Source organism: Salmonella sp. 2020_1459 (assembly GCF_043847915.1).
Classification (GTDB): domain Bacteria; phylum Pseudomonadota; class Gammaproteobacteria; order Enterobacterales; family Enterobacteriaceae; genus Salmonella; species Salmonella enterica.
The window spans coordinates 115,344-170,920 of the sequence record NZ_JBCMFA010000007.1; the positions used below are offsets into that span (position 1 = coordinate 115,344).

43 protein-coding genes and 1 pseudogene (1 of these 44 only partly in view) are annotated in these 55,577 nt (G+C 52.4%); 32 read left to right on the forward strand and 12 right to left on the reverse strand.

What is annotated here, in order from left to right:
• The 9 genes from ACH0VJ_RS17870 to mdtA all read right to left on the reverse strand — a co-directional run.
• Window positions 1–303: the 5' end (the start) of a DUF4034 domain-containing protein gene (locus ACH0VJ_RS17870; RefSeq protein ID WP_000434244.1), read on the reverse strand. 1,809 nt of this gene lie to the left of the window's left edge; 303 of the gene's 2,112 nt are visible here — the first part of the coding sequence; its start codon is at window positions 301–303; its stop codon lies beyond the left edge, outside the window.
• Window positions 304–313: 10 nt separating this feature from the next.
• Window positions 314–1,030 carry a DUF1266 domain-containing protein gene (locus tag ACH0VJ_RS17875; protein ID WP_000498585.1) on the reverse strand — a complete coding sequence of 239 codons (717 nt, stop codon included), beginning with the start codon at window positions 1,028–1,030 and terminating at the stop codon, window positions 314–316.
• The gene (locus ACH0VJ_RS17880) at window positions 1,030–2,232 is read right to left on the reverse strand and encodes a hypothetical protein (protein WP_000141062.1); all 1,203 of its coding nucleotides are present in this window, start codon (window positions 2,230–2,232) and stop codon (window positions 1,030–1,032) included. The genes ACH0VJ_RS17875 and ACH0VJ_RS17880 overlap by 1 nt, the downstream gene beginning before the upstream one ends.
• A 268-nt stretch (window positions 2,233–2,500) precedes the next feature.
• Window positions 2,501–3,223 (reverse strand): two-component system response regulator BaeR, encoded by a 723-nt coding sequence (baeR, locus tag ACH0VJ_RS17885; RefSeq protein WP_000137854.1) that lies wholly within the window; start codon window positions 3,221–3,223, stop codon window positions 2,501–2,503.
• Entirely contained in the window at window positions 3,220–4,623 is a 1,404-nt protein-coding gene (gene baeS, locus ACH0VJ_RS17890; protein ID WP_000870067.1) for a two-component system sensor histidine kinase BaeS, read from the reverse strand. The genes baeR and baeS overlap by 4 nt, the downstream gene beginning before the upstream one ends.
• On the reverse strand, window positions 4,623–6,035 hold the full coding sequence (locus ACH0VJ_RS17895) for an MFS transporter (protein ID WP_000137818.1): 1,413 nt from the start codon (window positions 6,033–6,035) through the stop codon (window positions 4,623–4,625). Before ACH0VJ_RS17895 ends, baeS begins: the two co-directional genes overlap by 1 nt.
• Complete coding sequence (gene mdtC, locus ACH0VJ_RS17900) at window positions 6,032–9,112, reverse strand: multidrug efflux RND transporter permease subunit MdtC (protein WP_001210077.1); 3,081 nt, start codon at window positions 9,110–9,112, stop codon at window positions 6,032–6,034. Before mdtC ends, ACH0VJ_RS17895 begins: the two co-directional genes overlap by 4 nt.
• Complete coding sequence (mdtB, locus tag ACH0VJ_RS17905; protein ID WP_001161773.1) at window positions 9,113–12,235, reverse strand: multidrug efflux RND transporter permease subunit MdtB; 3,123 nt, start codon at window positions 12,233–12,235, stop codon at window positions 9,113–9,115.
• Window positions 12,235–13,476, reverse strand: a complete 1,242-nt coding sequence (mdtA, locus tag ACH0VJ_RS17910; RefSeq protein ID WP_000678816.1) for a multidrug efflux RND transporter subunit MdtA — start codon at window positions 13,474–13,476, stop codon at window positions 12,235–12,237. Before mdtA ends, mdtB begins: the two co-directional genes overlap by 1 nt.
• Window positions 13,477–13,758: 282 nt before the next feature.
• Here mdtA and ACH0VJ_RS17915 point away from each other — a divergent pair, with 282 nt between their 5' ends.
• Complete coding sequence (locus ACH0VJ_RS17915; RefSeq protein WP_105887528.1) at window positions 13,759–13,818, forward strand: type I toxin-antitoxin system Ibs family toxin; 60 nt, start codon at window positions 13,759–13,761, stop codon at window positions 13,816–13,818.
• Window positions 13,819–13,916: 98 nt separating this feature from the next.
• Here ACH0VJ_RS17915 and yegD read toward each other — a convergent pair whose 3' ends face one another.
• Window positions 13,917–15,269, reverse strand: a complete 1,353-nt coding sequence (gene yegD, locus ACH0VJ_RS17920; RefSeq protein ID WP_000469628.1) for a molecular chaperone — start codon at window positions 15,267–15,269, stop codon at window positions 13,917–13,919.
• 133 nt (window positions 15,270–15,402) lie between these two features.
• On the opposite strand from yegD, the gene alkA reads away from it, so the two are divergent.
• Complete coding sequence (alkA, locus tag ACH0VJ_RS17925; protein WP_000494723.1) at window positions 15,403–16,272, forward strand: DNA-3-methyladenine glycosylase 2; 870 nt, start codon at window positions 15,403–15,405, stop codon at window positions 16,270–16,272.
• Here the strand turns inward: alkA and ACH0VJ_RS17930 are convergent.
• A complete protein-coding gene (locus ACH0VJ_RS17930) occupies window positions 16,240–19,230 on the reverse strand; it encodes an MASE1 domain-containing protein (RefSeq protein WP_000042936.1) in 2,991 nt (996 codons plus the stop codon). The two genes, alkA and ACH0VJ_RS17930, sit on opposite strands and share 33 nt — an antisense overlap.
• Window positions 19,231–19,560: 330 nt before the next feature.
• Between ACH0VJ_RS17930 and udk the strand changes: the two genes are divergently transcribed.
• From udk to asmA, 3 genes are all read left to right on the forward strand, one after another.
• Window positions 19,561–20,202 carry a uridine kinase gene (gene udk, locus ACH0VJ_RS17935; RefSeq protein WP_000132082.1) on the forward strand — a complete coding sequence of 214 codons (642 nt, stop codon included), beginning with the start codon at window positions 19,561–19,563 and terminating at the stop codon, window positions 20,200–20,202.
• Window positions 20,203–20,292: 90 nt separating this feature from the next.
• Window positions 20,293–20,874, forward strand: a complete 582-nt coding sequence (gene dcd / locus ACH0VJ_RS17940; RefSeq protein WP_001234783.1) for a dCTP deaminase — start codon at window positions 20,293–20,295, stop codon at window positions 20,872–20,874.
• Window positions 20,875–20,912: 38 nt separating this feature from the next.
• Window positions 20,913–22,769, forward strand: coding sequence for an outer membrane assembly protein AsmA (gene asmA, locus ACH0VJ_RS17945; protein WP_001252257.1), 1,857 nt, complete (start codon window positions 20,913–20,915; stop codon window positions 22,767–22,769).
• A gap of 85 nt (window positions 22,770–22,854) precedes the next feature.
• Here asmA and ACH0VJ_RS17950 read toward each other — a convergent pair whose 3' ends face one another.
• Entirely contained in the window at window positions 22,855–24,435 is a 1,581-nt protein-coding gene (locus ACH0VJ_RS17950) for a TerC family protein (protein ID WP_000454713.1), read from the reverse strand.
• 674 nt (window positions 24,436–25,109) lie between these two features.
• On the opposite strand from ACH0VJ_RS17950, the gene ACH0VJ_RS17955 reads away from it, so the two are divergent.
• The 27 genes and pseudogenes from ACH0VJ_RS17955 to cpsG (ACH0VJ_RS18085) all read left to right on the forward strand — a co-directional run.
• Complete coding sequence (locus ACH0VJ_RS17955) at window positions 25,110–26,249, forward strand: polysaccharide export protein (RefSeq protein WP_000978077.1); 1,140 nt, start codon at window positions 25,110–25,112, stop codon at window positions 26,247–26,249.
• A 5-nt stretch (window positions 26,250–26,254) separates the two neighbouring features.
• Window positions 26,255–26,704: a low molecular weight protein-tyrosine-phosphatase Wzb gene (gene wzb, locus ACH0VJ_RS17960; RefSeq protein WP_000482224.1), complete on the forward strand. Its 450-nt coding sequence runs from the start codon at window positions 26,255–26,257 to the stop codon at window positions 26,702–26,704.
• A complete protein-coding gene (gene wzc / locus ACH0VJ_RS17965; protein WP_000137236.1) occupies window positions 26,701–28,860 on the forward strand; it encodes a tyrosine-protein kinase Wzc in 2,160 nt (719 codons plus the stop codon). Before wzb ends, wzc begins: the two co-directional genes overlap by 4 nt.
• Window positions 28,861–28,946: 86 nt before the next feature.
• Window positions 28,947–29,789: a colanic acid biosynthesis glycosyltransferase WcaA gene (wcaA, locus tag ACH0VJ_RS17970; RefSeq protein WP_000205695.1), complete on the forward strand. Its 843-nt coding sequence runs from the start codon at window positions 28,947–28,949 to the stop codon at window positions 29,787–29,789.
• 2 nt (window positions 29,790–29,791) lie between these two features.
• Window positions 29,792–30,280: a colanic acid biosynthesis acetyltransferase WcaB gene (gene wcaB, locus ACH0VJ_RS17975; protein ID WP_000888724.1), complete on the forward strand. Its 489-nt coding sequence runs from the start codon at window positions 29,792–29,794 to the stop codon at window positions 30,278–30,280.
• Window positions 30,277–31,494, forward strand: coding sequence for a colanic acid biosynthesis glycosyltransferase WcaC (gene wcaC, locus ACH0VJ_RS17980; RefSeq protein WP_001023845.1), 1,218 nt, complete (start codon window positions 30,277–30,279; stop codon window positions 31,492–31,494). Before wcaB ends, wcaC begins: the two co-directional genes overlap by 4 nt.
• Window positions 31,469–32,683 carry a colanic acid polymerase WcaD gene (wcaD, locus tag ACH0VJ_RS17985; protein WP_000091392.1) on the forward strand — a complete coding sequence of 405 codons (1,215 nt, stop codon included), beginning with the start codon at window positions 31,469–31,471 and terminating at the stop codon, window positions 32,681–32,683. Before wcaC ends, wcaD begins: the two co-directional genes overlap by 26 nt.
• 12 nt (window positions 32,684–32,695) lie before the next feature.
• A complete protein-coding gene (wcaE, locus tag ACH0VJ_RS17990) occupies window positions 32,696–33,442 on the forward strand; it encodes a colanic acid biosynthesis glycosyltransferase WcaE (protein WP_000480134.1) in 747 nt (248 codons plus the stop codon).
• A gap of 15 nt (window positions 33,443–33,457) precedes the next feature.
• Window positions 33,458–34,012, forward strand: a complete 555-nt coding sequence (gene wcaF, locus ACH0VJ_RS17995) for a colanic acid biosynthesis acetyltransferase WcaF (protein WP_001153603.1) — start codon at window positions 33,458–33,460, stop codon at window positions 34,010–34,012.
• A gap of 23 nt (window positions 34,013–34,035) precedes the next feature.
• A complete protein-coding gene (gene gmd, locus ACH0VJ_RS18000; protein ID WP_000048165.1) occupies window positions 34,036–35,157 on the forward strand; it encodes a GDP-mannose 4,6-dehydratase in 1,122 nt (373 codons plus the stop codon).
• Window positions 35,158–35,159: 2 nt separating this feature from the next.
• Window positions 35,160–36,125: a GDP-L-fucose synthase gene (locus ACH0VJ_RS18005; RefSeq protein WP_001041701.1), complete on the forward strand. Its 966-nt coding sequence runs from the start codon at window positions 35,160–35,162 to the stop codon at window positions 36,123–36,125.
• Window positions 36,126–36,127: 2 nt separating this feature from the next.
• On the forward strand, window positions 36,128–36,601 hold the full coding sequence (locus ACH0VJ_RS18010; RefSeq protein ID WP_001536445.1) for a GDP-mannose mannosyl hydrolase: 474 nt from the start codon (window positions 36,128–36,130) through the stop codon (window positions 36,599–36,601).
• Complete coding sequence (gene wcaI / locus ACH0VJ_RS18015) at window positions 36,598–37,821, forward strand: colanic acid biosynthesis fucosyltransferase WcaI (RefSeq protein WP_000699659.1); 1,224 nt, start codon at window positions 36,598–36,600, stop codon at window positions 37,819–37,821. The genes ACH0VJ_RS18010 and wcaI overlap by 4 nt, the downstream gene beginning before the upstream one ends.
• On the forward strand, window positions 37,818–39,260 hold the full coding sequence (cpsB, locus tag ACH0VJ_RS18020; protein WP_000605946.1) for a mannose-1-phosphate guanyltransferase: 1,443 nt from the start codon (window positions 37,818–37,820) through the stop codon (window positions 39,258–39,260). The genes wcaI and cpsB overlap by 4 nt, the downstream gene beginning before the upstream one ends.
• Before the next feature lie 110 nt (window positions 39,261–39,370).
• Complete coding sequence (cpsG, locus tag ACH0VJ_RS18025) at window positions 39,371–40,741, forward strand: colanic acid biosynthesis phosphomannomutase CpsG (RefSeq protein WP_000164193.1); 1,371 nt, start codon at window positions 39,371–39,373, stop codon at window positions 40,739–40,741.
• 53 nt (window positions 40,742–40,794) lie between these two features.
• On the forward strand, window positions 40,795–42,189 hold the full coding sequence (gene wcaJ, locus ACH0VJ_RS18030; protein ID WP_000183165.1) for an undecaprenyl-phosphate glucose phosphotransferase: 1,395 nt from the start codon (window positions 40,795–40,797) through the stop codon (window positions 42,187–42,189).
• 131 nt (window positions 42,190–42,320) lie between these two features.
• Window positions 42,321–43,799: a colanic acid undecaprenyl disphosphate flippase WzxC gene (wzxC, locus tag ACH0VJ_RS18035; protein ID WP_000058681.1), complete on the forward strand. Its 1,479-nt coding sequence runs from the start codon at window positions 42,321–42,323 to the stop codon at window positions 43,797–43,799.
• A 21-nt stretch (window positions 43,800–43,820) separates the two neighbouring features.
• On the forward strand, window positions 43,821–45,101 hold the full coding sequence (wcaK, locus tag ACH0VJ_RS18040) for a colanic acid biosynthesis pyruvyl transferase WcaK (protein WP_000770906.1): 1,281 nt from the start codon (window positions 43,821–43,823) through the stop codon (window positions 45,099–45,101).
• Window positions 45,098–46,318, forward strand: a complete 1,221-nt coding sequence (gene wcaL, locus ACH0VJ_RS18045; RefSeq protein ID WP_000868518.1) for a colanic acid biosynthesis glycosyltransferase WcaL — start codon at window positions 45,098–45,100, stop codon at window positions 46,316–46,318. The genes wcaK and wcaL overlap by 4 nt, the downstream gene beginning before the upstream one ends.
• 10 nt (window positions 46,319–46,328) lie before the next feature.
• Entirely contained in the window at window positions 46,329–47,732 is a 1,404-nt protein-coding gene (wcaM, locus tag ACH0VJ_RS18050; protein ID WP_079833545.1) for a colanic acid biosynthesis protein WcaM, read from the forward strand.
• 177 nt (window positions 47,733–47,909) lie between these two features.
• Window positions 47,910–48,803 carry a GalU regulator GalF gene (gene galF, locus ACH0VJ_RS18055; RefSeq protein WP_000981469.1) on the forward strand — a complete coding sequence of 298 codons (894 nt, stop codon included), beginning with the start codon at window positions 47,910–47,912 and terminating at the stop codon, window positions 48,801–48,803.
• 384 nt (window positions 48,804–49,187) lie between these two features.
• Window positions 49,188–50,267 carry an EpsG family protein gene (locus tag ACH0VJ_RS18060; RefSeq protein ID WP_000642134.1) on the forward strand — a complete coding sequence of 360 codons (1,080 nt, stop codon included), beginning with the start codon at window positions 49,188–49,190 and terminating at the stop codon, window positions 50,265–50,267.
• Window positions 50,267–51,268, forward strand: a complete 1,002-nt coding sequence (locus ACH0VJ_RS18065; protein ID WP_000924685.1) for a glycosyltransferase family 1 protein — start codon at window positions 50,267–50,269, stop codon at window positions 51,266–51,268. The genes ACH0VJ_RS18060 and ACH0VJ_RS18065 overlap by 1 nt, the downstream gene beginning before the upstream one ends.
• Entirely contained in the window at window positions 51,252–52,259 is a 1,008-nt protein-coding gene (locus ACH0VJ_RS18070) for a glycosyltransferase (protein WP_001536394.1), read from the forward strand. Before ACH0VJ_RS18065 ends, ACH0VJ_RS18070 begins: the two co-directional genes overlap by 17 nt.
• Window positions 52,246–53,445: a glycosyltransferase gene (locus ACH0VJ_RS18075; protein WP_000415708.1), complete on the forward strand. Its 1,200-nt coding sequence runs from the start codon at window positions 52,246–52,248 to the stop codon at window positions 53,443–53,445. The genes ACH0VJ_RS18070 and ACH0VJ_RS18075 overlap by 14 nt, the downstream gene beginning before the upstream one ends.
• Window positions 53,442–54,860 (forward strand): mannose-1-phosphate guanylyltransferase/mannose-6-phosphate isomerase, encoded by a 1,419-nt coding sequence (locus tag ACH0VJ_RS18080; RefSeq protein ID WP_000632420.1) that lies wholly within the window; start codon window positions 53,442–53,444, stop codon window positions 54,858–54,860. The genes ACH0VJ_RS18075 and ACH0VJ_RS18080 overlap by 4 nt, the downstream gene beginning before the upstream one ends.
• Before the next feature lie 14 nt (window positions 54,861–54,874).
• Window positions 54,875–55,577 (forward strand): annotated as a pseudogene (gene cpsG, locus ACH0VJ_RS18085) (colanic acid biosynthesis phosphomannomutase CpsG); the annotation flags it as partial.

Here is a 55,577-nt window from a genome sequence, read left to right on the forward strand (position 1 = left end):
ACGAGCGCGCTGCCAGTTTTTGATCAGCGCTAATCCTTGCGGCCCAGCCTCAACCAGCGTGTCCATATCGTAAAAAGGGTTGTCCATTTGATTCCAGGCGAAGAAATAGCGCTTTTCCGCTTCGCGGCTGGTAAAGCTCTCCGTCAGCGCCTGGTTGTAGCGTTCGTCCAGTTCGTCATAGCGTTCTTCGCGCAGCAGGCCGGGAATATCGGCGATATGCCATTCGCGTTGCCCGTCATTGAGGGGATTTTTGTGGTTGCACATCTCAAACATAGCGTTGAGCAGACGATCATCCTGTTCCATAAAGCGTCCTTTAAATCGGCTCGAAAATTTTGAATTCATTCCACGGCAGTTGTCGCCAGCGGCTGACCGGGTCTTGCAAATAATGGGTGGCTTCCTGTAAATCCCGTCCGGCAAGCGCTGTTGGCGTGTCACGTAGCGTGAGCCATACCCGGCGGGCACGAACGTAGGCGGTGGCGTAATCCTCCCAGGAATCAAAACAGTCCTGAGCGCGCTGGGCGTTGAGCAATAACACCAGCCAGGCCAGATGTACGTCACACCAGCCGAGCCCGGCGATACAGCGGGTCAGAAAGGCGGTACGCATACAGTCGAAGGCCAGCGCGTCGCGGACCTGGCCCTGGGCCGCCAGATGATGATAAAACGTGCGCGGCGAGCTGCCGATGCCCGCAGGCCAGCGGCGTAAGATATCCTCAACCTTGTGGCGTAACGCCGCGCCGTCGAGGTTTTCGCTCAAGCCCAGCTCTTTTTTTACCTGCTGCGCCAGATAGCGGCGTTTGTCATCGTCAAGTTTGAAGACCAGCTCAACGCCTTTGATCGGTAGCCCGTTGCGCCGGGCGAGGATATCAGCTAGCGCCAGCGCCCATTGCCGCCGTCGGGTATCGCGACGCAGATCCTTCAGACGATCTTTTTCTTTCTCCTCGGCGATACGGGCCGCAATCAGCGGTTTGTTTTTTTTGTAGTTGCGCCAGCTAAAAAATAGGGCGGCAATAATAAGAACAATCCAGAACATTATTGCACCTCCTTGATGACAGGAAGGTAACGCGTGGTTTGTAGCGTCAGGCTTTCAATTTCGAAAGGTTCGCTACTGGTGTTTTCCCCGGCAAGCGTAGGATGCCATTCATGCTGCGGAAACAGCATTTCCGCAGCCGTCGCCACGTTAGGATCAACAACCTGAAGGTAGCGCAGCGCCTCCGGGGCGCTGTGCAGCAGCAGCCACTGTAAAGCCACCGGAGGCGTAGGGAAGTGCTCCATTAAATGAAAATTGTCATGCAGCACATTGAGCAGAAAATTGAGGTCATGAATATGCGTAATAAATTTCCAACCTGAATATTCCGGCGTCGATTCATAAACTATTCCCATCCCTTCGCAATCAGCGTGGCGCTCAGGAAGTGGTTGCAGATGGCGTAACAGAGATAAAACATCGTTAGCATATTTCTTAATAGGATAGCGATTTTGCTTACCTTTAATCTGATCAATGCTCAGGCCGTTATTACCAACCACCAGGCTTATTGTGACGTGGGGAATATTATTGCCGTCGCGCAGGCTGAACAGGCGAAGTTTCTGTTGTTCAATTTGCCGGGCGTAGTAATCGCCGTAGCCGCCGGAAAGCGCGCCTTTATTATCAAAATCTCCGACGCAGTGTTGCATATGCCAGGATTCATACGCCATCTCACTGCGCAGGCCGGGGTTTGTTGCATCAAGCTCAACCAGTACACCGTTATTCACCGCCATCACCGGTTTTAGCGCCTCGCTGTTGGAGGGATACCAACCTTGTTCACGCAGGCGCTGCATTTTTTGATGCTCCGCTTCGCGCATTGCCAGCACGGTAAAGCAGTTGATACGCTGTAGTTTAGTTTCCAGCCGCGTTCCTTCCTGACGCGAAAGAAATTCCACTAAATCTCTTTCCATTGCCACGAGTTGCGGGTGCTGAACGTTAAGGTAGTAAAAGCGCTCATCGCCACCCAGCTTTGGCGCCAGCCAGGCGGGGATTTCTGCATCAGCGCTAAAATAAACGGCATAATCGGCGACGGAGCGCACAGGGTAAACATGAGGAAAGTCACCAATAATCCAACGATAAAAATGGTTGCTTAACCAGCGCTGGATATTTTCGCTGTCGCCGCGTTGTTGGCTCCGGGAAAAAATAGATGATTTTACATTTGGCGCATTTATTATATTGCGTGGTTTATAGCGGTGAGATGACGTTTCTGTCATAAAAATCCATGTATAATTAAGCTGGTATTATGTTTATGTATTTTTAGATTCACTTAATGAATTAATGCGCAATAAGTTTAAAAAACTACTCACAGTATATCGGTAAACTAAAAAGAGCGGCCAAATAATTTATTGTCCCCGATCGCGTTCGTTGTGGTTTTCGGGATACCGCTCGGCCAAAGGAAAGAGGACAGTGTGTTAATTCCGCCAGAATAGCGTTGGCGGAAAATATCGTCTTACGACCTTGTTATTGTTATGCCAATAATCATTATACCAGGCGACACGCATCCGCTTCCCAGCGATATCCCACCCCGTAGACCGCGCGTATAAATGACTGTTCGGCATCCAGCGATTCCAGTTTACGGCGCAGGTTTTTAATGTGGCTGTCGATAGTACGATCGGTCACCACACGGTAGTCGTCGTAGAGGTGGTTTAACAACTGCTCGCGGGAAAAAACTTTACCCGGTTCAAGCGATAAGGTTTTTAGCAGGCGGAATTCAGCGGGGGTTAAATCCAGCGCTTTACCACACCAGGAGGCCTGAAAGCGGCTTTCATCAATCATTAACGGGCTTTCGGCATCCTGCTGCTGGAGTTCACGCTGCGGTTTACAGCGGCGCAAAATGGTTTTCACGCGGGCCACGACTTCGCGCGGGCTGTAAGGCTTACAGATATAATCATCGGCGCCGATTTCCAGCCCAAGTAGTCGGTCGATCTCTTCGATTTTGGCTGTGACCATCACAATGGGGATGTCGGAAAAACGGCGAATCTCCCGGCATAGCGTCAGACCATCGGTACCCGGCAGCATCAGATCCAGCAGAATCAGATCCGGCGGCGTTTGACGCACATACGGCAGTACCTTGTCGCCATGATTGATGAGCGTGGGGGCGTAACTCGCCGCGCGTAAGTAGTCAATAAGCAGCTGACCCAGCTTGGGTTCATCTTCAACAATCAAAATGCGCGGCGTGTTTTCATCAATGGGTAATTCAGTCATACTTCTCTCTGTAAATCGCGATCCAGCGGTAACTCTACTGTAATGCTAACCCCGCCAAAAGGCGAATGAGCGGCGTGAAGATGACCGTTATGCGCGTGTACAATATTGACGCATATTGCCAGCCCCAGTCCAGAACCGCCGCTGGCGCGGTTACGGGACACTTCCGTGCGGTAAAAACGGTCAAAAAGCTTTTGTAACTGTTCATCGCTGACGCCCGGTGCAGAATCGGCAAAGGTCAGGAATAATGATTTGTCGCGTTGTTCGGCGGAAATATGCAGGCCGCCGCCGCTGTCGGTGTAGCGCAGACTGTTTTCCAGTAGATTATTAAACAGTTGCATCAGGCGATCCGGGTCGCCGAAGACGGTCATGCTATCCGGCAACGCGTAATGTAGCGTTAGCCCCCGGCTGGTAAAGCGCTCTCTGAACGCGCCGCCAGCGACTTCCAACAGGGGGACAAGATCGACGGTCGTTTTTTGGTAAGCCAGCGCGCCCTCGTCAGACAACGACAGCTGATGCAGGTCGTCAACCAGTTTGGTAAGCGTACCGACTTCCGCCTGTAGCGAGGTAACCGATTCTGGCGTGAACTGGCGAACGCCATCCTGAATGGCTTCCAGTTCGCCGCGCAATACCGCCAGCGGCGTGCGCAGTTCGTGGGAAATATCCGCCATAAAGTCGCGGCGCATCTGCTGGTTTTTTTCCAGCGTGCTGGCAAGCTGGTTAAAGTCTTGCGCCAGTTTTCCCAGCTCATCGGCGCTGGTTGGGGTCACGCGCGTGGTAAAATCCCCCGCCGCCAGTCTGTGCGTACCCTCGACCAACCGTTTGACCGGGGCGAGCAGGCCACGCGCCAGCAAAAACGTCGCCAGCGCGGCCAGCAACGTTGATAACGCCACGATCATCCAACTGGCGCGCCGCTGCTGCTTATCAAAATTAATATCAGTGTTGCGCGTCAGCCGCTCGACAGGAGAGGCGATAACCGCGCCGACTTCGGCGCCATTGACCAGAATGGGCCGACGAGTACCGTCATGCGGCACCGGACCGCGTGGGCCGACCAGCACCCGGCCATTTTGATCGACGACCCAGAACTGGGTGCGCCAACCGTGCGGCGGTATACCGGGGCCGGGTTTATCCCGGTCGTTGTCATGCTCAAATGAACGCAGAATCTGGAAAACGAAGCGATCATTGTTGCGTAAAAAACGCCAGTTGCCGTGTTGCTGGTACTGGTCGCCCAGCGCATCGCCCAGCATTTGTAGCCGCTGCTCGTTGCCGTGTTTGATATAGTCAATAAATCCGCGTTCAAAACTGACGCGCACGGCCCAATGCATACTGATCAGCAGCACGATGCAGGTGGCGAAAATCGCCAGAAACAGCTTGCCGGTGATTCCGGGCCGCCAGACTTTCATTACAGGCTCCTTTTACGCCGTGAAATGACCATGTTTTGCTGTGTATCGTTCGGCACGCGGGCAAAAATTATCGCCGGTAGCGCGATAATAACCGCCATACATAACCAGGTGTACATAAAGACGTGATGTGTGGCGCTACTGTCTATCCCGATATGCTGTTGGCCAAACATACCCAGCAGCATTCCGGCAATAGTGACGCCGATACTCATCGAGAGCTGCATAATCATCGATAATAAGCTATTGCCGCTGCTGGCCAGCGTATCGGGAAGGTCTTTTAGCGTTAAGGTATTCATGGAAGAAAAGCGTGCCGAGTTCACCATTCCCTGCAAAAGCAGTACCAGCGGCAGGAGATAATACCAGCCGAGCAGCGCGACCGACATAAACAACAGGCTAACCAATGCCAGTCCGAGCGTAGTCGCCACCAGAACCCGACGATAGCCAAAACGGTTAACTATCTGCACCACAATCCGCTTCATTCCCATGCTGCCCAGCACCATGGGGATCATCATCAAACCGGCATGAAACGGTGAAAAACCAAGACCAATTTGCAAAAAGACCGGCGTCATAAACGGCAGCATACCGCTGCCGATACGCCCGGCAAAACTGCCCAGCAACCCCAGTGAAAACGTGGGCGTGCGGAACAATCGCAGGCTGAATAACGCGCCTGAGTTTTTTTTGGCATGGAAGAGATAGAGCAGAATGGCTGCCGCGCCGCCCGCAGCAAGTCCGGCTAATGTCCAGGGCGAAATCCCCATGCTTTTACTACCGTCCAGCGCCAGCGTGAGTACCGCCATGCCGATAGCTAACAGCAGGAACCCCGGCAGATCAAAGCGCCGGGTCTCTATGGTGTAGTTTGGCATCAGCATAAAGGTTGCCATAGCGCCGACAATTCCCACCGGGATATTGATCAGAAAGATCCAGTGCCATGAAGCATATTCCACCAGCACCCCGCCCAGCGCGGGGCCGAGTAACGGCCCGATCTGTCCCGGTAGGGTGACGAAGGTCATCGCCGCCATATATTGCGCGCGCGGCACGATTTTCATGACCGTCAGGCGTCCGACCGGCACCATCATCGCGCCGCCTACGCCTTGTAAAACTCGCGCTAATACCAGTTGATTAAGCGTACCGGAGAGGGCGCAAAACAGCGAACCCAGCGTGAACAGCACGATGGCGGCAAAGAAAATATTACGCACGCCGATTTTGTCTGCCAGCCAGCCGCTGGCGGGGAGCATCACGGCGACGGTAAGAACATATGACACCACTACCATGTGCATATGCAGCGGGCTTTCCCCCAGGCTTTTCGCCATGGAGGGCAGCGCAGTGTTGACGATGGTGGTATCCAGCGACTGCATAAAAAAGCCGAATGCCACAATCCAGAGTTGCCAGCGGGTGTTGTCAGGAAGTTCTGTCATATCTCTACTACCGGTTTGCTATTTTTACGCGAAAAACGCAGCCGCAGACGGTCGAAAAAGAGATACACCACCGGCGTGGTATAGAGCGTCAGGAGCTGACTCATGACCAAACCGCCGACAATGGTTATCCCCAGCGGCTGCCGTAATTCCGAACCGTCTCCGCCAGATAACACCAATGGCAGTGCGCCGAACAGAGCCGCCAGCGTGGTCATCATTATTGGACGGAAGCGTAACAAGCAGGCCTGGAAAATGGCTTGTTCCGGCGTCAGGCCGCCGCTTCGTTGCGCTTCAAGCGCAAAATCGACCATCATAATGGCGTTTTTCTTCACAATGCCAATTAATAGCATGATCCCTATCAGGGCGATTAGGCTGAAAGGGGCATTGAAGAGCTCCAGCGCCAGAAGCGCCCCAACGCCCGCCGATGGTAGAGTAGAGAGAATGGTCAGTGGATGGACGTAGCTTTCGTACAGTATCCCCAGCACAATGTAGACGGTAGCGATCGCCGCCACTATCAAAATAAGCTGTGAATTCATGGTCTGCTGGAAGACTTGCGCCGTTCCGGAAAAACTGCCGCGTACCGTCGAGGGGACGCCAAGCTGCGTCATGGTGCGATTAATGGCCTCTGTCGCCTGCGATAACGATGTGCCGGTCGGCAGGTTAAAGGCAATCGTGGACGCCGCGGAAAGTCCCTGATGGTTCACCGACAGCGGCGCATTGGCGGGCCGCCATTGGGCGAAATAAGAGAGGGGAATCGCTTTTCCGTCACGGTTGATAACGAACATTTTCTCCAGCGCGCTGATATCCTGGCTATAGCGCGGATCGACTTCCATCACCACTTTATACTGGTTCATCGGCTGATAAATGGTGGAAATTTGCCGCTGGCCGAAAGCATTATTTAACAGACTGTTTGCGGCCTGAACATCAATACCCAGCCGTGACATGGTGTCGCGGTCGTAGATAAGGTTCATCTCCGCGCCGTTATCCTGCTGGTCGGAGTTTACGTCCGCCAGTTGCGGCAGGGCCGAGAGCGCTTTGCGTATTTTCGGCTCCCATTCGCGCAGCGCCGCCAGAGAGTCAGACAGCAACGTATATTGGTAACTGGCGTTAGCCTGCCGCCCGCCGACGCGAATATCCTGTACCGCCATCAGAAACAGCCTGGCGCCAGGTTCTTTTGCCAGTTTGACCCGCAGTCGATCAATGATTTGCTGCGCCGTCTCTTTGCGTTCGCCGCGCGGCTTCAGCGTAATAAACATCATGCCGCTATTCACCCTCGATCCGCCGGTAAAACCAGTGACATTATTCACCGCCGGATCGTCGCGAATAATTTTCATAAAATCCTGCAGCTTGCCGCGCATGGCCTGGAAAGAGATGCTCTGGTCAGCCTGAATACCGCCCATCAACACGCCGGTATCCTGCTCCGGAAAGAATGTTTTAGGGATGGCGATATAAAGCCAGATGTTCAGCGCAACGGTGCCAAGAAAAACCACCCCGACAAGACGCGTATGGTTAAGCACCCATTTTAACGACGTGCCGTAACCCTGTTGCAAGGCGACCAGCAAACGGCCAACGCCCCGTTTACGCGGTTGGGTGCGCGGTTTGCTTGATTTAAGCATCCAGCCGCACATCATCGGCGTCAGTGTGAGCGAGACCACCAGCGAAATGCCAATCGCCACCGAGAGGGTAACGGCGAATTCCCGTAATAATCGTCCTGGCAGGCCGCCCATTAACAGCAGCGGCAGAAATACCGCCACCAGCGACAGACTCATGGAGATGACCGTAAACCCGACTTCCCGCGTACCCTGTAATGCCGCCTGCAAAGGTTTCATTCCCGCCTCCAGATGGCGGGCGATATTTTCCAGCACCACAATGGCATCATCAACGACAAATCCGGTCGCGATAGTCAGCGCCATCAGCGACAGATTGTTGAGGCTGAAGCCGCACAGATACATGGCGGCGAAGGTGCCGATGAGCGAAACGGGAACGGCGACGGCGGGGATTAGCGTGGCGCGCCCGGAACGCAGGAATAAAAACACCACCAGGATCACCAGCGCAACAGAGATAGCCAGTGTCTCTTCTACCTCTTGCAGCGATGCGCGAATCGTCGGCGAACGATCCTGGGCGATTTGTAAATCGATAGCGGCGGGGATCATTGCCCGCAGTTCCGGCAGTTTTGCCCGGATGCCGTCGACCGTCTGAATAATGTTGGCCTCCGGCAGCTTGCGGATCATCAACAAAATAGCGGGTTTAGCGTTCGTCATCCCGGCGTTACGGACATCCTGCACCGAGTCGGTGACGCTGGCGACGTCGCCCAGGCGTACCGCCGCGCCGTTGTTATAGTGAATAATCAGCGGCTGATATTCGGCGGCGGTTTTCAGTTCGTCGTTGGTCTGGATTTGCCAGCGGTGGACGCTATCTTCAATTGCGCCTTGCGGTCGGCGTACGTTGGCGCTGTCGATCGCTTCGCGGACCTCATCCAGCGAGACGCCCTGGTTAAAGAGCGCCTGCGGGTTTAAGCCTACACGTACTGCGGGCAGGGAGCTGCCGCCGACGTCAACATCGCCGACGCCGTCAATTTGCGCGATGGTTTGCGCCAGTTGGGTAGAGGCGAAATCATACAGTTTGCCCTGTGACCAGCTCTCCGAGGTGAGCGTTAAAATCATAATCGGCGCGTCGGACGGGTTGGCCTTGCGATAAGTCGGGCGGCTGGGCATTCCGCCTGGCAATAAGCTTTGCGCGGCGTTAATGGCGGCCTGCACGTCGCGCGCCGCGCCGTTAATATCACGATCGAAATTAAATTCGAGAATAATGCGCGTACTACCGAGCGAGCTGCTGGAGGTCATTTCATTGACGCCTGCAATGCGTCCCAAAGAGCGTTCCAACGGCGTCGCCACCGACGAAGCCATGGTTTCCGGCGAGGCGCCCGGTAGCGAGGCGCTAACCATAATCACCGGGAAATCGACCTGCGGCAGCGGGGCGACCGGCAGCAGACGAAAGCCCAGAATGCCGCACAGCGTAATGGCGGCGGCAATCAAAATGGTGGCGACCGGGCGGTAGATGAAAAGGGCGAAAAAGCGCATCTACGCCTCCTCTTTATGGCGCGGAAAGCGACTTTTCACGTACAGCGACAGGCGGTCAAACAGGAGATAAATCACCGGTGTGGTAAACAGAGTTAATACCTGGCTGACCAGTAGGCCGCCCACCATCGCGATCCCCAACGGGCGACGTAATTCCGCGCCAACGCCGTTACTCAACATTAATGGCAATGCCCCGAGCAACGCCGCCAGCGTGGTCATCAGAATCGGTCGAAAACGCAGCAGACAGGCCTGGAAGATAGCGTCGCGCGGACTCATCCCCTGTTCGCGTTCAGCGGCGAGGGCGAAGTCAATCATCATGATGGCGTTTTTCTTCACGATGCCGATCAGCAAAATAATGCCGATAATGGCGATAATATCGAGCTCGCTACCAGCGATGATCAGCGCCAGCAGCGCGCCGACGCCCGCCGTAGGCAGCGTTGAGAGAATCGTAATCGGATGGATAAAACTCTCATACAGCACTCCGAGCACGATATACATCGCCACCACGGCGGCGACAATAAGCCAGACGGTGCTGCCCAGCGCCGCCTGGAAGGCGAGCGTACTACCCTGAAACTGCGTTGTAATATCCGCTGGCAGGGCGAGCGTTTTTTCCGTATCGAGAATCGCCTGCACCGCATCGCCGAGCGAATAGCTCTCCGGCACGTTAAACGAAAATGTCGTAACCGGGAACTGATCTAAATGATTGATGGAGAGCGGAGCGAAGCGCTGCTCAATGCGGGCAATCGCGCTGAGCGGTACGGTGCCGCCGTCGCGGCTCGTCAGGCGAATCGTCTCCAGCGCCGCCAGGCCCGGCATGCTGGCGGTATTATGTTCCAGCACGACACGGTACTGGTTCGCCTGGGTATAAATCGTTGAAATCAGGCGTTGTCCGAACGCGTTGTAGAGCGCGTTATCCACATCCGCCATGCTGATACCCAGACGGCTGGCGCTGTCGCGGTCGACATTCACCCAGGCCGCTAATCCCCGATCTTGCCAGTCGCTGCTTACCTCAGAGAGCTGTGGCAACGACTGTAGCGCGTTCTGCAGTTTTGGCACCCAGTGGCTGAGCGCATCGAGCGTCGTGGCCTGCAGGGTAAACTGATACTGCGTGCGGCTGACCTGCGTGTCGATGGTTAAATCCTGCGTCGGCTGGAGATACAGCGCCACGCCGGGAATCGTCGCCACGGCGGTTTGCAGCCGGGAGATCACCTGCTGCACGCGGTCATCACGTGCATCCAGCGGCTTGAGGTTAATTTGCAGGCGCGCGCTATTCAGCGTGGGGTTAGCGCCGTCTACGCCAACAAAAGTCGTCAGGCTTTGCACCGCCGGGTCCTGTAATATCCGCTCCGCCACCTGGCGTTGACGTTGCGCCATACTGGCATACGATGACGATTGCGGCGCCTGCAGCGTCCCCTGGATAATGCCGTTATCCTGTACCGGAAAGAATCCTTTCGGAATGACTATCCACAGCATAACGCTGAGCAGGAGCGTGGCGAATGCCACGCTCAATGTAAGCCACGGATGGTTGAGCACTTTCGCTAATCCGCGTCCGTAGCTGGCGATCACGCGGTCAAACATCCGCTCGCAGGCGCGGGAAAAGCGGTTTTGTTTACGCAGAGACTGCTGGCTGAGCATACGCGCGCACATCATGGGCGTGAGCGTCAAAGAGACGACGGCGGAGATTAAAATCGCTACCGCCAACGTCACCGCAAATTCGCGGAACAGTCGACCAACAATATCGCCCATAAAGAGCAACGGGATCAGCACTGCAATCAGTGAAAAGGTGAGGGAAATAATGGTAAAGCCGATTTCGCCCGCGCCTTTGAGCGCCGCCGCCAGCGGTTTTTCTCCTTTTTCGATGTAGCGCGAGATGTTCTCGATCACCACAATCGCATCGTCCACCACGAAACCCGTGGCGATAGTGAGCGCCATCAGCGTCAGGTTATTAATGGAAAAATCCAAAAATACCATCACCGCAAAGGTGCCGATAAGCGACAGCGGTACGGCGACGCCGGGAATAATTGTGGCGGGAATATTACGTAAAAACAGATAGATAATCATGACGACCAGCGCGATCGCCAGCATCAGTTCAAACTGGGTATCGCGCACGGAAGCGCGAATATTGGTGGTGCGATCGGACAGGACCGTGACCTTCACCGATTTCGGCAGGCTTTCGGTAAGCTGGGGCAGCATCTGGCGAATGCTGTCCGCTGTCGCAATGATATTGGCGCCAGGCTGGCGTTGAACATTCATCACGATAGCCGGCGCTTGATTCGCCCATGCGCCGAGCCAGCTATTTTCCGCCCCCTGTTCGACGGTGGCGACATCGCCCAGCCGTACCGGCGCGCCGTTTTGATACGCGATGATAAGCCTGCGGTATTCGTCGGCAGACTGCATCTGATCGTTAGCAGAAAGCGTCACCGCCCGTTCGGGGCCATCCAGACTGCCTTTCGCCGAGTTGACGTTGGCGCCGGTAATTGCGGTACGGACCGTTTCGCTGGTCAGACCGAGCGCGGCGACAGCCTGAGCATTCAGTTTTACGCGTACCGCAGGGCGCTGCCCGCCGGCAAGCGTCACCAGTCCGACGCCGGAGACCTGCGAGATCTTCTGCGCCACGCGGGTTTCTACCATGTCCTCTACCTGGGTCATCGGCATTGCGTTTGAGGTGACGGCAAGCGTCATAATCGGCGGGTCCGCCGGGTTGACTTTGCTATAAATCGGCGGATTCGGCAGGTCGGAAGGCAATAAATTGGTGGCTGCGTTAATCGCCGCCTGTACTTCCTGCTCGGCAACGTCCAGCGGCAGCGTCAACTGAAACTGTAGCGTCACCACCGACGCGCCGCCGGAACTTTGCGACGACATCTGCTTCAGTCCTGACATCTGGCCGAACTGGCGCTCAAGCGGCGCGGTGACGGCGGAGGTCATGACATCCGGGCTGGCGCCAGGGTAGAGCGTAACAACCTGAATAGTGGGGTAGTCGACCTCCGGCAAAGCGGCGACGGGCAGGAAGCGATAGCCGATAATCCCGGCGAGTAAAATCGCCGCCATCAGCAGAGTGGTGGCCACGGGGCGCAGAATAAACAGACGCGAAGGGCCGCCCGTGCTGCCCGGAGGTAATCCCTGCATCAGGCGCGCGCTCCTTTTTGACCTTCATGGCGGGAAGGGGATTTTTCATCCGCCACGGTGGTTTGCGGCTCAACGACCTCGACTTTTGCGCCTTCCGTCAGCCGATCAATACCATCGGTAACGACGCGATCGCCTGCCGACAAGCCAGCGCTGATCACCACGTTTCGGTTATCCTGAATACCGATTTTTACCCGCTTCTTGCTGACGTTATTTTCGTCGTTCAGCACCCACACAAAGTGGCCCTCATTGCCCATTTGCACCGCCGCGGCAGGCACCACAACGGCATTTTGTTCGGTATCGACCAGCATCCGGGCGTTCACAAATTGATTGGGGAACAGCGTATCGTCCTGATTGGTAAAGCGCGCTTTAATTTTGATCGTTCCCGTTGTGGGATCAATCTGGTTGTCCAGACTGAGCAACACACCTTCGCTCAATTTGTGCGAGTTAGTCCGATCCCAGGCTTCTACGACCAGCGTTTTCCCCGCTTTCTGCGCCTGAACCACGGTCGCGATATCGCTTTCCGGCAGAGTAAAAATGAGATCAATCGGGTGCGTTTGCGTAATGACGACAATACCTGCGGTATCGCTGCTGGAAATCTGGTTGCCGACATCCACCTGTTTCAGACCCACGCGTCCCGAGACCGGGGCCGTGATACGACTCCAGTCGAGCTGTAACTGCGCGCTGGCGACATTAGCTTCATCCGCTTTAATGGTTCCCTGGGTTTCGTTGACCAGCGCCTGTTGCGCATCCAGTTCCTGACGGGAAACCAGATTGGTTTTTGCCAGTTGCTGATAGCGCGCCAGATCACGACGCGCATTCGCCAGCGTAGCGTTATCTTTCGCCAACTGTCCCTGCGCCTGCGCCAGGGCGACCTTAAACTGGCTGGGATCGATTTGCGCCAGCAGATCGCCTGCGTTGACCTGCTGACCTTCCTGAAAGTGCAGGGCGATGAGTTGACCATCCACGCGGCTACGCACCGTAACGGTATTCGCGGCGGTCACGGTACCCAGCCCGCTCAGATAGCGCGGTACGGCCTGCGTGGTCGCGGTCGCGGCCTGTACCGGCGCCAGAGGGCCGTCGCGCATACCGCGGCGACCTGCGGCGGCGGTATGCGGCGCTTGCGCGGCAACGCCCGGCGCGGCGGTCGGGCTTTCGCTACGGCTATGCCAGAACCAGAATGCGGCGGCGGCCACTACAACCCCAATCGCTATTGCCCAGCGGAAAGTATTACTGCCTTTCATCGGTATAAGTTTCTCATCCTGAAACGTTTTGCGGAATGTTGCTCCCTCTATTGTAGTCAGCAGGGAAGGGAGAAAAATGGAGGAATTATGGAACACGGTCGGGATTATTCTGAATGGCGGCCCGCTTTGCGAGGCGCTACGCAACTCTTATCGGTGAAAATCGTTAACGCGCCGGAGTGCGGTAAAGTGGCGGCACGGCAATGAAGGTAAGCCACCGATTTCAGCAGGACGCTGAAACGGGAAAGCCCCTCCCGAGGAAGGGGCCAAAATAAGGAAAGGGTTATGATGAAGGTAGTCATCATACTGGTGATACTCTTAGTGATTAGCCTACCAGCTTACTAAGACACCAGGGGGAGGAGGAATCCTCCCTTACCCTCACTCCTGACGTTAAGCCACATCAAGAATAATGTCAATCCATCAGCGCTGGGCTTGCGAGGCGCTTAGCGGAAAACGACCTCCGCCCAGCGCGCCAGTCCTGCGGTGACGGAGCCGAAATCATCGCCGCCAGCGACGGGTATGCCCGGTAGCTGTTCGGAAAGCGCTTTTTTAATCAATGGCGAACGGGCGCTGCCGCCGGTCAGATAGATTACATCTGGTTTTTCCTGCGCGCTGTCCAGCGCCAGTTGCACCTGTTCCAGAATACGCGCCAGCGGTTGATCCAGCGCCGCTTCCAGTCCTTGCTGGCTGATAGCGACCGCAAGGTCGTCGCTGATAAATGGCAGCCTCGCCGTAACATCCGCCTGGCCGGAAAGGGCGATTTTGCTCTCTTCCGCGCAGCGTACCAGGCGGTAGCTAAGCCGCTGACGCCAGACCTTGAGCAGCAACGCGACCTTGTCTGCTTCACGCGCGTTGCGAACCAAATCGTTCAACAGACGACCATTCGCGCTACTGTAAAAATCGCTTTGCGCCGGGACGTCGTTAATCGCCACGGCGTTCCACCACGGCAGCACCGGTAGGGCGATGCCTTTTTCGGTTTCGCCGCCCATGCCCAGCAAAGGCATCAGATTTTTAAAGGCCAGCGCGATATCCAGATCGTTTCCGCCCACGCGGCAACCGCTGTGCCCCAACAGGCTGTTTTCACGATCGGCGCGCTGACGCCACTGCGGCCCCATCAGCAGCATGGAGCAGTCGGTGGTGCCGCCGCCAATATCCACGACCAGCACACGCTTCTCTTCCCGCAGCGTAGCCTCGTAGTCCAGGCCCGCCGCAACCGGTTCGTACTGGAATACCACCTCCTGAAAACCGGCGCGTTTTGCCGCCCGCTCCAGAATACCCTGCGCCTGGCGGTTCGCGTCATCGCCGCCCAGTCCCTGAAAGTTGATCGGGCGACCGATCACTGCCTGGGTAATGGCCTCCGGCAATTGGCTGTGCGCCGTATGACGAATATGTACCATCATGGCGCAGACTAAATCTTCAAACAGCGCGACCTGCTGCGGTTTCAGGCCGCTGGCGCCTAAAAAGGATTTCGGCGATTTGACAAACCAGACCTCCTGGGGATCGTCAATATAGTGCGCCAGCGACGCCAGACCAAACTGTACGCTTTGCGCACCAACCTCAATATCTTCCTCGCGGTTGTAGCGTATCGCGCGGCGTAGCAGCGCCTGGGTTTCTTCGTCCGTTGCCGGCACATCATGATGGCGATACAGCCACTCGCTCACCGCTTCGCGCGTCGGCGCGCACAGCATAGACGGCAGTAATGCGCTGTTATTCTCCATTGTCAGCAACTGTGGATGCCCGTCGCGCATAATGGCGACCGAGCAGTTTGCCGTACCGTAATCAAATCCGATAAACACCTTAAAATCCCCATGCCAGTGAAGAAGGGGCGTGACTTTAGCGAAATGTCGTCGCGGCGACAACTGGAATATGAAAGCAAGGCGTTACGTGCGATTAGCGTTTATGCTGAAAGGTCAAATAAAGGAGAAAAGTATGTTTACCCTGAGCTGGCAGCCGCCTTACGACTGGTCGTGGATGTTGGGCTTTCTTGCCGCGCGTGCGGTGGACGGCGTGGAAACAGTAGGCGAGGGCTTTTATGCGCGCAGCCTGGTGGTGGGCGAGCATCGCGGACTGGTCAGCGTGAGGCCCCATCTGCCCACCCACACTGTGCAGGTTAGCGTAAGCGCCGGATTACTTCCCGTCGCGCCGGCGTATCTGGCGAAGGTTTCGCGTCTGTTTGATCTTGACTGCCAGCCCGCGCAGGTTGCCGCCGTGCTGGGGCCACTGGGCGAGGACAGACCGGGGCTGCGTTTACCGGGATCGGTTGATACGTTTGAACAAGGCGTGCGGGCGATACTGGGGCAACTGGTGAGTGTCGCGATGGCGGCCAGGTTGACGGCGAAAGTGGCGCGCCGCTATGGCGAGGCGTTGCCGGATGCGCCCGATTATGTCTGTTTTCCCGGTCCAGAAACGCTGGCGTTGGCGGATCCGCTGGCGCTTAAAGCTCTGGGGATGCCGCTGCGGCGCGCCGAAGCGCTGATTCATCTGGCGCAGGCGACGCTGGCGGGAAAACTGGCGCTCGCCGCGCCGTCGGATATTGAGCAGAGCGTTAAAAATTTACAAACGTTTCCGGGAATTGGCCGCTGGACGGCGAACTATTTCGCCCTGCGCGGTTGGCAGGCAAAAGATATCTTTTTACCCGATGATTACTTAATTAAACAGCGCTTCGCCGGGATGACGGCCGCGCAGATCCGTCGCTACGCGGAGCGCTGGAAACCGTGGCGTTCCTACGCGCTACTGCATATCTGGTATACCCACGGCTGGCAACCGTCAATGGATAGCGAAATAGCTGGTATTCAGTAATAAATCCAGCGGTTGCGCTTCGGCGATAGTGTCGCCATAAATCAGATCCACGCCAATACGGGAGAGCGTATCCAGCACCTGTGGGTTTTGTACTGGCCCGGCGAGCGTTTTGATGTCCAGATGCTGGGCGTGTCCCTGGATGATCGAGGTCAGCATTTCATCCATTAAACTTTCATGAACGTTGGCGATAAGGTCGCTATCCAGCAGTAAATAATCGACGATATGCAGGGGCAGTAAATTAAACAGCTGTAAATCGCGCCCGACATGGCTGAGAATCACCTGGCAGCCGCGTTGCCGCAGTTTTCGCAGAGTCGCAGCGGCGGTCTGCGCCTGCTTAACGATAACGTCAGCCGGGATAATCAGGTGTAATAACCGTGGCGGCAGTGGACTATGCTCCAGTTGTTCCAGCAGCTCATCAATAAGGGTCGCGCTGTATAATCCCGCGGCGGACAGCGGCAGCGCAACGCTTAATCCCTTGCTGGCGACGGCGGTCGCCGCATGGTGGAAAAACTCATGGAATACCCGTCGGTCAAGCGCGTGATGCAGCGCGGAGTCGGCTAACCCTGCCCGGAACGCGCGCTCTTCCATCACTTCCCCTTCGCTGGTCCACAGCCTGAGTGAGACCAGCCAAAAGCTGGTGGCCTCCGGCGTACGCGGCGGCGCGACGTTTCTGGCAAGCATCAGCAGGTGGTTATTTTTAATCATATGCCACTGTTCTTCCAGCGGCATCATTCCCTTTGAGGAGGTTAATGCGTGCTGCGGTTCGTACACGGTCAGACGGCCTCGACCGCTATTTTTCGCGGCGTAGCAGGCAATATCGGCCTGAGACACGACCTCTGTGAGCTGGCAGTTATGTTCATTTATCATTGTGATCCCGGCGCTGGCGCCGATCCGATGCAGGCGTCCTTCCCACATAAAGTGATATTCATTAATGGCGTTGATAAGCCGCGTCGCGATAAAGCGCGCGCTGTCACTATTACAATCCGGTAGCAACAGGCCAAACTCATCGCCACCCAGACGGGCCAGGAGATCGCCGGATCGAAGCATACTGAGCATCAGTGACGCGAGTTCGCGCAATAAGGCATCGCCGGCGGCATGTCCCGCGCTGTCGTTAACCGCTTTAAAACGGTCCAGATCGATAAACACCAGCGCATGATGTTGAGGCGATTCCTGTATTGTTTGCAGGCGCTGTTGAAGCTGTTTTTCAAAACTAGCGCGGTTGGCAAGATGGGTGAGGGCGTCATGCGTTGCGCTGTAGCTGAGCTGGCGTAACATTTTTCGTGATTCGGTAACGTCCTGGATAACCAGAACCGAACCAATCTTATCGCCGTCAAGCGTACTGAGCGGCGTGATACTGTAATGAATATCGTAGCTGCCGCCGTTATGACAATGGAGCACTATCTCCTGTTCCATGTCCGATCGCGACCTGTCGGCGCGATAAATATCCTCCAGCAGCGGCCCCTTATCACCTGACGTAATGCGCAGAACCGTTAATAATGGCGCGCCTAAAGCATCCTCTTGCCGCCAGCCGCTCATCTTCTCGGCGATCGGGTTCATAAAGGTGATATTCATCGCGACATCAATACACACCACCGCTTCTCCGATAGAGTCAAGCGTGATGTGCAACCGTTCTTTTTCCTGAAACAGCGCCTCGTTCGCCTGTGTAATACGCTCCATCAACCGCTGGTTTTCCTGCTCGCTTTGCTTGAGATCGTTAATATCTTCGATCTGAGCAATAAAATAGAGAGGTTTATTGTCTTTATGACGAACCAGCGAGACGGCCAGCAGCGCCCAGACGATATCGCCGTTGCGGGTGTAGTAGCGTTTTTCCATGGAATAGCTATTGATGTCGCCGCGCACCAGCATGTTTAGCTGTTCAAGGTCGTTATTCAGGTCTTCCGGCCAGGTCAATTGCTGAAATGTCATCGTGCGTAATTCATCCTGGCTATAGCCAAGAAAATGGCTCAGAGATTTATTGACCTGTAGCCACTGACCCTCCGTACCGACCAGCGCCATACCAATGGCGGAATACTCCATCGCGTTGCGAAAGCGGGATTCGCTCTCGGTGATATGTTTGCGTTCCGTGCGAAACGCGTACATCACCATCGTCATCATATTGGCAGGCAGCAGGATCATTAAAAAAGGCAGCCACGGCATATTGACCATCACGTCGGTTTTCGGCGTGGCGAGTAGCGTGGGGTCATTGGCCAGCATGAGCGAGACCACGATAACGGTAGCTAAAAAAATTAAAAACGCCTCCATTCGCGGCAGGCGCACCGCACTCCACATCAACAGGACGATAACGCACGTAAACGGCCACGGAATATAGCGCATAGCGAGCCAGCTTAGCGCCAGCGTAATGACCAGCGTCAATAGCGTTTCCAGCAACAGATGCGGGTCGCGATGACGCAACAGATAGTGTGGTTTAAACAGTAAACCTAACGGCACCAGCGTCAGCGCGCCGATGGCTTCCGATAATACCCAAATCAGAAACGCTTTCGAGGCGACCGCTTCCGGCGCTATTAGCCAAAATAACAGGCCGCCGAGTAGCGGCGGAATCACGGCGCTGCCGATAGCCAGACGAAACCAGTCATTCAAATTTTGTAAGGGGTTGTAGCTGGGGAGCAGTTTTCGCAGCAGTATCGCGCCAGTGGCCGCCTCGATAATATTTATTGCCGTCCAGCTAAAGTTAAGCGAGGCGGCAGGAAATAAAGTCAGTGAGGCGCCGATGCTGCCGAGCGAGCAGGCGACCGCGATCCCTGGCCACAGACGGCCCGCATGGCGGTAAAACGCGACCATCATAATGGAGGTGGGGAACCACAGCGGCGCGAGTTGGGTGCCGACACGCGATAATACGAGCGAAAAGAGCGTAAAGACAAACGCGACCAGGCCTAAACTGACCAGACGCAATAGCGGGTGGGGGACGGTAACGAAAACATGTTGGGATGGTTTACTCATTACCACTCTATCCGAATCGCCGGTAACGTCGCGGAATACCGGACGCGTCAGTTTACTCTGTGATTATGCTAGTATAAACGCGTAATGATTTATACGCTGGCTGAATATAAATTGTGGCTCCCGGCGTATTCCTCCTCCAGACGGGTCGATAAAACCGCTGCCCGCGTTAAAACTGAACGCTTTTACGTCGCGACGTCGAATGCGCCGCCAACAAATTCACCGTGGCATAGCGCCGGACTGGTATCGCGCTGCTGAAATCCCTATAATTGCCGCGTTTGGCGTTTCGGCGCCCCCCTTCCTTACATCCAGGTTAATCAGGTCGCTAAATTTATGACTGATCAGTCTCATCAGTGCGTCATTATCGGTATCGCTGGCGCATCGGCTTCCGGCAAGAGTCTTATTGCCAGTACCCTTTACCGCGAATTGCGTGAACAAGTGGGTGACGAACATATTGGCGTTATTCCCGAAGACAGTTATTACAAAGATCAAAGCCATCTGTCGATGGAAGAACGCGTAAAAACTAACTATGACCATCCGAATGCGATGGATCACAGCCTGCTATTTCAGCATCTTCAGGCGCTCAAGCGCGGTTCGGCGATTGAATTACCGGTATACAGTTATGTTGAGCATACCCGTATGCAGGAAACGGTTCGCGTAGAACCGAAGAAAGTGATTATTCTTGAAGGTATTCTGTTACTGACCGACGCGCGTTTGCGTGAAGAGATGAACTTCTCTATTTTTGTCGATACGCCGCTGGATATCTGTTTGATGCGCCGTATCAAACGCGATGTGAACGAGCGTGGTCGCTCAATGGATTCGGTGATGGCGCAATATCAGAAAACGGTGCGTCCGATGTTCCTGCAATTTATTGAGCCTTCCAAACAATATGCGGATATTATCGTGCCGCGCGGCGGTAAAAACCGCATCGCTATTGATATTCTGAAAGCGAAAATCAGCCAGTTCTTTGAATAAATCTGGCGAATTGTGTACCGTTCAGTGATAACCTGGTTAGCCCTTGATGTGCTTGATTTAAGGGCTTGATGCGCGAAAGGAGAAAGTGCCATGCGTTTATGCGACCGAGATATTGAAGCCTGGCTGGATGAAGGCCGTTTGTCTATCACCCCGCGACCTCCCGTAGAGCGCATTAACGGCGCGACGGTCGATGTACGTCTTGGCAATAAATTTCGAACCTTCCGTGGCCATACGGCGGCGTTTATCGATCTGAGCGGGCCGAAAGACGAGGTCAGCGCGGCGCTGGATCGCGTGATGAGCGATGAAATCGTTTTGCCGGACGGCGAGGCATTTTATCTGCATCCGGGCGAGTTGGCGCTGGCTGTCACCTTTGAATCCGTTACCCTGCCGCCGGATTTAGTGGGTTGGCTGGATGGTCGTTCCTCGCTGGCGCGTCTGGGGCTGATGGTGCATGTGACGGCGCACCGTATCGATCCCGGCTGGTCGGGCTGCATTGTGCTTGAGTTTTACAACTCCGGGAAGCTGCCGCTGGCGTTGCGTCCGGGTATGCTCATCGGCGCGCTGAGCTTTGAGCCGCTGTCCGGCCCGGCGGCGCGGCCTTATAACCGCCGTCAGGATGCCAAATATCGCGATCAGCAGGGCGCTGTTGCCAGCCGGATTGATAAAGACTGAGCCATTCGGCGCAATACTGCCGGTCCATTGAGGGTAGCATGAGACGATTTCTGACGACGCTGATGATTCTCCTGGTCGTGCTGGTGGCCGGATTCTCTGCGTTGGTATTGTTGGTCAATCCGAATGATTTCCGCGCCTATATGGTGCAGCAGGTTGCCGCGCGTAGTGAATATCAGTTGCAACTGGACGGGCCGCTGCGCTGGCACGTATGGCCGCAACTCAGCATCCTTTCCGGGCGAATGACGCTAACGGCGCGAGGCGCCAGCGAACCGCTGGTGCGGGCTGACAATATGCGCCTGGATGTCGCTTTATGGCCGCTGTTGAGTCATCAGCTTCATGTTAAGCAGGTGATGCTGAAAGGCGGGGTGATTCAACTGACGCCGCAAACGGAAGCGGTACGCAGTGATGATGCGCCGGTCGCGCCGAAAGATAATACCTTGCCGGACGTAGCGGAAGATCGCGGCTGGTCGTTTGATATTCGTAGCCTGCGCGTTGCCGACAGCGTGCTGGTTTTCCAACATGAAAATGATGATCAGGTCACGGTGCGCGATATTCGTCTGAATATGGAACAAGATGCCGAGCATCGCGGCACGTTTGATTTTTCGGGACGCGTGAACCGCGATCAGCGGGATCTTGCTTTATCGTTTAGCGGAACGGTGGATGCTTCCGATTATCCGCATAATTTAACCGCGGGTATTGAGCAACTGCGCTGGCAATTGCAGGGCGCGGATCTACCGGCGCAGGGGATTGAGGGGCAGGGACAATTGCAGGCGCAGTGGCAGGAGGCGCAAAAACGTCTTTCATTTAACCACTTAAATTTAACGGCGAATGACAGTTCTCTGACCGGGCATGTTCAGGTAACGCTGGCGGAGCAGCCGGAATGGCAAATTGACCTCCAGTCCAGCAAGCTTAATCTGGACAACCTGTTGCCGCATCATAGCGCCGTGGCTCAGACGGGCGGCGCGGTGTCGCAGGGGCAAAATACGCTCCCCCTGACCAGGCCAGTTATCGCGTCGCGTGTTGGTGCGCCGCCTTATCAGGGGCTGCAAAGCTTTACGGCGGAGATTGCTTTACAGGCGGATTCAGTTCGCTGGCGGGGAATGGACTTTACCCAGGTTTCGACGAAGATGTCTAATCAGGCCGGATTGCTGGATATCACCGAGTTGCAGGGGAAACTGGCCGACGGAGAGATGTCGCTGCCCGGCACGCTGGACGCCCGCACCGCCAGTCCGCGCATCGAGTTCCACCCTCGCCTCAACCATGTTGAGATTGGGACTATCCTGAAAGCCTTTAATTATCCGATTAGCCTGACCGGTAAGATGTCGCTGGTTGGCGATTTCTCCGGGGCGGATATTGACGCGGAGGCATTTCGCCACAGCTGGAAAGGAAAAGCGCATGTTGACATGAGCAATACGCGCCTCGAAGGAATGAATTTCCAGCAGCTGGTGCAGCAGGCCGTAGAGCGAAGCGGCGGCGACGCGCAGCAGTCGCAGGAAAATATGGACAACGCGACCCGACTGGATCGCTTCACGACCGATCTGACGCTAAATAAGGGCACGCTGACGCTCGACGACATGGTCGGGCAATCTTCTATGCTGGCGTTAACCGGCAGCGGAACGCTGGACCTGGTTAAGCAGAGCTGTGATACGCAATTTAATCTGCGTGTGCTGGGCGGCTGGAACGGCGATAGCAACCTGATCACCTTCCTGAAAGAGACGCCGGTGCCGCTGCGCGTCTATGGCAAGTGGCAGGAGCTGAACTATACCCTGCAAGTGGATCAGTTATTGCGTAAGCATTTACAGGATGAGGCGAAGCGTCGGCTCAACGACTGGGCGGAGCGCAATAAAGATACCCGCAATGGTAAAGATGTGAAGAAACTGCTGGATAAGCTGTAGTTTTTGGCCAAAGGGCAGAGCCGGATGGCAAGGCTAACGCGCCTCCGGCCTGCCTGGTAAGCAGGCCAGGGCAGGCGAACAGACGTTACATCTCCTGGTCTGGCTCGCCGTTATGCAGCGGAATTAACTGCACTTTCTGCACTCGATGGCTTTCTACCTGCAATGTTTTCAGCAAATAATCGCCCACCTGAACCTCTTCACCGGTTTGCGGTATGCGCTGCAAATATTCCATCAATAATCCGGCAATCGTATGGTATTCCCGTTTTTCATCCAGCGGTAGCGGCACGTACTGCACCAAATCCTCCAGCGGCATATGACCGTTTGCTGTCCAGGAACCGTCCGGGTTCTTCTGAATATCGTGGCGGGCGTCAATTTCCTCGACTTCATTCGGCAGATTACCGGCAATAGTCTCCATGACATCGCTTAATGTCACAATACCTTCAACCGAGCCAAACTCATCTACGACAAAGGCAAAATGGGTTCTGGCGTTACGGAACTGCTCCAGCGCAGGCAGCAGCGGCAATGTTTCAGGGAAAACCAGCGGTTGGCGAATCAGCGCCCGCAGGTTGAGCGGTTCGCCGCGCAGCGATTGTTGCAACAGATCGATGACGTGGACGACGCCGAGTAAATCTTCCTGTTCATTTTCACCCGTCACGACCAGACGCGTATGCTGGTTCTTTTCCAGCAGAGCGCGGATTTCCGCTTCCGGCGCGTTGAGATCGATATGCTCGATATCATGACGCGACGTCATGATGCTACTTACGGTGCGCTGGTTGAGATTCAGCACCCGCTCAATCATCCTGCGCTCCTGCGGATTAAAAATCTGGCTGTCGTCATGGTCTGCCAGCATCGCGGCGGTTTCGGCATCCAGTTCGGCATCCTCTTTTTTACCGCTAATCAGCCGCATCACGGCCTCCGTTGTGCGCTGACGCAGCGTATGGTTAGCGGAAAGAAAACGGCGGCGGTTAAAAATAGCCAGTTGGTTGAGCGCCTCGATCATCACCGAGAAGCCGATAGCCGCGTACAGATACCCTTTCGGAATGTGGAAACCAAACCCTTCCGCCACCAGGCTAAAGCCGATCATTAGCAGGAAGCTAAGACACAAAATGACAATGGTGGGATGGTTGTTCACAAATCGGGTCAGTGACTTGCTGGCGAGCAGCATCAGGCTAATGGCGATTATCACTGCCGCCATCATGACCGCCAGGTGATCGACCATCCCCACGGCGGTAATCACGGAGTCGAGAGAAAAGATAGCGTCCAGCACCACGATTTGCGCGACCACCGCCCAGAATTTCGCCCCCTTACGCTGGGTAGGGTTGGCGCTATCTTTCCCTTCCAGCCGTTCGTTGAGCTCCATGGTGGCTTTAAAGAGCAGGAAGAAGCCGCCGAACAGCATAATCAGATCGCGGGCGCTGAAGCTTAATGCCTGTACGCTAAAGAGCGGCTTAGTCAAGGTGACCAGCCACGAGATTGACGCCAGCAGCAGCAGGCGCATGATCATCGCCAGTATCAGGCCGGTAATGCGCGCGCGGTCGCGCTGCCCCGGCGGTAGTTTTTCAGCGAGGATGGCAATAAAGACCAGGTTATCAATGCCGAGAACAAGTTCGATAACGATTAACGTCACCAGTCCGGCCCAGATTGACGGATCGGCAATCCATTCCATAGTAAGAGCAATACCTTCTGTAATATGACAATTGTCACAATTCGATCATGGATAATACGGCGGAAAAATGCAATGCCGCAGAGCAATTTATCTTTGTTACGCGGCTATAAAATAACTTTAAAATAGCCGTAATGTTTCTGTCGGAAACTAAATAATGTCAAGAATATATTTAGGAAATATCGCAGGTGGAGTGGAGTAAATAAATATTGTCAACATCAATAAAATCCTAAAATCATCTGTTAATTCATTTAATATTAATCTTAAAAATATAGAATGGCGGGTTTGTTACCTTGCCTGTCATTAGGTTAGCTGCAACAATTCTTGCAGGATTAAGATAGCGCTCTTAAATATCCTATCACGACATCGAGAAAACTATTAATACGTAACCTTTATTTCGCTGAAGATTTTTATCTGAACGAGGATGAAATCGGAGGGGAATGCGAAAATTTAGAATAATCAGTGAATTGGTAGCTAAGAAGCCAGGGGCGGTAGCGTGCCTGAAAGCCTGAATATAAGCCTTTATTATTCTGTCAATAGCCTGCGGATGAATTGATTTTTTTTCAGAATGATGCCAGTTAATTTTCTCTGCCATTAACTGCAAGGTAAATGTGCACGGACGAAGCCGCTATTTAAATTGCACAGGATAATGACTCTGCCAAAGTGATAAATAATCAATGATGAAATCCAAAATGAAATTGATGCCATTATTGGCGTCGCTCAGCTTGATAAGTGGTTGCACAGTACTTCCGGGCAGCAATATGTCTACGATGGGGAAAGATGTGATCAAACAGCAAGACGCTGACTTTGATCTCGACCGGATGGTCAATGTGTATCCGCTGACGCCACGGCTGGTTGAGCAATTACGCCCGCGGCCCAATGTCGCGCAACCGAATATGTCGCTGGACCAGGAGATCGCCAGCTATCAGTATCGCGTCGGGCCTGGCGATGTGCTGAATGTCACCGTCTGGGATCACCCGGAATTGACCACGCCAGCGGGCCAGTACCGTAGCTCAAGCGATACCGGCAACTGGGTACAGCCGGACGGCACCATGTTTTATCCCTACATTGGCAAGGTTAGCGTCGTCGGTAAAACTTTGTCAGAGATTCGCAGCGATATTACCGGGCGTTTAGCGAAGTACATCGCGGACCCGCAGGTGGATGTCAATATCGCCGCTTTCCGCTCGCAAAAAGCGTACATCTCCGGCCAGGTGAATAAATCCGGTCAGCAGGCCATTACTAACGTACCGCTAACCGTCCTGGATGCGATTAACGCCGCGGGCGGCCTGACCGATATGGCGGACTGGCGCAACGTCGTGTTGACGCACAACGGCAAAGAACAGCGCATTTCGCTACAGGCGCTGATGCAAAATGGCGATCTTAGCCAGAACCGCTTGCTCTACCCTGGCGACATTCTGTATGTGCCGCGCAATGACGATCTGAAAGTCTTTGTCATGGGCGAAGTGAAAAAACAGAGCACCCTCAAAATGGATTTCAGCGGCATGACGCTCACCGAAGCATTGGGCAATGCGGAAGGCATCGATCTGACCACCTCCAACGCCAGCGGCATTTTTGTGATTCGTCCGTTGAAAGGCGAGGGGGGACGCGGCGGCAAGATCGCCAATATCTACCAGCTTGATATGTCTGACGCCACGTCATTGGTGATGGCGACGGAATTCCGACTTCAGCCTTACGATGTGGTGTACGTCACGACCGCGCCGGTTGCTCGCTGGAACCGTCTGATCAATCAGTTGCTGCCAACCATTAGCGGTGTCCGTTATATGACGGATACGGCCAGCGACATTCATTCCTGGTAATCGTTATGTTTAACAAAATCTTAGTGGTCTGTGTGGGGAATGTTTGCCGTTCCCCGACGGCGGAACGTTTGCTAAAGCGCTTTCATCCCTCGCTGACGGTTGCGTCCGCCGGGTTAGGCGCGCTGGTCGGCAAAGGAGCCGATCCTGCGGCGGCGAGCGTGGCGAGCGCCCACGATCTGTCTTTGGAAAATCACTGCGCAAGGCAAATTTCCGCGCGTCTGTGCCGGGAATATGACCTGATTCTGACGATGGAGAAACGTCACATCGCCGCCCTGTGCGACATTGCGCCGGAAATGCGCGGCAAGGTAATGCTGTTTGGTCACTGGGACAGCGAGCGTGAAATACCGGACCCGTATCGCAAAAGCCGCGATGCGTTTGAGGCGGTGTACACATTACTGGAAAGGTCTGCCCGCCAGTGGGCGCAGGCACTGAATGCAGAGCAGGGAAAACCATGACAGAAAAAGTAAAACAATCTGCGGCGGTTACGGGTAGCGATGAAATCGATATCGGGCGTCTGGTCGGAACGGTGATTGAAGCGCGTTGGTGGGTGTTGGGGACGACGGCCATATTTGCGCTGTGCGCGGTAATTTATACGTTCTTCGCCACGCCCATCTATAGCGCCGATGCGCTGGTGCAGATTGAACAAAACGCCGGTAATTCGCTGGTACAGGATATCAACAGCGCATTAGCGAATAAGCCGCCGGCTTCCGATGCGGAAATTCAGCTCATTCGATCGCGTCTGGTGCTGGGGAAGACCGTTGACGATCTGGATCTGGATATTGCCGTCACCAAAAACACCTTTCCGCTGTTCGGCGCCGGGTGGGAGCGGCTGATGGGACGTCAGAATGAAAGAGTGAAAGTCACGACATTCACCCGACCAGAGACGATGAGCGGACAGATCTTCACCCTCAAAGTGCTGGGCGACAAACGTTATCAGTTGGTTAGCGACGGCGGATTTAGCGCGCAGGGCGTTGTGGGCCAGCCACTTAATAAAGACGGCGTGAAGATGCAGGTAGAGGCGATTGACGCCCGTCCTGATACGGAATTTACGGTGAGTAAATTCTCAACGCTTGGCATGATTAATAACCTGCAAAATAACCTCACCGTAACGGAAACCGGCAAAGATACCGGCGTTCTGAGCCTGACGTTCACGGGAGAGGATCGCGACCAGATCCGCGAAATTCTCAACAGTATTACCCGTAACTATCTGCAACAGGATATTGCGCGGAAATCTGAAGAGGCGGGGAAGAGCCTGGCGTTTCTGGCAAAACAACTGCCGGAAGTCCGCAGCCGTCTGGATGTGGCGGAAAACAAGCTAAACGCTTTCCGCCAGGATAAAGACTCGGTGGATTTACCGCTGGAGGCGAAGGCGGTGCTCGATTCGATGGTTAATATCGACGCCCAGTTGAATGAGTTGACGTTTAAAGAGGCGGAAATTTCCAAGCTCTTTACCAAAGCGCATCCGGCTTACCGCACCCTGCTGGAAAAACGTAAAGCGCTGGAAGATGAAAAAGCCAAACTGAACGGGCGGGTGACGGCAATGCCGAAAACCCAGCAGGAGATTGTGCGTTTGACCCGTGATGTGGAGTCCGGCCAGCAGGTTTATATGCAACTGCTTAATAAACAGCAGGAGCTGAAAATCACCGAAGCCAGCACCGTTGGCGACGTGCGCATCGTTGACCCGGCGATTACCCAGCCGGGCGTGCTGAAGCCGAAAAAGGCGTTGATTATTCTCGGCAGCATTATTCTGGGATTAATGTTATCGATTGTCGGCGTGCTGCTGCGTTCGCTGTTTAATCGCGGTATCGAAAGCCCGCAGGCGCTGGAGGAGCACGGGATCAGCGTCTATGCCAGTATTCCGCTGTCGGAATGGCAAAAAGCGCGCGATAGCGTCAAAACCATTAAAGGAATTAAGCGTTATAAGCAGAGCCAACTGCTGGCGGTGGGCAATCCGACCGATCTGGCGATTGAGGCGATTCGCAGCCTGCGCACCAGCCTGCATTTCGCCATGATGCAGGCGCAAAATAATGTACTCATGCTCACAGGCGTCAGCCCCTCTATCGGCAAAACCTTTGTTTGCGCCAACCTGGCGGCCGTCATCAGCCAGACGCATAAACGGGTATTACTGATCGACTGCGATATGCGTAAGGGCTACACCCATGAACTGCTCGGCACCAATAACGTGGACGGCTTATCTGACATTCTGGCGGGCAAAGGCGAGATAGCCTCCTGCGCGAAACCCACGGCGATCGCTAATTTTGATCTTATTCCGCGCGGTCAGGTGCCGCCTAATCCATCGGAACTGCTGATGAGCGAGCGCTTCGGCGAGCTGATCGCCTGGGCAAGCAGCCGCTACGATCTGGTATTAATCGACACGCCGCCGATTCTGGCCGTGACGGACGCCGCGATTGTGGGTCGTCACGTCGGGACGACGCTGATGGTGGCGCGTTATGCCGTCAACACTTTAAAAGAGGTGGAAACCAGTCTGAGCCGTTTTGACCAGAATGGCATTCAGGTCAAAGGCGTCATTCTCAACTCCATTTTCCGCCGGGCGACGGGCTACCAGGATTATGGCTATTACGAGTATGAATACCAGTCAGATTCCAAATAAAAAATAAGGCGTGCCGGATGGCGCGGCCTGTGACTGTAGGCCGGACAAGCGTAGCGCCATGCGGCAAAACTATCTGGGGAATAAGCATGACAACAGACAATCCGCTGATCTCAATTTATATGCCAACCTGGAACAGGCAGCAGTTGGCTATCCGGGCGATTAAATCAGTACTACGTCAGGACTACCGTCACTGGGAGATGATCATCGTGGATGATTGCTCCTCGTCTTATCAGCAGCTACAACAATTTGTTGAGGAGCTGAACGACCCGCGCGTTCGTTATACCCATAACGCCAGGAATACCGGCGCCTGCGCGGTTCGCAACCAGGCCATTATGCAGGCGCAAGGGCACTACATTACCGGTATTGATGATGACGATGAATGGACGCCAAACCGTCTGAGCGTGTTTCTGGCCCATAAACACCAGTTGACTACGCACGCCTTTTTGTATGCCAACGACTATGTGTGTGAGGGCGAGGTCTACTCTCAGCCTGCCAGCCTGCCGCTGTATCCGAAATCCCCTTATTCGCGCCGCTTGTTCTACAAGCGCAATATTATTGGCAATCAGGTTTTTACCTGGGCCTGGCGTTTTAAAGCGTGTTTGTTCGATACCGAACTCAAGGCGGCGCAGGATTACGACATTTTTCTGCGCATGGTGGTGGAGTATGGCGAACCGTGGAAAGTCGAAGAGGCGACGCAAATTTTACATATCAACCACGGCGAGATGCAGATTACCTCTTCGCCGAAAAAGTTCTCCGGCTATTTCCATTTTTATCGTAAGCACAAAGATAAATTCGATCGCGCCAGCAAAAAATACCAGCTTTTTACGCTGTACCAAATTCGCAATAAGCGAATGACCTGGCGCACGTTGCTGACGTTGCTCTCCGTGCGTAACAGCAAACGCCTGGCGGCCGGGCTGCGGGGGCGATAACGATGCTGGAAGACTTACGCGCGAATAGCTGGAGCTTACGCCCCTGTTGCATGGTGCTGGCCTACCGTATCGCTCATTTTTGTTCCGTCTGGCGCAAAAAGAATGTGCTGAATAATCTGTGGGCCGCGCCGGTGCTGGTGCTGTATCGCGTGATCACGGAATGCCTGTTCGGGTATGAAATCCAGGCCGCCGCGACCATTGGTCGGCGGTTCACTATCCATCATGGTTACGCGGTAGTGATCAACAAACATGTCGTCGCCGGCGACGATTTTACCATTCGCCACGGCGTCACCATTGGCAATCGCGGCGCGGACAGCCTGGCTTGTCCGGTGATTGGTCATGGCGTTGAGCTGGGGGCGAATGTCATCCTGCTTGGCGATATTACTATCGGTAATCACGTCACGATTGGCGCGGGTAGCGTGGTACTTGACAGTATTCCGGACCATGCGCTGGTGGTGGGAGAAAAAGCACGGGTGAAGGTCAGCACATGAATATTCTGCAATTTAATGTACGGCTGGCGGAAGGGGGCGCGGCGGGAGTGGCGTTGGATCTCCATCTGCGGGCATTGCAAAAAGGGCTGACGTCACGTTTTGTCTATGGTTATGGCAAAGGCGGAAAAAAAAGCGTCAGCCACCACCGTTATCCGCAGGTGATAAAACAGACGCCGCGCGGCACGGCAATCGCTAATATCGCGCTGTTTCGTTTCCTGAATCGCGATCTGTTTGGCAATCTCGACAATCTTTACCGCACGGTTATCCAGACATCCGGCCCGCTGGTGCTGCATTTTCATGTTCTCCACAGTTACTGGCTAAACCTGGCGGACATCGTGACGTTTTGCGAAAAAGTCAAAGCGCAAAAACCGGACGTCACGCTGGTCTGGACGTTGCACGATCACTGGAGCGTCACCGGGCGTTGCGCCTTCACCGACGGTTGCGAGGGCTGGAAAAGCGGCTGCCAAAAATGTCCGACCCTAAGCAATTATCCGCCGGTCAGGGTGGATCGGGCGCACCAGCTTATTGGCGGCAAACGTCAGCGCTTTCGGGACATGCTGCGGCTGGGCTGCCGGTTTATTTCACCGAGCCAGCACGTGGCCGAGGCCTTTAACAGCGTTTATGGCGCGGGGCGCTGCCAGATTATTAACAACGGTATCGATCTGGCGACCGAGGCGATTCTCGCGCAGCTATCACCTGTGCCGCTGAATCCGGGCAAACCGCGGATCGCCATTGTGGCGCATGACTTGCGTTATGACGGCAAAACTGACCAGCGTCTGGTACACGACATGATGGCGCTGGGTGAAAAAATTGAACTGCACACCTTCGGTAAATTTTCGCCTTTTACCGGCCAAAACGTTGTTAATCACGGTTTTGAAACCGATAAGCGCAAATTAATGAGCGCACTCAATGAGATGGATGCGCTGGTCTTTAGCTCGCGGGTCGATAACTATCCGCTGATCTTGTGTGAAGCGCTCTCGATCGGCGTACCGGTGATCGCCACCCACAGCGAGGCGGCGCAGGAGGTGCTGGCGAAATCCGGCGGCCAGACCTTTGCCGCTACAGATGTACTGCGCCTGGCGCAGCGGCGTAAGCCAGAGATTGCTCAGGCGGTATTTGGCGCCACGCTGGACGCCTTTCGTATGCGTAGCCGCGTCGCGTACAGCGGTCAACAGATGCTGGAGGAGTATGTCTCGTTCTATCAGAATCTGTAGCTATCTGCTGCTGCCGCTGATCTACCTACTGGTCAATGTCAAGATTGCCCAACTGGGGGAAAGCTTTCCCATTACCATCGTCACTTTTTTACCGCTGTTGCTGCTGTTATTTGTGGAACGCATTAGCGTAAAAAAATTAATGATCGCCTTAGGCATCGGCGCGGGGCTTACGGCATTTAACTTCCTGTTCGGCCAGTCGCTGAATGCCGGTAAATATGTCACGTCCACGATGCTGTTTGTCTATATTGTGGTCATTATCGGGATGGTCTGGAGTATCCGATTCAAAACCATTTCCGCGCATAACCACCGAAAGATTTTGCGTTTTTTTTATCTGGTGGTGGGTATAGTGGTCGCGCTCGCCGCGGTTGAGATGGCGCAAATTATCCTTACTGGCGGCAGCAGTATTATGGAAGGAATTTCGAAATATCTCATTTACAGTAATAGCTACGTACTGAACTTCATAAAATTTGGCGGTAAGCGTACCACTGCGCTTTATTTTGAACCGGCATTTTTCGCTTTGGCACTAATCTCAATTTGGCTGAGCATCAAACAGTTTGGTATCAAAACACCGAAAAGCGATGCTATGATTCTGGCAGGGATAATATTATCAGGATCATTTTCAGGGGTAATGACCTTTATCCTGTTTTACCTTCTGGAGTGGGCGTTCCAATATTTGAATAAGGATGCGATAAAGAAAAAACTTCCACTGGCGCTGGTCTCATTAACCCTGTTTTTGGTTGGGGTAATTATTGCATTTCCTTATATCGCGACACGACTTGGCGATTTAGGGACGGAAGGCTCATCTTCTTATTATCGTATTGTGGGCCCCTTAGTCATGGTCGGATATTCCTTGACCCATATTGATGGTGTAGTCAGATTTGGCTCACTTTATGAATATGTCGCATCATTCGGAATCTTTAACGGTGCGGATGTCGGGAAAACCATAGACAATGGATTGTATCTACTGATTATTTATTTTTCCTGGTTCGCAGTGCTAATGACGCTGTGGTATATGGGGAAAGTTTTAAAAATGGCGCTAAATGCGTTTGGCGATAATCGTAATTTTCGGGTGCAGCTCTATCTTTTTACGCCGGTGTCGCTGTTTTTTACCGGTTCAATATTTAGCCCGGAATATGCTTTTTTAATCGTCTGTCCGTTCATTTTGCGCAAGGCGTTAAAAATTTCATAACGGGGTGGTTGCATGTTTTTAAGCGTCGTTACCGTCGCCTTTCGCAATTACGAAGGGGTGGTAAAAACCTGGCGCTCGCTGCGCAATCTGGCGCGCGATCCGGGTCTGTCATTTGAATGGATCGTAGTGGATGGCGGTTCGGAGGACGGCACGCGCGAATTTCTGCAAAAACGTCACGGTGAGTTTAACCTGCGTTTTATCAGTGAAAAGGATCGCGGTATTTATGATGCCATGAACAAAGGCATTGCGCTGGCGCAGGGGCGCTATACCCTGTTTCTTAATTCCGGTGATGCGTTCCATGATGATGCCGCGCTGTTTGTCCGCCAACTGGCGCGACAAAAGGGCGAGGCGATGTATATTGGCGACGCGCTGCTGGATTTCGGCGGCGGGCATAAAATACGCCGGAAGGCTAAACCCGGGTATTATATCTACCATAGTTTGCCAGCCAGCCATCAGGCGATATTTTTCCCGACGGTAGCGTTAAAAAAGTATCCTTATGATCTGCAATATCATGTCTCTTCAGATTATGCGCTGGCGGCCCGTCTCTATAAAGCAGGCTATCCTTTTCGGCGAATTAACGGACTGGTATCTGAATTTTCGATGGGCGGCGTGTCAACTTCGAATAATCTGGAATTATGTCAGGATGCAAAAAACGTACAGCGAAAAATATTACGTGTGCCAGGATTTTGGGCGCAATTATCCTATTTATTACGTCTGAAAACGACGGGTAAAACAAAAGCGCGGTATAACAAAGTCTAATCACCGGGAGTTATTATGCAGGATCTTAGCGGCTTTACGGTGCCGAAAGGGTTCCGCGGCGCTAATGCGCTAAAAGTACAATTATGGTGGGCGGTACAGGCGACATTATTCGCCGGATCGCCGCAAATATTGTATCGCTGGCGAGCCTTTTTGCTGCGTCTGTTTGGCGCCAAAATTGGAAAGAATGTGGTTATTCGACCGTCAGTAAAAATTACCTATCCGTGGAAATTAACCGTCGGCGATTATGCCTGGGTAGGCGACGACGCTGTGTTATATACGTTGGGTGAAATTAATATTGGCGCACATGCGGTCATTTCACAAAAAGGGTATTTGTGTACCGGTAGCCATGATTATACCAGCGCCCATTTCGATATTAACGCCGCGCCGATTGTTATTGGCGAAAAATGTTGGCTGGCAACCGATGTTTTTGTCGCGCCCGGCGTGACGATAGGTCATGGCACCGTCGTCGGCGCGCGCAGCAGCGTATTTAAATCATTACCGGCAAATGCGATTTGTCGGGGCAATCCCGCAGTGGTAACGCGCCAGCGCGTTCAGAAAGTTACTCCCTAACGGGACTATTTGAGGAAATGAAAATGTCAAAAGTCGCTCTCATTACTGGCGTAACCGGACAGGATGGGTCTTACCTGGCAGAATTTCTGCTGGAAAAAGGGTATGAGGTGCATGGTATCAAGCGCCGCGCGTCATCGTTTAATACCGAGCGCGTGGACCATATTTATCAGGATCCGCACAGCTGCAACCCGAAATTTCATCTGCATTATGGTGACCTGACCGACGCCTCCAACCTGACCCGCATTTTACGGGAAGTGCAGCCGGATGAGGTCTACAACCTGGGCGCAATGAGCCACGTGGCGGTGTCGTTTGAGTCGCCGGAATATACCGCCGATGTGGATGCGATGGGCACGCTGCGCCTGCTGGAGGCGATTCGCTTCCTCGGTCTTGAAAAGAAAACGCGGTTCTACCAGGCCTCCACCTCTGAACTGTACGGTCTGGTGCAGGAGATCCCGCAGAAAGAGACCACGCCGTTTTACCCGCGTTCCCCCTATGCGGTGGCGAAACTGTACGCCTACTGGATCACCGTCAACTACCGTGAATCCTACGGTATTTACGCCTGTAACGGCATTCTGTTTAACCATGAGTCCCCGCGTCGCGGCGAAACCTTCGTCACCCGTAAGATCACCCGCGCCATCGCCAATATCGCCCAGGGGCTGGAGTCCTGCCTGTATCTCGGCAATATGGACTCGCTGCGCGACTGGGGCCATGCGAAAGATTACGTGCGGATGCAGTGGATGATGTTACAGCAGGAGCAGCCGGAAGATTTCGTGATTGCCACCGGCGTGCAGTATTCCGTACGCCAGTTTGTGGAGCTGGCGGCGGCGCAACTGGGGATAAAACTGCGCTTTGAAGGCGAAGGCATTAATGAGAAAGGGATCGTGGTATCCGTTACCGGACACGATGCGCCGGGCGTGAAACCGGGGGATGTGATTGTGGCCGTTGATCCGCGTTATTTCCGTCCGGCGGAAGTGGAAACCCTGCTGGGCGACCCGTCCAAAGCGCATGAGAAACTGGGCTGGAAACCGGAAATCACCCTGTCGGAGATGGTCTCCGAGATGGTGGCGAACGATCTGGAGGCCGCGAAAAAACACTCACTGCTGAAATCTCACGGTTACGAGGTGGCCATCGCGCTGGAGTCCTGAGAATGAACAAGCAACGAATTTTTGTGGCGGGCCATCGCGGAATGGTGGGCTCCGCCATTGTACGGCAGCTTGCGCAGCGCGGCGACGTGGAACTGGTGCTGCGCACCCGCGATGAGCTGGATCTGCTCGACGGGCGTGCGGTACAGGCGTTCTTTGCCGGGGCGGGTATCGACCAGGTTTATCTGGCGGCGGCGAAAGTGGGCGGCATTGTCGCCAACAACACGTATCCGGCGGATTTTATTTATGAAAACATGATGATAGAGAGCAACATTATTCACGCCGCGCACCTGCACAACGTGAACAAACTGCTGTTTCTCGGTTCGTCCTGTATCTATCCGAAACTGGCAAGGCAGCCGATGGCGGAAAGCGAGCTGCTGCAGGGGACGCTGGAGCCGACCAACGAGCCGTACGCCATCGCCAAGATCGCCGGGATTAAACTGTGCGAGTCCTACAACCGGCAGTACGGTCGCGACTACCGTTCGGTGATGCCGACCAACCTGTACGGCCCGCATGACAATTTCCATCCGGACAATTCACATGTGATCCCGGCGCTGCTGCGCCGCTTTCATGAGGCTGCGCAGAGCCACGCGCCGGAGGTGGTGGTGTGGGGCAGCGGCACGCCGATGCGCGAATTTCTGCACGTTGACGATATGGCGGCGGCCAGTATTCACGTGATGGAGCTGGCGCGCGAAGTGTGGCAGGAGAACACTGCCCCGATGCTGTCGCACATTAACGTCGGCACTGGCGTGGACTGCACCATCCGCGAGCTGGCGCAGACCATCGCAAAGGTGGTGGGTTACCAGGGCCGGGTGGTGTTCGACGCCGCGAAGCCGGACGGCACGCCGCGTAAATTGCTCGACGTCACGCGCCTGCATCAGCTTGGCTGGTATCACGAAATTTCACTGGAGGCAGGGCTTGCCGGTACTTACCAGTGGTTCCTTGAGAATCAGCAACGGTTCCGGGGGTGACAATGTTTTTACGTCAGGAAGATTTCGCCGCCGTGGTGCGGGCCACGCCCCTCATCTCCCTCGATTTCATTGTGGAAAACGGCCAGGGGGAAATTTTACTGGGCCAGCGTCTCAACCGTCCGGCGCAGGGCTACTGGTTTGTGCCGGGGGGACGGGTGCGCAAAGACGAAACGCTGGAGGCCGCCTTTGCACGCCTGACGCAGGCGGAACTGGGCGTGCGTCTGCCGCTGGCGGCAGGGACGTTTTATGGCGTCTGGCAGCACTTCTATGACGACAACTTTTCCGGTGAGGATTTTTCAACTCACTACATCGTGCTCGGCTTTCGTCTGCGCGTGACGGAGAGCGATTTACGCCTGCCTGATGCCCAGCATGGCAGTTACCGCTGGCTGACGCCGGAACAGCTTCTGGCAAGCGACAATGTTCATGAGAACAGTCGGGCCTACTTCCTTCCTGACGCGCCGGCGGTGGGCCTATGAAGATCCTGGTCTATGGCATTAACTATTCGCCGGAACTGACCGGTATCGGCAAATATACCGGCGAAATGGTGGCGTGGATGGCGCGGGAAGGCCATGAGGTGCGGGTCATTACTGCGCCGCCGTACTACCCGCAGTGGAAGGTCGGCGAGCGCTATTCCGCCTGGCGCTATCGCCGGGAAGAGGGCGAGGCTACCGTCTGGCGCTGCCCGCTGTATGTGCCGAAACAGCCCTCCACCTTAAAACGGTTGCTTCATCTTGGGAGCTTTGCATTGAGCAGTTTTTTCCCACTGATGGCGCAGCGTCGCTGGAAGCCGGATCGGATTATCGGCGTTGTACCGACGCTCTTTTGTACGCCGGGAATGCGCCTGCTGGCGACACTCTCCGGCGCGCGTACCGTACTGCATATTCAGGATTACGAAGTGGACGCCATGCTCGGCTTAGGAATGGCGGGAAAAGGCAAGCGCGGCAGCGTAGCGCGGTTAGCGACGGTCTTTGAACGCAGTGCGCTGCGTAACGTTGATAATGTTTCGACCATCTCTCGCTCCATGATGAATAAAGCGCGGGAAAAGGGCGTCGCGGCGGAAAAAATCCTCTTTTTTCCGAACTGGTCGGAAGTGGCGCGCTTTCAGGACGTTAATGACGCTGACGTGACGGCTTTGCGTCAGCAGCTTGGCTTGCCAGAGGGCAAAAAAATTGTGCTCTATTCCGGCAATATCGGCGAAAAGCAAGGGCTGGAAAAGGTAATTGACGCCGCGGAACGATTACGCGATCGACCGTTGATTTTTGCGATTGTCGGCCAGGGGGGCGGCAAGGCGCGGTTGGAGAACATGGCCCGCGAACGCGGCCTGCCAAATATTAAATTCCTCCCGCTGCAGCCTTACGACGCCTTACCCGCGCTGCTGAAAATGGGCGACTGCCATCTGGTGGTGCAAAAGCGCGGCGCAGCGGATGCGGTACTGCCCTCCAAGCTGACTAACATTCTGGCGGTCGGCGGTAATGCGGTGATTACCGCTGAGCCGCACACCGAATTAGGACAACTTTGCGCGCGCTATCCGGGCATCGCCGTTTGCGTGGAACCGGAATCGACCGACGCGCTGGTCGACGGGATTAGCCAGGCGCTCGCCATGCCGAAAAACAACATGACGGCACGTGAATACGCCGAACGCACGCTCAATAAAGAGAACGTGCTACGCCAATTTATTGCAGATATTCGGGGATGATAATGCGTCAGACAAAACTTTACCCGGTTGTGATGGCCGGTGGCTCCGGTAGCCGATTGTGGCCGCTTTCTCGCGTGCTTTATCCAAAACAGTTTCTGTGCCTGAAAGGCGATCTCACCATGCTGCAAACCACCATTTGCCGTCTGAACGGCGTGGAGTGCGAAAGCCCGGTGGTGATCTGCAACGAACAGCACCGTTTTATCGTTGCCGAACAGCTCCGCCAGCTCAATAAGCTGACGGAGAACATTATTCTTGAGCCCGCCGGGCGCAATACCGCGCCGGCGATTGCGCTGGCGGCGCTGGCGGCGACGCGCCAGCATACGGACTGCGATCCGCTGATGCTGGTACTGGCGGCGGATCATGCGATCGCCAATGAAGAGGCCTTCCGCGACGCGGTGCGCGGCGCCATGCCCTATGCCGACGCGGGCAAACTGGTGACCTTCGGTATCGTGCCGGATCTGCCGGAAACCGGCTATGGCTATATCCGGCGTGGTGATGTCGTGCCGGGCGCGACGGATGCGGTGGCTTTTGAGGTGGCGCAGTTCGTTGAGAAGCCGGGGCTGGAAACCGCTCAGGCCTACGTCGCCAGCGGCGATTACTACTGGAACAGCGGCATGTTTCTGTTCCGTGCCGGACGCTATCTGGAAGAGCTGAAAAAGTTCCGCCCCGATATTCTGGCCGCCTGTGAACAGGCGATGCGCGGCGTCGATCCGGATCTTGACTTCATTCGTGTGGATGAAGAGGCCTTCCTCGCCTGTCCGGAAGAGTCCATTGACTACGCGGTGATGGAGCGGACGGCGGACGCGGTGGTGATGCCAATGGACGCGGGCTGGAGCGATGTCGGCTCGTGGTCCTCGCTGTGGGAAATCAGCGCCCACACCCCGGAGGGAAACGTCCACCACGGCGACGTCATCAGCCATAAAACGGAAAACAGCTACGTTTACGCCGAATCCGGCCTGGTGACCACCGTCGGCGTGAAGGATCTGGTGGTGGTGCAGACCAAAGACGCCGTGCTGATTGCCGATCGCCACGCGGTGCAGGACGTGAAAAAGGTGGTGGAGAAGATCAAGGCCGACGGACGCCATGAGCACCATATGCACCGCGAGGTTTACCGTCCGTGGGGCAAATACGACTCCATCGACGCGGGCGAGCGCTATCAGGTGAAGCGCATTACCGTCAAGCCGGGGGAAGGACTGTCGGTGCAGATGCACCATCACCGCGCCGAGCACTGGGTGGTGGTGGCGGGGACCGCCAGAGTCACCATCAACGGCGAGGTTAAGCTGCTCGGTGAAAACGAGTCCATCTATATTCCGCTGGGGGCGACCCACTGCCTGGAAAATCCGGGAAAAATACCGCTCGATTTAATTGAAGTGCGTTCCGGCTCGTATCTCGAAGAGGACGACGTGGTGCGGTTCGAGGATCGTTACGGGCGGGTCTGACGCCTGCAATTATGCCCGGTAAGCGCAACGCGCCATCCGGCAATGAATAACAATAACGATGCTGGCCATTTACGGTCAGGGCTAACTGTTGCCTGAAGAAGGGGAAGCACATGACAAAATTAACCTGTTTCAAGGCCTACGACATTCGCGGCAGGCTGGGCGAAGAGCTCAATGAAGATATCGCGTGGCGGATTGGCCGCGCTTACGGCGAATATTTAAAACCGAAAACCATCGTGCTGGGCGGCGACGTGCGTCTGACCAGCGAGGCGCTGAAGCTGGCGCTGGCGAAAGGGTTACAGGACGCGGGTGTCGACGTGCTGGATATCGGTATGTCCGGCACCGAAGAGATTTACTTCGCCACCTTCCACCTCGGCGTGGACGGCGGTATTGAGGTGACCGCCAGCCATAACCCGATGGACTACAACGGTATGAAGCTGGTACGCGAGGGCGCCCGCCCGATAAGCGGCGACACCGGTCTGCGCGACGTTCAGCGTCTGGCGGAAGCGGGCGACTTCCCGCCGGTGAACGAGGCCGCGCGCGGCAGCTACAGACAAATCAGCCTGCGCGACGCCTACATCGACCACCTGCTCGGCTATATCAGCGTCAGCAATCTCACCCCGCTGAAGCTGGTGTTTAACGCCGGCAACGGCGCGGCGGGGCCGGTCATTGACGCCATCGAAGCGCGCCTGAAGGCGCTGGGCGCGCCGGTGGAGTTCATCAAAATCCACAACACCCCGGACGGCACCTTCCCGAACGGCATTCCCAACCCGTTGCTGCCGGAGTGTCGCGACGACACCCGCAAGGCCGTTATTGAACACGGGGCGGACATGGGCATCGCCTTTGACGGCGACTTCGACCGCTGCTTCCTGTTCGATGAGAAAGGGCAGTTTATCGAGGGGTACTACATCGTCGGGCTGCTGGCGGAAGCGTTTCTGGAAAAACACCCGGGGGCGAAGATTATCCACGACCCGCGCCTGACCTGGAACACGGAGGCAGTGGTGACGGCGGCGGGCGGGACGCCGGTGATGTCAAAAACCGGGCACGCCTTTATCAAGGAGCGGATGCGTACGGAGGATGCCATTTATGGCGGGGAAATGAGCGCGCATCACTATTTTCGTGATTTTGCCTACTGCGACAGCGGGATGATCCCGTGGCTGCTGGTGGCGGAGCTGGTGTGCCTGAAGGGACAGTCGCTGGGTGAGCTGGTCCGCGACCGGATGGCGGCGTTTCCGGCGAGCGGGGAAATCAACAGCAGGCTGGCGGAGCCGGCGGCGGCCATTACGCGGGTGGAAGCGCACTTTGCGGAAGAGGCGCAGGCAGTGGACCGCACGGACGGTCTCAGCATGTCGTTCGCCAACTGGCGTTTCAACCTGCGCTCGTCAAACACCGAACCGGTGGTGCGCCTGAATGTGGAATCACGCGGCGATATTCCGCTGATGGAAGCGCGAACACGCACTCTGCTGGCGCTGCTGAATCAGTAACGTCAGATCTCCCCTTACCGCCTGCGGGTAAGGGGCCAATCACAGGAACAACGATGACAAATCTAAAAAAGCGCGAACGAGCCAAAACCAATGCATCGTTAATCTCTATGGTGCAACGCTTTTCAGATATCACCATCATGTTTGGCGGGCTGTGGTTCATCTGTGAAGTCAGTGGACTGCCATTCCTGTACATGCACCTGTTGGTGGCGCTGATTACGCTGGTTGTTTTTCAAATGCTGGGCGGGATGACCGATTTTTATCGCTCCTGGCGCGGCGTCAAAATGTCGACAGAGTTAACGCTGTTACTGCAAAACTGGACGCTGAGCCTGATCTTCAGCGCCGGTCTGGTGGCGTTTAATGACGACTTTGACAACCGCCTCGCCACCTGGCTGGCCTGGTATGCGCTGTCCAGCCTGGGCTTAGTGTTATGCCGTTCATTTATTCGTTTCGGCGCGGGCTGGCTACGCAATCGTGGTTATAACACTCGCCGGGTCGCCGTCGCCGGAGATTTGCCTGCGGGCCAGGCGTTGCTGGATAGCTTCCGTAATGAGCCGTGGCTGGGTTTTGAGGTGGTGGGCGTCTATCACGATCCCAAACCGGGCGGCGTCTCTGCTGACTGGGCCGGGAACTTTGAGCAGTTAATTGACGATGCGAAAGCCTCGCGAATTCACAATGTTTATATCGCCATGTCAATGAGCGACGGCTCCATGGTGAAAAAACTGGTGCGCGAGCTGGCCGACACCACCTGCTCGGTGATCCTTATTCCCGATGTGTTCACCTTTAATATTCTCCACTCGCGCGTGGAGGAGATGAGCGGCGTTCCGGTCGTTCCGCTATATGACACGCCGCTATCAGGGATTAACCGTCTGCTTAAACGGGCAGAGGATATCGTGCTGGCGTCGCTGATTCTGCTGCTCATCTCACCGGTACTGTGCTGTATTGCGCTGGCGGTCAAATTGAGCTCGCCCGGGCCGGTGATTTTCCGTCAGACGCGCTACGGGATGGACGGCAAGCCGATCAAAGTCTGGAAGTTCCGCTCAATGAAGGTGATGGAGAACGATAAGGTCGTTACCCAGGCGACGCAAAACGATCCGCGCGTTACCCGGGTAGGCAACTTTTTGCGTCGTACCTCGCTGGATGAATTACCGCAGTTTATCAACGTATTAACCGGTGGGATGTCTATCGTCGGTCCTCGCCCGCACGCGGTGGCGCATAACGAACAGTATCGTCAGTTGATTGAAGGTTACATGCTACGCCACAAGATGAAGCCGGGCATCACCGGCTGGGCGCAAATTAATGGCTGGCGCGGTGAGACCGATACGCTGGAGAAAATGGAAAAACGCGTGGAATTCGACCTGGAATACATCCGCGAATGGAGTATTTGGTTCGATATCAAAATCGTTTTTCTGACGATTTTTAAAGGGTTTGTTAATAAAGCGGCGTATTAAGAACCTGATCCACAAGGCTATTTACTTGCCATATCGAACCAGGGCAGCGTGTACGCTCCGGTTTTTCCGCGCTGTCCGTGTTCAATCTGGCTGCGCCAATGACGCCTTGTGAACAGGTTCTGGAGAAAAGAATGAGTTTACGACAAAAAACGATCAGCGGCGCTAAATGGTCGGCTATCGCCACGATAGTGATTATCGGTCTGGGGTTAATTCAGATGACGGTGCTGGCGCGGATCATCGACAACCACCAGTTTGGCCTGTTGACCGTCTCGCTGGTGATTATCGCGCTGGCCGACACGATCTCGGACTTTGGCATCGCGAACTCGATTATCCAGCGTAAAACGATTGGGCATCTGGAGCTGACCACGCTTTACTGGCTAAACGTTGGGCTTGGGATTGTGGTATTTGCGGTGGTCTTTTGGCTGAGCGATGCGATTGCCCATGTTTTGCATAACCCGGATCTCGCGCCGTTAATCAAAACGTTGTCGCTGGCGTTCATCGTGATCCCTCACGGGCAGCAGTTCCGCGCGCTGATGCAAAAAGAGCTGGAGTTCAATAAGATCGGCATGATCGAAACGACCTCCGTGCTGGCGGGGTTCACCTTTACGGTGATTAGCGCCCATTACTGGCCGCTGGCGTTAACCGCGATTCTCGGCTATCTGGTGAACAGCGCGGTGCGAACGCTGCTGTTTGGTTACTTTGGCCGCAAGATTTACCGTCCGGGGCTGCATTTTTCGCTGGCATCGGTGTCCACGAACCTGCGTTTTGGCGCGTGGCTGACGGCGGACAGTATCGTCAATTACATCAACACGAATTTATCGACGCTGGTACTGGCGAGAATTCTCGGCGCAAGCGTCGCCGGGGGATATAACCTCGCGTACAACGTGGCTGTTGTGCCGCCGGCGAAGCTTAACCCCATCATTACTCGCGTGCTATTTCCGGCATTCGCCAAAATCCAGGACGATACCGAGAAGCTGCGCGTCAACTTCTATAAGTTGCTTTCCGTGGTGGGAATTATCAATTTTCCCGCGCTGTTGGGCCTGATGGTAGTGGCGAACAATTTTGTGCCGTTAGTGTTTGGCGAGAAGTGGAACAGCATTATCCCGATCCTGCAATTGCTGTGCGTGGTGGGGCTGTTGCGCTCGGTCGGCAACCCGATTGGTTCGCTGCTGATGGCGAAAGCGCGCGTGGATATCAGCTTTAAGTTCAACGTCTTTAAAACGTTTCTGTTTATCCCGGCAATTCTCATTGGCGGCCATCTGGCGGGGGCGATTGGCGTGACGCTGGGGTTCCTGGTGGTGCAAATCATCAACACCATTCTGAGCTATTTCGTGATGATTAAGCCGGTACTCGGCTCCAGCTATCGTCAGTATATTCTCAGCCTGTGGCTACCGTTTTATCTCTCATTGCCAACATTTATTACCAGCTACGGCGCAGGAAAGCTGGTCGACGGTTATCTACCGTTGTCGGGGGTATTCGCACTACAGGTTATGGTCGGTATTTTGAGTTTTATTTTAATGATTATTTTTTCACGCAATGCGCTGGTGATGGAAATAAAAAATCAGCTTGTTGGCAGTGCAAAACTGAAAAAGTTATTACGTGTCGGATGACGGGGATATAAGAGGCTATTTATGAAATTATTAATTTTAGGCAACCACACATGCGGCAACCGTGGTGATAGCGCCATTATGCGCGGTTTGCTTGATGCCATCCGTCAACAGGCGCCAGAGGCGGAGATGGATGTGATGAGCCGTTTCCCGGTGAGTTCCGCCTGGTTGCAGGGGCGCCCGATTATTGCCGACCCGCTGTATCAGTTAAGCCAGAAACAGCAGGCGGCGGCAGGGCTTAACGGTCGGGTGAAAAAAGTATTACGCCGTCGTTTTCAGCATAAAATTTTATTGTCTAAAGTCGCCCAGGAAGGATCGCTGCGTAATTTTGCTATCGCGCCGGAATTTGCCGAATTCGCGCAATTTATTGCGCAGTATGACGCCGTCATTCAGGTGGGCGGTTCAAACTATGTCGACTTATACGGTTTGACTCACTTTGAATATCCGCTGTGCGCGTTTATGGCGAACAAACCAATTTATATGGTGGGACATAGCGTCGGCCCTTTCCAGAACCCTGACTTTAACCAGCTCGCCAATTATGTTTTTGGGCGCACCAGTGCGCTGATCCTGCGTGAAACCGTCAGCCGCGATCTGATGACCGCCGCGCAGATCGATACCCGGAAAGTGGAGCAGGGGGTGGATACCGCCTGGTTAGTCGAACGCCGTCACGACGAGTTTGTCGCCAGTTATGCTGTGCAGCACTGGCTGGACGTCACCGCGCGCCGCAAAACCGTCGCGATTACGTTGCGCGATCTGGAGCCGTTTGATAAACGCCTGGGCACCACTCAGCAGGTCTATGAGCAGGCATTTGCCCAGGTCGTGAATCGCCTGATTGCGGACGGTTATCAGGTACTGGCGCTGTCAACCTGCACCAGTATCGATCGCTATAACCGCGATGACCGGATGGTTGCGTTACGGATGGCGAAGTATGTAAACGACTCAGAGCATTTCCATATCGCGATGGACGAACTCAATGACGTGGAAATCGGAAAGATCCTCGCATCCTGCGTACTGACCATCGGGACGCGCCTGCATTCCGCCATTATCTCCATGAATTTTGGCACGCCCGCTATCGCCATTAATTATGAACATAAATCCGCCGGGATTATGCAGCAGCTAGGCCTGGCGGAATTGGCCATCGATATCCGTCACTTGCTGAACGGTTCATTACAAAGCGTGGTGGCCGATACGCTCAATCAATTGCCTGCGCTAAAGGCAAAAGTGGCTAACGCCGTCACCGAGGAGCGGGCGAAAGGGTTCACGATGATCAAATCCGTTCTCGACAGAATTCGGGAGGAACAATGAAAGTCAGCTTTTTTCTGCTGAAATTTCCACTCTCATCGGAAACCTTTGTGCTGAATCAGATTACTGCGTTTATTGATATGGGCCATGAGGTCGAGATTGTCGCGTTACAAAAAGGCGATACCCAACATACTCACGCCGCCTGGGAGAAGTATGGCCTGGCGGCGAAAACCCGCTGGTTACAGGATGAGCCCCAGGGACGGCTGGCGAAACTGCGCTACCGGGCATGTAAAACGCTGCCGGGGCTGCATCGGGCGGCGACCTGGAAAGCGCTCAATTTTACCCGCTATGGCGATGAATCACGCAATTTGATCCTTTCCGCGATTTGCGCGCAGGTGAGCCAGCCTTTTGTGGCGGATGTGTTCATCGCACACTTTGGTCCGGCGGGCGTGACGGCGGCCAAACTACGCGAACTGGGCGTGCTTCGCGGCAAAATCGCGACTATTTTCCACGGGATTGATATTTCCAGTCGCGAGGTACTCAGTCATTACACGCCGGAGTATCAGCAGCTGTTTCGTCGTGGCGATCTGATGCTGCCTATCAGCGATCTGTGGGCCGGTCGCCTGAAAAGTATGGGCTGTCCGCCGGAAAAGATTGCCGTTTCGCGCATGGGCGTCGACATGACGCGTTTTTCCCATCGTCCGGTGAAAGCGCCAGGGATGCCGCTGGAGATGATTTCCGTCGCGCGCCTGACAGAAAAAAAAGGCCTGCATGTGGCGATTGAAGCCTGTCGGCAACTGAAAGCACAGGGCGTGGCGTTTCGCTACCGCATTCTGGGGATTGGCCCGTGGGAACGTCGGCTGCGCACGCTCATCGAGCAGTATCAGCTAGAGGATGTCATTGAGATGTCGGGGTTTAAACCGAGCCATGAAGTGAAGGCGATGCTGGATGACGCCGATGTTTTTTTGCTGCCGTCGATTACCGGTACGGATGGCGATATGGAAGGTATTCCGGTGGCGCTGATGGAGGCAATGGCGGTAGGGATTCCCGTGGTATCTACCGTGCATAGCGGTATTCCGGAACTGGTGGAGGCCGGCAAATCCGGCTGGCTGGTGCCGGAAAACGATGCGCAGGCGCTGGCGGCCCGACTCGCTGAGTTCAGCCGGATTGACCACGACACGCTGGAGTCGGTGATCACGCGCGCCCGTGAAAAAGTGGCGCAAGATTTTAATCAGCAGGCGATTAATCGCCAGCTAGCCAGCCTGCTACAAACGATATAAACGAGGTGGTATGCCCGCGACTAAATTCTCCCGACGTACCCTCCTGACGGCAGGTTCTGCGCTTGCTGTTCTTCCTTTCCTGCGCGCCTTGCCGGTACAGGCGCGTGAACCTCGCGAGACCGTCGATATTAAGGATTATCCGGCGGATGACGGTATCGCCTCGTTCAAACAGGCCTTCGCCGACGGACAGACCGTGGTCGTACCGCCAGGATGGGTGTGTGAAAATATCAATGCGGCGATAACGATTCCGGCGGGAAAAACGCTGCGGGTACAGGGCGCGGTGCGTGGGAATGGCCGGGGACGGTTTATTTTGCAGGACGGGTGTCAGGTGGTGGGGGAGCAGGGCGGCAGTCTGCACAATGTGACGCTGGATGTTCGCGGGTCGGACTGTGTGATTAAAGGCGTGGCGATGAGCGGCTTTGGCCCCGTCGCGCAAATTTTCATCGGTGGTAAGGAACCGCAGGTGATGCGTAATCTCATTATCGATGACATCACCGTTACCCACGCCAACTACGCCATTCTCCGCCAGGGATTTCATAACCAAATGGACGGCGCGAGGATTACGCATAGCCGCTTTAGCGATTTACAGGGGGACGCCATTGAGTGGAATGTCGCGATTCACGACCGCGATATCCTGATTTCCGATCATGTCATCGAACGCATTGATTGTACCAATGGCAAAATCAACTGGGGGATCGGCATCGGGCTGGCGGGTAGCACCTATGACAACAGTTATCCTGAAGACCAGGCAGTAAAAAACTTTGTGGTGGTCAATATTACCGGATCTGATTGCCGACAGCTTGTGCACGTAGAAAATGGCAAACATTTCGTCATTCGCAATGTCAAAGCCAAAAACATCACGCCCGATTTCAGTAAAAATGCGGGTATTGATAACGCAACGATCGCAATTTATGGCTGTGATAATTTCGTCATTGATAATATTGATATGACGAATAGTGCCGGGATGCTCATCGGCTATGGCGTCGTTAAAGGAAAATACCTGTCAATTCCGCAAAACTTTAAATTAAACGCTATTCGGTTGGATAATCGCCAGGTTGCTTATAAATTACGCGGCATTCAAATTTCCTCCGGCAACACCCCCTCTTTTGTCGCCATCACCAATGTACGGATGACGCGTGCTACGCTGGAACTGCATAATCAACCGCAGCACCTCTTCCTGCGTAATATCAACGTGATGCAAACTTCAGCGATTGGCCCGGCGTTAAAAATGCATTTCGATTTGCGTAAAGATGTCCGTGGTCAATTTATGGCCCGCCAGGACACGCTGCTTTCCCTCGCTAATGTTCATGCCATCAATGAAAACGGGCAGAGTTCCGTGGATATCGACAGGATTAATCACCAAACCGTGAATGTCGAAGCAGTGAATTTTTCGCTGCCGAAGCGGGGAGGGTAAGTACCGCTATTTTTACGAAAATTCCTGGGAAAAAGTTGTTCATACTTAATGTTATGGTGCCGACTAAGACGTAATGTAAAGCGTGCCATCATTATCCCTGGCAGCAGAGTAATTCATGCTGGCGAAAACAAGCTAAAGAGCTATAATTCAGCAACCATTTTACAGGTGGAAGAAACAATGATGAATTTGAAAGCAGTTATACCGGTAGCGGGTTTGGGTATGCATATGTTGCCTGCCACCAAGGCAATCCCAAAAGAGATGCTACCGATCGTCGACAAGCCAATGATTCAGTACATTGTCGATGAGATTGTGGCTGCAGGGATCAAAGAAATCGTACTGGTGACTCACGCGTCTAAAAACGCCGTTGAGAACCACTTCGACACCTCTTATGAACTTGAATCACTTCTTGAACAGCGCGTTAAGCGTCAGCTTTTGGCGGAAGTGCAATCTATCTGCCCACCGGGCGTGACGATTATGAACGTTCGCCAGGCGCAGCCGTTAGGACTGGGGCATTCTATTCTGTGCGCGCGTCCGGTCGTGGGCGATAACCCTTTCATTGTGGTACTCCCGGATATTATTATTGATGATGCTACCGCCGATCCGCTGCGCTATAACCTTGCGGCGATGGTGGCGCGTTTCAATGAAACGGGTCGCAGCCAGGTGCTGGCGAAGCGCATGAAAGGTGATTTATCGGAGTATTCCGTTATCCAGACGAAAGAACCTCTGGATAATGAAGGCAAAGTCAGCCGGATTGTGGAGTTTATCGAAAAACCGGATCAGCCGCAGACGCTGGATTCCGATTTGATGGCGGTAGGCCGTTATGTGCTTTCAGCCGACATCTGGGCGGAACTGGAAAGAACCGAACCGGGCGCCTGGGGCCGTATCCAGCTCACCGATGCCATTGCAGAACTGGCGAAAAAACAGTCGGTTGACGCGATGCTAATGACGGGTGACAGCTATGACTGCGGTAAAAAAATGGGCTACATGCAGGCATTTGTGAAGTACGGGCTGCGCAACCTGAAAGAAGGAGCGAAGTTCCGTAAGAGCATAGAGCAGCTTTTGCATGAATAAGTATTAACAACCGTGATAAATGGTTGGTGATAAACATAATAACGGCAGTGAACATTCGAAGCGGCAAGTTGGCTGAAACGAGTGTTGACTGCCGTTTTAGTTTTGTATAAAGGGCTTAAGTAACAAGGGGTTATCTGGAGCATTTTAATGCTGATTTTATAAGATTAATCCTTGTTTCCGGATGCAATTAATAAGACAATTAGCGTTTAAGTTTTAGTGAGCTTTGCCCTGCCGGGCGAGGTCTGTAACAAGTCGATATGTACGCAGTGCACTGGTAGCTGATGAGCCAGGGGCGGTAGCGTGTCCTGAATAATTATAATATAGTATTTATAAAGATTATTTTTAGAAAACAATAAGAATAATTTTTTATTTGAGAGACTTAGCATGATATATTATATTTTTATTGTAATTTTTCCGTTCTTTTCATTTGTTAAGAATAAAAATATAAAAATTTACGCCTTGATGCTAAGTTTTTTATTTCTTGTCTCGTTTTGTTCTTTACGTTGGCAGACTGGTACTGATTGGCTCCCCTATTACGATGATTTCATGAGTCCAGGGAATCGACATGACTTTGAAATCGGGTATGTATTATACGTCAAATTAATAAGATATTTGACAGATAATTATACATTGTTTCTATTCACTACATCAATTATTCCTATCGCGTTAATATTCTGGGGATGCCTGAAAACACAAAAAAATATATCATTAACTATTCTTTCTGTTTGTGTTTTTTATAGTTATTATTATCTGGGGTCTTTTTTTGGGGCCGAAAGAAGAATTATTGCAATTGGGTTATCTTTTTTCGCTTTAATCCAATATAAAAGTAATAAAAAGGTGCAATCGCTTATTCTTATTCTATGTGCGTCGACATTTCATATCTCGTCTTTAGTTACCTTATCTGTTTTTTTAATCAATAAGTTATCTTTAAACTTATATAAAATATTACTTGTGCTTGGTGCCATTCTATCATTGCCTTTGTCACATTATTTATCAGATATAATTTCTTCCGTTATTAGTCTAATTCCTGTCGAAATTGTTCGCTATAAACTCACTGTTTATACTCAAAATGCACAAGAATATGGTTCCATAAGTATATCTGGAATTTTAAAAAGGGTGGTAATTTCTGCTATTTTTATTTACACATTATCTTTTGATATAAAAAATAATAAGGCAAATTTATTTTTGGTAAAAACATATTTATTTGGAACTATCATATATTTATTTTTATCTCCGATCTCAGCCATGTTCTCAGTAATTAGTATATATTTTACTATAGTCGAAATATTGTTGATTCCTGCAGTATTAGTGCGTGTAGGAATTTTTACACGGATTCCTGCTCTGATTTTTATAGTGATTTTTTATTTTGGCTATCAAGTTTACTCTATACTAGGGTCTTATCCTGAACTTTTCTATCCTTACATATCGGTATTTTCAGAAATTCAGCGTCAAGGTATTTACTAATGTTATTAATATATACGGGTTCGTATCCAGATGATAAATGTGGAGTAGGTGATTATGTTTATAATCTAAACCAAGAAATTAAAAAGAATTATACAGTTAACGTTGTCAAACTATCCTTATTCGAATTAATCTATAAAATAGTTTCTAATAGAAAAATTATCAAACTTATTAATATTCAATATCCATCGATTGGATTTTCGACAAACAAAATTGCGGCTTTTAAACCTCATGTTGCATTTATCTTAGCTAAGTTAGTTGGCTTAAAAACATCGATAACGCTACACGAATTTAGTAGTTTATCAAAGAGAGCTCAATATTTCCTAAAAATTTTTAAGCTTGCTGATTATATAATCTTTACAACTCAGTATGAGAAGAATATAGGTGAAAAAACATTATTTAATTCTGCAAAAACAAGACTAATTCCTATCGCATCTAACATACCTTCTTGCCAAAAGAAAGAAAAAAAATTTGATCTTGTTCATTTTGGTATAATTTCCAAAGGAAAGGGAATAGAAGAATTTATCTGGATTATTAAAGAACTTAATAAGAAAAATATTAAATTCCGCTCTGCCTTGATTGGTTATGTTCCTGGTGCTGACAATAGTTATGCCAATTTAATTATAGAACAGTGTACAGAACAAAAGTGCGAGTTACTTTTAAATAAATCAGCAGCCGAAATATCAAATCTGCTAGCTGAAACTGACATGGCTATATTACCATATCCCGATGGCATCTCAGAACGGAGAGGTACTGCCCTTGCTGCGATGATTAATCGAGTATTAGTATTTTCCCTAAGGGGGCAGTTTTCGTCTGAATTTGAAAATATTGCCGTATTAGGGAACGATAAAAATGATCTTTTGAGTAAGGTTTTATATTATATAAATAATACAGATAGCTTTGCCAAAATTAATGATAGTGCCTATGAGTACTCTGAAAAAAGAAATTGGCAGTCGATCGCTCAACTGTATATAGGACTAATAAACAATGATAGTAATAAATAATTATTTTAGTGGTGTTTTAAAAAGAGGAATACCGATTTATACTGAAGAGTTAGTTCTTCAAATGAAAAAGGACTCTATGCAAGTCTGTGAATTAACTTGTCCAAAAGTCCTATACCCTTTACCTGCTTTTATACATAATTTTTTATTCATATTCTATGAACAAATACTTACTCCGCTTATTGGACTTATATTAAAGTCAAAATTTAATATCTATCCATATAATAGTACATCAATTATAGACGCGTACTTGGGTAAATCAGTGGTTATTATTCATGATCTAATAAGCTTAAGAAAAAAGAACCATTCTTTATCCGCGAAATATGTGTCATATTGTATGCTCAAAGCATCACAATTAAAAGCCGATTATATATATATATCAAAAACAACTAAGCGTGTTATAGATAGCATTGAACTCTTTAAAAATTGTAAAGGCTATTATTTCCCAAACACATTTTTTCGTTTCGAGGAAATTGCGAAAAAAAATACGATTCTTGATCTTGGATATATATTATTGGTAACAGGGGTGGGTGATAATAAAGATCTCGATGGTGCTTTGAAATTATATTCATCTATTAGCAAGGATGAACGATTGCCGCTTAAAATATTAGGCTGTGGAAATGCCATAGAGAGGGTAAAAAAAATAATTGATGACCATAGAGTCCAAAGTGAAATTGAAGTTATTCCTTTCCTGGATCTTGATGATGTTGTAAGTCTTTATTGTAACTCTACCTTTATTTGGGCACATTCGAAATATGAGGGTTATGGAAGAGCTGTAGCAGAGGCTAAGTTGTCCCATAAAAAGATTTTATGTACACAAATATCAGCCTTTATGGAACAAAAAGATGAAAATGTATATCTTTATACTAATCAAAATGACTTTCACATCCAATATAAAGCTGTGTTAGCTAGCAAGTATAAAGATATCCATGGACAATTGATAGAACATGAAATTTTTAAATCCCAACTCGAGTTTTTATATGGAAAAAAGTAAAATACTCATCCTCACCCCACGATTTCCGTATCCAGTGGTAGGAGGGGATAGGTTAAGGATATATCGCATTTGTAAGGAATTGTCTAAATACTACACATTAGATTTGCTAAGTCTATGCGATAGTATCGAAGACTTAAATTTTATAGTAAAAAATGATCACGTCTTTGATAAAATTTTCCGGATCTATCATCCTAAAATAAAAAGTTATTTTAATGTATTAAAAGCATTACCTGGTAGAAAACCACTTCAGATAGCTTATTATAAAAATACTGAATTTGAAAATAAACTTAATGAGATAATTGGGAATTATGATTTGACTCTTTCTCATCTCATTCGTGTTGGTGATTACACTTTAAATAAGCCTGGCTTGCATATTCTTGAAATGACTGATGCAATTTCCTTAAATTATTCGCGTATAAAAAAAGAAGCTCCGAAAAATTCTTTAAAAAGCATCATTTACTCTATCGAACAAGAGCGATTATTAAAATATGAAAAAGAAGTTTATGGCCGCTATTCACTCATATCGTTAATATCAGAGGTTGACAAAAAATTCCTTTTTGGGAATAGGAATGATAACATTTTGGTTTGTAATAATGGAGTTGATCTTGAGGATTATCCTTTTACAAAGAGAGTCATTGAAAATACCAATATAATTAATCTTATTTTTATTGGGAACTTGTGTTCATTCCAAAATTTTGACGGAGTGAAATGGTTCGTAAAAAATATTCTACCATCAATAAATAAAAATAATAACGGTAAGAAATATATTTTCCACATTTTAGGTAAAATAAACAAAAGTGATAAACTATATTTACAAGGTTTTGAAAATGTTGTGGTGAGTGGCAGCGTTACAAATATGGCTGATGCGGCTAAAATAGGACATATCGGAATTTGCCCAGTTCGGTTTGGTGCAGGTGTACAAAATAAAATATTAGAATATATGGCTCTTGGACTTCCAACTATCACATCCCGAATGGGTTATGAGGGTATAGAAGCAAATATTGGTGAAGAGATATTAATTGCTGATAATAGTGATGAGTACTTGAAGTCGTTAGAAACTTTGAGTGAAAATTCTGTATATCAAATGATTGCTAAGAATGCGCGAAATTTTGTTGCGGAGAAATTTAATTGGTCAACGCGTTTATCAGTTTTGGTGAAAAATATTGAGAGGTTAACAGGAAAATGATTACACCAATAATTATGGCTGGGGGAAATGGAAGTCGGTTATGGCCACTTTCTCGAACGTTATATCCTAAACAGTTTTTATGTTTAGATGGCTCTCAAAGTATGCTTCAGACCACAATTACGCGAATTAATAATTTGAATGCTTCAGATCCTATTGTTATTTGTAATGAGCAGCACAGGTTTATTGTTGCAGAACAGCTTAAAGAATTATCTAAATCATCTGGCGATATAATTTTAGAACCTGTTGGACGTAACACGGCCCCTGCAGTAGCCTTGGCAGCTTTAAAATGCCTTAAGAAAAACGCTTTACTGTTAGTATTGGCTGCTGACCATATAATTAAGGACGAAGAAACGTTTTGTAAGACTATACAAGACGCTAGAAAATATGCCGAAGCAGGAAAATTAGTTACGTTTGGTATTGTACCTACCATGCCAGAGACAGGTTATGGTTATATACGGCGTGGGCAAGCTCTTTTCTCTGCAGAAAATGATTGTTCTTTGGCGTTTAGGGTGGCTGAATTTGTCGAAAAACCCAATCTAGAAACGGCTCAGAGTTATCTTGATTCTGGTGAGTATTACTGGAACAGCGGTATGTTTTTATTTAGGGCAGATCGATATATTGAAGAGTTAAAAAAATTTCGCCCTGATATTTATAAAGCTTGCTCATTAGCGATGGAATCTGCTGTTACGGATCTCGATTTCATTCGAGTGGATGAAGATTCATTTTGCGCTTGCCCGGATGAATCAATTGATTATGCAGTGATGGAAAAGACGAATGACGCGGTTGTCGTACCTTTAAATGCGGGTTGGAGTGATGTCGGTTCGTGGTCTTCTCTTTGGGAGATAAGTGATAAAGATAGTAATGGTAATGTGACTAAAGGCGATGTATTAAGCCACAATGCAGATAATTGCTATCTCCATGCAGAAACGGGTTTGGTAACCGCTGTTGGTGTCAAAGATCTTATAGTCGTGCAAACGAAAGATGCCGTTTTAGTTGCAAACACAAACTGTGTTCAAGATGTTAAGAAAATTGTTGAGAAAATTAAATTAGAAAATCGTCATGAGCATATAACTCATCGGGAAGTTTATAGACCATGGGGTAAATACGATTCAATCGATTTCGGTGAGCGTTATCAGGTAAAGAGAATCACTGTAAAACCCGGAGAAGGAATTTCAGAGCAGCAACATTATCATCGCGCGGAACACTGGATTATCGTTGCAGGTACCGCAAAAATAACCATAAAAGGTGAAGTGAAAATTTTAACTGAAAATGAATCCGTATATATTCCTGTCGGTGTTAAGCACTGCCTTGAAAACCCAGGGAAAATTGCACTTGAACTTATTGAAGTAAGATCCGGCGCATATTTAGGGGAGGATGATATTGTTCGTTTTTCAGATAAGTATGGTCGTAATTAAGGAATAACGTAATAATGAATAATTTAACTTGTTTTAAGGCCTACGACATTCGCGGCAGGCTGGGCGAAGAGCTCAATGAAGATATCGCGTGGCGGATTGGCCGCGCCTACGGCGAATATTTAAAACCGAAAACCATCGTGCTGGGCGGCGACGTGCGCCTGACCAGCGAGGCGCTGAAGATGGCGCTGGCAAAAGGGTTACAGGACGCGGGCGTCGACGTGCTGGATATCGGCATGTCCGGCACCGAAGAGATTTACTTCGCCACCTTCCACCTCGGCGTGGACGGCGGTATTGAGGTGACCGCCAGCCATAACCCGATGGACTACAACGGTATGAAGCTGGTGCGCGAGGGCGCCCGCCCGATAAGCGGCGACACCGGTCTGCGCGACGTTCAGCGTCTGGCAGAAGCGGGCAATTTCCCGCCGGTGAACGAGGCCGCGCGCGGCAGCTACAGACAAATCAGCCTGCGCGACGCCTACATCGACCACCTGCTCGGCTATATCAGTGTTAACAATCTCACCCCGCTGAAGCTGGTGGTGAATTCCGGCAACGGCGCGGCGGGGCCGGTCATTGACGCCATCGAAGCGCGTCTGAAGGCGCTGGGCGCGCCGGTGGAGTTCATCAAAATCCACAACACCCCGGACGGCACCTTCCCGAACGGCATTCCCAACCCGTTGCTGCCGGAGTGTCGCGACGACACCCGCAAGGCCGTTATTG

Excerpts from the sequence above, each read along its gene's own strand:
- ACH0VJ_RS17875 (WP_000498585.1), bottom strand. The coding sequence starts at position 1,030 with ATGTTCTGGATTGTTCTTATTATTGCCGCCCTATTTTTTAGCTGGCGC.
- ACH0VJ_RS17880 (WP_000141062.1), bottom strand. The coding sequence starts at position 2,232 with ATGACAGAAACGTCATCTCACCGCTATAAACCACGCAATATAATAAAT.
- baeR (WP_000137854.1), bottom strand. The coding sequence starts at position 3,223 with ATGACTGAATTACCCATTGATGAAAACACGCCGCGCATTTTGATTGTT.
- baeS (WP_000870067.1), bottom strand. The coding sequence starts at position 4,623 with ATGAAAGTCTGGCGGCCCGGAATCACCGGCAAGCTGTTTCTGGCGATT.
- ACH0VJ_RS17895 (WP_000137818.1), bottom strand. The coding sequence starts at position 6,035 with ATGACAGAACTTCCTGACAACACCCGCTGGCAACTCTGGATTGTGGCA.
- mdtC (WP_001210077.1), bottom strand. The coding sequence starts at position 9,112 with ATGCGCTTTTTCGCCCTTTTCATCTACCGCCCGGTCGCCACCATTTTG.
- mdtB (WP_001161773.1), bottom strand. The coding sequence starts at position 12,235 with ATGCAGGGATTACCTCCGGGCAGCACGGGCGGCCCTTCGCGTCTGTTT.
- mdtA (WP_000678816.1), bottom strand. The coding sequence starts at position 13,476 with ATGAAAGGCAGTAATACTTTCCGCTGGGCAATAGCGATTGGGGTTGTA.
- alkA (WP_000494723.1), top strand. The coding sequence starts at position 15,403 with ATGTTTACCCTGAGCTGGCAGCCGCCTTACGACTGGTCGTGGATGTTG.
- ACH0VJ_RS17930 (WP_000042936.1), bottom strand. The coding sequence starts at position 19,230 with ATGAGTAAACCATCCCAACATGTTTTCGTTACCGTCCCCCACCCGCTA.
- udk (WP_000132082.1), top strand. The coding sequence starts at position 19,561 with ATGACTGATCAGTCTCATCAGTGCGTCATTATCGGTATCGCTGGCGCA.
- dcd (WP_001234783.1), top strand. The coding sequence starts at position 20,293 with ATGCGTTTATGCGACCGAGATATTGAAGCCTGGCTGGATGAAGGCCGT.
- asmA (WP_001252257.1), top strand. The coding sequence starts at position 20,913 with ATGAGACGATTTCTGACGACGCTGATGATTCTCCTGGTCGTGCTGGTG.
- ACH0VJ_RS17950 (WP_000454713.1), bottom strand. The coding sequence starts at position 24,435 with ATGGAATGGATTGCCGATCCGTCAATCTGGGCCGGACTGGTGACGTTA.
- ACH0VJ_RS17955 (WP_000978077.1), top strand. The coding sequence starts at position 25,110 with ATGATGAAATCCAAAATGAAATTGATGCCATTATTGGCGTCGCTCAGC.
- wzb (WP_000482224.1), top strand. The coding sequence starts at position 26,255 with ATGTTTAACAAAATCTTAGTGGTCTGTGTGGGGAATGTTTGCCGTTCC.
- wzc (WP_000137236.1), top strand. The coding sequence starts at position 26,701 with ATGACAGAAAAAGTAAAACAATCTGCGGCGGTTACGGGTAGCGATGAA.
- wcaA (WP_000205695.1), top strand. The coding sequence starts at position 28,947 with ATGACAACAGACAATCCGCTGATCTCAATTTATATGCCAACCTGGAAC.
- wcaB (WP_000888724.1), top strand. The coding sequence starts at position 29,792 with ATGCTGGAAGACTTACGCGCGAATAGCTGGAGCTTACGCCCCTGTTGC.
- wcaC (WP_001023845.1), top strand. The coding sequence starts at position 30,277 with ATGAATATTCTGCAATTTAATGTACGGCTGGCGGAAGGGGGCGCGGCG.
- wcaD (WP_000091392.1), top strand. The coding sequence starts at position 31,469 with ATGTCTCGTTCTATCAGAATCTGTAGCTATCTGCTGCTGCCGCTGATC.
- wcaE (WP_000480134.1), top strand. The coding sequence starts at position 32,696 with ATGTTTTTAAGCGTCGTTACCGTCGCCTTTCGCAATTACGAAGGGGTG.
- wcaF (WP_001153603.1), top strand. The coding sequence starts at position 33,458 with ATGCAGGATCTTAGCGGCTTTACGGTGCCGAAAGGGTTCCGCGGCGCT.
- gmd (WP_000048165.1), top strand. The coding sequence starts at position 34,036 with ATGTCAAAAGTCGCTCTCATTACTGGCGTAACCGGACAGGATGGGTCT.
- ACH0VJ_RS18005 (WP_001041701.1), top strand. The coding sequence starts at position 35,160 with ATGAACAAGCAACGAATTTTTGTGGCGGGCCATCGCGGAATGGTGGGC.
- ACH0VJ_RS18010 (WP_001536445.1), top strand. The coding sequence starts at position 36,128 with ATGTTTTTACGTCAGGAAGATTTCGCCGCCGTGGTGCGGGCCACGCCC.
- wcaI (WP_000699659.1), top strand. The coding sequence starts at position 36,598 with ATGAAGATCCTGGTCTATGGCATTAACTATTCGCCGGAACTGACCGGT.
- cpsB (WP_000605946.1), top strand. The coding sequence starts at position 37,818 with ATGATAATGCGTCAGACAAAACTTTACCCGGTTGTGATGGCCGGTGGC.
- cpsG (WP_000164193.1), top strand. The coding sequence starts at position 39,371 with ATGACAAAATTAACCTGTTTCAAGGCCTACGACATTCGCGGCAGGCTG.
- wcaJ (WP_000183165.1), top strand. The coding sequence starts at position 40,795 with ATGACAAATCTAAAAAAGCGCGAACGAGCCAAAACCAATGCATCGTTA.
- wzxC (WP_000058681.1), top strand. The coding sequence starts at position 42,321 with ATGAGTTTACGACAAAAAACGATCAGCGGCGCTAAATGGTCGGCTATC.
- wcaK (WP_000770906.1), top strand. The coding sequence starts at position 43,821 with ATGAAATTATTAATTTTAGGCAACCACACATGCGGCAACCGTGGTGAT.
- wcaL (WP_000868518.1), top strand. The coding sequence starts at position 45,098 with ATGAAAGTCAGCTTTTTTCTGCTGAAATTTCCACTCTCATCGGAAACC.
- wcaM (WP_079833545.1), top strand. The coding sequence starts at position 46,329 with ATGCCCGCGACTAAATTCTCCCGACGTACCCTCCTGACGGCAGGTTCT.
- galF (WP_000981469.1), top strand. The coding sequence starts at position 47,910 with ATGATGAATTTGAAAGCAGTTATACCGGTAGCGGGTTTGGGTATGCAT.
- ACH0VJ_RS18060 (WP_000642134.1), top strand. The coding sequence starts at position 49,188 with ATGATATATTATATTTTTATTGTAATTTTTCCGTTCTTTTCATTTGTT.
- ACH0VJ_RS18065 (WP_000924685.1), top strand. The coding sequence starts at position 50,267 with ATGTTATTAATATATACGGGTTCGTATCCAGATGATAAATGTGGAGTA.
- ACH0VJ_RS18070 (WP_001536394.1), top strand. The coding sequence starts at position 51,252 with ATGATAGTAATAAATAATTATTTTAGTGGTGTTTTAAAAAGAGGAATA.
- ACH0VJ_RS18075 (WP_000415708.1), top strand. The coding sequence starts at position 52,246 with ATGGAAAAAAGTAAAATACTCATCCTCACCCCACGATTTCCGTATCCA.
- ACH0VJ_RS18080 (WP_000632420.1), top strand. The coding sequence starts at position 53,442 with ATGATTACACCAATAATTATGGCTGGGGGAAATGGAAGTCGGTTATGG.